Genomic DNA, 57,671 nt, shown 5'->3' with positions numbered 1-57,671 from the left:
CCTATTTCTTCAAATCGGTAATAACAAGCACTTCTTCTAAATGTTCAAAATCCACTACTGGTGTAATATAACCAGAGCTAGTTAGATTATTTGCATCCATAATTTTTTCGTTAATATATCCAATTAATATACCTTGAAGATATTTATCACTAATATTAGAGGTTACTACCTTATCTCCTACACTAACCAAGTTATCTTTGTCATTTAATTGACTAAAACGAATCATGCCTTGACTCATTAGCTTTAAGTCACCCGTCACAATACACCGATCCGATGTATTCAAAATCATTGCACTTACATTACTAGAATCATCAATGATAGAACGAACCTTTGCCCAGTTTGGTCCAACATCAATAATAATACCTACTAAACCGCTGCCAGCAATCACATTATTATTTACCTTAAACCCATCATTCGTACCTTTGTCAATGATAAAGGTACTAAACCAGTTACCAGGGTCTTTACCTGTAACTCTTGCAGCTACCTTATTATAGCTTGGATACTTTTCATCTAACTGATACAATTCTCTTAAACGTGCCAATTCGTATTTGTCTTGTTGTAATGTACTATTTTCAATCGTCAACTCATCCACTTGAGCTTGTAGGCTCTTATTTTCTTCTATCAACTTTTGAAGACTTTGTAGTTGGTCTGCTCGGCTGCTTATACTCCGTCCAATATAATTGATACCATTTTGTATAGGTACAAAAACATAGCCAGAAACCGTTTTTAACGGTCCTGTGGCTAAATCTGTAGTAAAAGTGATGAATATCATTGCCACGCAAAGAATCGTGACCAATAATAAAAGGTATTTACTTGGTAATGAAAATTTTGTTTTTCTTTTCATAAGATACCTCTATTTATCTGATATTATTAGAATTTTTAGTTGAATAAGCAAGTTTTCTATAAGCAGACTCATTTATCATTTTACTAAAGCCTCTTGCAACGCTTTCGGACGGTTTATCGCATACATTCACTTTTAAGCCTGTTTCTCGATTAAACATTTTATCTAATCCCTTGATACTGGAAGAGCCACCTGTTAAATAAATTCCAGCTCTGATGATATCTGCCCCAAGCTCTGGTGGCGTTCTTTCTAATATTACTTTAGCTGCATCCACAATACTGTGAAGTGGTTCACTAATTGCTTCATAGATTACTTTTGAACTAATGGTTAGTTCAGAAGGAAGTCCTGTCACAATATCTCGTCCAAATACACCAGCACTGGATTCATCTGGTTCAAGCGCATTGGCTAATTCCTTTTTTATCACTTCTGCTGTTTTATCACCTATAATAAAATTAAAGTTTCTTTTAATATAGTTAATGATTGCTTCGTCAAATTTGTTGCCACCAATTTTAATCAAACGACTAACTACGATACCACCTAATGAAACAATTGAAATTTCAGTCGTATCTGCACCTATATTAACAATCATAATACCTTGTGAACTTGTTACATCAATTCCAAGACCTAGTGCATCTACAATTGCTTTTTCTGTAATAAATACTCTTTTTGCCTTTACATTAGCGTTTTCTACTAAGTCAAAAAAAGCTCTTTTTTCTACCTCTGTAATATCAGTAGGTACTGCAATATAATAGTCTGCATTCTTTAAATTATTTTTGGATGCTTTTTCTAGCATCTTTTTAAGTATAAGTTGCATACTTTTAATATCAGCAATTACTCCATTACTCATAGGGTAAGTAACTTTAATGTTAGCGGGTGCTTTTTCATACATCTCAAAAGCTTCATCACCTACTGCAAAAAAAACATTTTTATTCTTAATGGCAACTATATTTTTTTCGTTTAATATAGTTTCCTCATCGTCGTTATATATCTTAATGTTACTTGTTCCTAAGTCAATTCCAAAAATATTACTAGCCAAATCATTGACCCCCTTCTACTTCGCATTTTCTTTATTTTTCTTTCGCTTTATCGCTAACTTATCGGGTAAAAACAAATACTCACTTCGTTCGTGCTTGTTTTTCTTCCGATAAGTTATATTTTATACAGTTTTTGTAATATTATTAAAAACTATAGTATGCCTTGTTCTTTCATGCTGATATATCTTTTGTCTCCTATAATAATATGATCCAAAAGCATGATTCCAATCAGCATTCCGGCTTCTTTAATTCGTTTTGTTGCAAGAATATCTTCTCTGCTTGGAGTTGGGTCTCCACTTGGGTGATTATGAATTAAAATAATATAAACAGCCTGATTATTTAAAGATTCAAGAAAAATTTCCCTTGGAGATATCAATGAAGCATTAACAGTTCCTTTTGATATCACCTTGTCACTTAAAAATTGATTTTTTGTATCAACCATGACAAGTAACGTTACTTCTTGGTTTACAAATCTTAAGTCTTCCATATAATAGTCTGCGATTGTTCTTGGATTATTCATGCATAATCTTCTTCTTGCAGTCGTTTTTGCAATCCTTCTGGAAAATTCTGCAATACATTTAATTTGAACTGCCTTTACCTTTCCAATCCCTTTGATTTGTTGTAAATCCTTTAGTGATAACCTAGTGATAGCAAGAAGACCTTCATCACTTGATATGTTTAATATCCGTTTAGCCAAATCAATTGATTTTTCTTCTTTTGTACCTGTTCTTATAATGATTGCCAATAATTCAGCATCTGATAATGATTCTGGTCCAAATTGTGAAAATTTTTCATATGGTTGTTCTTGTTTTGGTATTTGTTTCATTGTAAAACGAGTCATTTCGTCAAGATGTTTATTCATAGATTATTCTCCTTCAATATGAGGTTACGCATCTAACTAAACTTTATAGCCAGTGCAACTATTAATCCTTTACAACATCTCTCCAACTTTAAATAAGACATAAGGTAACGTCTTTTTGAATTACAATGTACGATATATCATAATTGCCAGTATTACCCCAATAATACCTGCTATCGTAATCTTAATATTTAATCCAAAGGTTAATACTAATATTCCCAAATTCAAAACAATTGGACTTTCAAATCCAAAGCTTTGTCCATAGTTTAACCAGTTTAAATAAGTCAAGCCTTCAGCCAGAGAACCAATAAAGCCACCTAAAACAACTCCTGCTAAAATCAGTAAAAACAATGACCATGTATTTTTATTTCTACTAAAACTCATAGAAACCTCCCTGCGCTTTTGTAAAAGTCCACCTTATGTAAACTTGATTGTATTTACAACAAACAACTTTAATTGTATCATAAATCAAATTTATTGTATATAAAATTTTACAATTTCGCAATACTTGCATTCTTTAATTTTTGCAATGACATCAGAATTCCTAGCTTTGCATGTTGCCAAGTAAGGCCACCCTGAAAATACACACTATAGGGAGGTTTAATTGGTGCATCAGCACTTAATTCTATGGAAGAACCTTGTACAAAAGCCCCTGCAGCCATAATAACATCACTATCATAACCTGGCATTGCCCAAGGCTCTGGAACTACATGACTATCCACTGGTGCCGCAGCTTGAATTCCTTTACAAAATTCAATCACACCTTCTGGTGTTCCAAACGTAACTGCTTGAATGATATCATGGCGACTCTCGGTACTGTTTGGCACTACTTGAAAGCCTAATTTTTCATAAATATTTGCAGCAAAAATGGCTCCTTTTAGTGCGCCTCCTACTACAGTCGGTGCTAAAAATAATCCTTGATAAAAAGATTGTGTAATGCCAAGGGTTGCCCCTACTTCTTTTCCAAGTCCTGGTGATGATAGACGATAAGCTGCGTTTTCTACATATTCTTTTTTCCCTACAATATATCCTCCTATTGGAGCAAGACCACCACCTGGATTCTTAATCAAAGAACCTACACATAGGTCAGCTCCTACATCAGTTGGTTCCATTCTTTCTACAAATTCTCCATAACAGTTATCTACCATACAAACCACTTCTGGTTTGATTTGTTTGATAAATGCAATCAACTCTTTGATTCTTTCAATTGACAAGGTTGGTCTGGTTTGATACCCTTTGGAACGTTGTATCGTTACTAGCTTGGTTTTTTCATTGATTGCCTTTTTGATATTTTCAAAATCAAAAGAACCATCTTCTAGCAAATCCACCTGCTTATAACTCACACCATATTCTTTTAAAGAACCTCTGGATTCTCTAATTCCAATTACCTCTTCTAACGTATCATATGGTTTTCCAACCGGTGAAAGCAGTTCATCCCCTGGTCTTAGGTTGGCAGACAACGCAACATTAAGTGCATGTGTTCCACAAATAAGCTGTGGTCTAACAAGTGCTGCTTCTGCATGAAAAACGGACGCGTAAACTTCTTCCAGCGTATCGCGTCCTAAATCGTTATAGCCATAGCCTGTTGTTGCCGCAAAGTGAATGTCACTGACTTTGTTTTTTTGCATTGCGTGAATTACTTTTAACTGATTATATTCAACGGTCTCATCTATTTTTTCAAATCTTTCCTTTAAATCTTTTAGAATGGTTTCTCCAAAGGTATAAACCGCTTCCTCAATTCCTAGTTCCTTGTACATACAATCCATTTCAAAATTCATAAATCGTTCCAACTTTCTTTATCATTTCTTCCAATACCTTTTGCCTGTCGTGTCCATAATCTGGTAAATGAAGCCATGTTACATCTGACTCTCTCTTAAACCATGTAATCTGTCTTTTTGCAAAATGTCTGGTATCCCTTTTCAAAATATAAATGGCTTCCTCTAATGTGATTTCATCATCTAGATAGCTTAAGATTTCCTTATAGCCAAGTCCTTGCATCGAAACCATGTCCTTTGTATAACCTTTTTTCTTTAGTTCACGAACCTCTTTAAGCAAGCCTTCTTCTAGCATACGGTCAATTCTTTGATTGATTCTCTCATAAAGTACATCTCTTTCATCATTTAGTACAAAGTAAACAAAATTAAAAGGAGATTCCTTTTTCTTTTGTTCTTCGTTGTGTTCCGATATCTTTTGTCCCGTTTGGTAAAAGAACTCCAATGCACGAATCACACGTTTTACATTATTGGCATGAATTTGTTTAGAAGCCTCTAAATCTACCTTTGCAAGCTCATCATGAAGATACTCTGCTCCTTTTGTTTTAGCCACTTCTTCTAGTTCTTTTCGATAAGTAAAATCTTCTTTATTCTCTGTAAAATCAATGTCATATAGTACTGCCTGAATATAAAAACCAGTGCCTCCAACAAGAATGGGAACCTTTCCCTTTTCATAAATCTCATTCATATATCTTTTTGCATATTCTTGGAATTTAACAACGTTAAATTCTTCATCTGGTTCAAATTCATCAATCAGATAGTGTTTCACACCATCCATTTCTTCTTTTTTAATCTTTGCAGAACCAATATCCATTTGCTTATATACTTGCATAGAATCAGCAGAGATAATCTCTCCATTGATTGCCTTTGCAAGCGCAATCGAAAGTTCTGTTTTTCCTACCGCAGTAGGGCCTGTTAATATAACGAGTGGTTTTTTCAAATCATCACCTACACAATACGTTTAAATTTTTTCTCAAGTTCTGCTTTTGTCATCGATATAATCGTTGGTCGTCCATGAGGACAATTATAAGGATTCTCTAAAGTCAGTAACTCATCAATCAATGCCGTTGCCTCTATATGGGAAAGCTTATTGTTTCCTTTTACTGCCGCTTTACATGACATCAAAGCAATTTTTTCATCTATAATATCAGGTTGATGTAGACTCACCCCATCATTTAAACCATCAATCATTTCAATTAGTAAGTCTTTTTGCGCAATGGAAAATAAATTCCCTGGAACTGCACGTACCGAGTATTCTTTGCCACCAAAGGGTTCTATCTCAAAGCCTATGTTCGTAAAATGCTCCATATACTTTTTAAGCAGTTCTTCTTCTTGCATCGACAAAGTAAGAATGATTGGAGGACTTAATAATTGAGACGTGTGTTCCTTTTCCTTTAAAGACTTCATGGTTCTTTCATACAAGACCTTTTCATGTGCGGCATGCTGATCAATCAGATACATTTTATCATGAAACTGCACAATCCAATAGGTGTCAAAGACTTGTCCTATTATTTTATGTTCATACTTGGCTTCTTTGGTCAGTAATTTTTCTTCAAATAAGTCTAATTGCTGTGCATTTTTTATAGCCTCTTCTTTTTCTAAAGATATACTTTCATGAAGCTCTTTTGTATTCGTATTATCTTTTTGTATATCGTCTGATTCTACTATTTTTTTCTTTGAAATCTCATCTTTTTTTTCTTCTTGCAATTCATACGGATTTTTAATGGAAAGCCCTTCGATTTGCTTATTCCCACCATATTTGTTGGCTGCTTCTTTAAACATCATATCTATTTTAGATAGAGGCTTTTCTTCTCTCACATAAGAAGTTGTCATTTCTTTGACTAACCGACTCGTCTCAAAGGGTTCTGGTGTCGGAGGTAATTTCGCTTTTTGCTTTTCGTTTTCTTTTTCTTCTTTAGAGAAACTAACGCTTGGGATTAACTCTCTTTTCGTAAGTCCATTTTGAATGGTTTGAAAAATAAACTTATAGATTTCTTCTTGATTGCTGAATCTAAGTTCCATTTTGGTAGGATGCACATTTACATCCAACAAGTCTCCATCTATCGTAAAATGAAGTGCGGTAAAGGGGTATTTATGTTGCATCATAAAAGTCTTATATCCTTCTTCTATCGCTTTTGCAATAATTCCACTCTTTACATATCTGCCATTTACATAATAATTTTCATAGTTTCGATTTCCTCTAGAAATTACAGGTTTCCCAATAAAGCCTGTTATTTTAACTCCTTCCATGGAAGCGTCAATTTCTATCAGATTACCCGCAATCTCTCTTCCATATACACTATAGATAATGTCCTTTAGATTCGTATTGCCTGACGTATGAATCTTTGTCTGGTTATTATTGATGAATTTAAAGGAAATATCTGGATGTGACAATGCCAACCTCTCAATCAAATCATTGATATAAGATGCTTCTGTGGTAGCTGATTTTAGGAATTTTCTCCTTGCAGGTGTATTGTAAAAAAGCTTTCGAACCAAAAAAGTCGTCCCTTCTGGCGCACCGATATCTTCTAGTCCTTTTTCCAAACCACCTTCTATAATATAACGAACTCCCATCAGACTTTCCTTTGTCTTTGTAATTAACTCTACTTGTGATACTGCAGCAATACTTGACAAAGCTTCTCCACGAAAACCAAGAGAAGAAACAGAAAGTAAGTCCTCTACACTTTTTATTTTACTGGTAGAATGCCGAAGAAATGCAAGTGCAGCTTCTTCTTTTGGGATTCCACAACCATTATCCGTGATTCGAATAAAACTGATTCCACCTTCTTTTATTTCTACTGTCACCGCACTAGCCTTGGCATCTATTGCATTTTCTACTAACTCTTTTACAACAGAGGCAGGTCGTTCAATTACCTCTCCCGCTGCAATCTTATCTATGGTATTTTGGTCAAGTAACGCAATGTTTGGCATATGTATCACCACCTATTTTTAATCTTATTTTGCAGCTTATAAAGTGTATTTAGAGCATCAATTGGTGTCAGATTTCCAATGTCAATTGTCTTTAACTCCTCTAATATATCATCATCCTTTACCGTATCAAACAATGACATTTGCTCTAAGTCTACTTCGTCAAGCTTTGTTCTCTTTGTTTTCTTTACATTATCAACGGAAATATTTTTCACTTTTGCCGTAATGTCTGCTTCATTTAATTCGCTTACAATCTCTTTTGCTCTTGCAATTACGCTATCTGGTACACCTGCAAGCTTTGCTACTTGTATACCATAGCTATTATCTGCACCACCTTTTACGATTTTACGAAGGAAAACAATATCATCGCCTTGTTCCTTTACTGCAATGCAATAATTATTTACACTATCAAGCTTACCTTCTAGCTCTGTTAATTCATGATAATGTGTGGCAAATAACGTCTTTGCTCCAAGTAGCTTTGGATTGCTGATATGCTCTACTACAGCCCAAGCGATACTAAGTCCATCAAAGGTACTGGTTCCTCTTCCAATTTCGTCTAATATCAAAAGACTGTTTGAGGTAGCATTTCGTAATATATTTGCAACCTCGGTCATTTCTACCATAAATGTACTTTGCCCCGATGCAAGGTCATCCGAAGCTCCTACTCTGGTAAAGATGCGGTCTACAATTCCAATTTTTGCTGAGGATGCAGGAACAAAACAACCGATTTGTGCCATTAAAACAATCAAGGCGGTTTGTCTCATATAAGTAGATTTACCTGCCATATTAGGTCCTGTTATAATAGAGATTCTTTGGTTTGAATTATTTAAAAATGTATCGTTTGGAATAAACATATCATTGCTTATCATCTTCTCAACGACAGGATGACGTCCATTTTTAATATCAATTTCACCTTTATTATTAATCACTGGACGACAATAGTTACCTCGCTCCGCTACTAATGCTAAGGAGGTAAAAACGTCAATTTTTGCAATTGCTTTTGCAGTTGCTTGGATACGAACCACTTCTTTCGCTATCAAATCTCTCAGTTCACTAAATAAATCATACTCAAGAGAAAAGAGTTTGTCCTCCGCACCAAGAATGATATCCTCCAACTCTTTTAGCTCTGGAGTAATATAGCGTTCAGCATTGGCAAGGGTTTGCTTTCTTGTATAATCGGCTGGAACTAAGTCTTTGTATGAATTGGTTACCTCAAGGTAATATCCAAATACTTTGTTATACTTTATTTTTAACCCTTTGATTCCTGTACGTTCTCTTTCCTTTGCTTCCAGATTAGCAAGCCAAGATTTTCCTTCCGTTTTTGCATGACGGTATTTATCGATTTCTTCATGAAACCCTTCTTTAAAGATGCCACCTTCTTTGATTGCAATTGGCGGTTCTTCTACAATAGCATCATCAATTAATTTAAAAATATCCTCTAAAGGATCCAATTGCGCATGGATTTCTTTTAATAATGAAGAATTTAATGTCCCGAGTATGTATTTGATATGAGGAAGCATAGATAAGGAGCTACTAAATGCAATCAAATCTCTTGGATTTGCAGATTTATAACTAATTTTACTAATTAATCGTTCCAAGTCATACACTGGCTTTAAATATTCTTTTATCTCTTCTCTTGATATTGCATTTTTATTTAATTCTTCAATGGCATCCAAACGCTTTTCAATTTCTTCTTTATCAATTAACGGCTGTTCCAAATAGCTTCTTAACATTCTAGCACCCATAGCCGTTTCAGTCTTATCAAGCACCCATAACAAAGAGCCGCGTTTATTTTTTTCTCTTAACGTTTCAACCAGCTCTAAATTCCTTCTAGAAGAGCTATCAATCAACATAAATTTACCAGTTGAGTATGGTTGAATGGTAGTTAAATGCGATAACGAGGTCTTTTGAGTCTCATATAGATATTGAAGCAAAGCACCTGCACCAATTACGCCACAATCATAATCTTCAAGACCAATTGCTTGAAGGCTCGCAGCCTTAAAATGCTCTAATAATGCTTTTTTACACAACTCATCTTCAAAATACCAAGAATCCAAAGAATATACCGTAATGCCAAGACGCTCTTTCATATCGTTAATGTCTATTCCACTGACATAGAAAGAGTTGTTGCATATAATTTCAGAAGGTACAAACTTATTGATTTCATCAATTAATTTACGGTCTGAATCGACTTCTGTTACAAAATAATCCCCTGTTGTTACATCCGCAATTGAAAGTCCATAACGATCTGCTATGTAAACGATACACATAATATAGTTATTTTTTGTTTCATCAAGGGCTTGTGTATTTAAATTGGTTCCAGGTGTAACAATGCGAATTACCTCTCGCTTTACAAGACCTTTGGCAGTTTTAGGATCCTCCACCTGCTCGCCTATTGCAACCTTATAACCTTTTGATACTAATTTATTTAAGTAGCCGTCTACTGCATGATAAGGAATTCCACACATAGGCGCTCTTTCTTCAAGACCGCAATCTTTACCAGTTAACGTAATTTCTAGCTCTCTTGCAGCAGTAACAGCATCTTCAAAAAACATTTCATAGAAATCACCTAGTCGATAAAATAAGATGCAATCCTTGTATTGTTTTTTCGTCTCTACGTATTGCTTCATCATTGGAGTTAATTCTGCCACTGTATTTTCCTCTTTCTTTTCTATGTAATTACTGTAAGGGACGTACCTATTAGAACTACAATTCTAATCGTATACGTCCCTTATCATTTTATCTTAATTTATTTTCACTTTCAAGTACGTTATTGCAAATCAGATGAACCTTTTGTCTTACCAAGTGTGGCTGCGCGCTTTAGTGCTATGTCAATATTACTACAAATGTTTTCTTCTTGAATAACTTTATCAAAACCAGCTTTTTTGATAACGGATAACGGCTGATCTTGTATATGTGAGAAGATTAATGTTATATGGTTCTTTTGACATTTATGATGAATCTCTTGTAGAGTCTTAAGAGCCGTTGCATCCATTGCTGGTACTCCCTTCATGCGAAGAATAATTGCATTGACTGATTTTTCAGTTGGAATTTGAAAGAATTTGTAAGCAGCTGCAAAAAACATTGGTCCTACCACTTCATAAACTAAAGTATTTTTAGGAACTTCTCGAAGTAGAATGCGTTCTGGGTCGTTTTCATTTTCTTCTTCCTCCTCATCTATATACTTCCAGCCATTAATCTGCGTTACATCTGACATACGTTTCATAAATAAAAGTGCTGTTAGTACAATTCCTATCTCGATTGCAACTACCAAATCAAATACAATGGTTAGAACAAAGGTTGCAACTAAAACAATGATATCGCTCTTAGGAGCCGTCTTTACTAATTTTATAAACACTCGCCACTCACTCATATTATAGGCAACAACAAACAAGATGGCAGCGATTGCAGGCATTGGAATAAAGGAGGCGTAAGGCATTAACACTACAAGGATTAAAAGTAGGGTTATGGAATGAACCATGCCAGCAATAGGGGTACGTCCTCCATTTTTTACATTTGCTGCAGTTCTTGCAATCGCACCAGTTGCAGGAATTCCACCAAACAAAGCAGATGTAATATTTCCAGCTCCTTGGGCAATCAACTCCATATTCGAACGGTGTTTGCTTCCTATCATGCCATCTGCTACTACGCAAGATAGCAAAGATTCGATTCCTGCTAAAATAGCAATCGTAAAAGCATCAGGTAGTACATTCCTTACCATTTTAAAGGAAAAGACTGGAAGCTGTATGGTTGGTAGTTTGTTACTAATTTCATAGAGAGAGCCAATGGTATTTACTTGCATGTGAAAGAACTTTACTAACACACTCGCTATGATAACAGCTGTCAATGAAGCTGGTATTTTCTGGTTGATTTTAGGCCATACAATTAAAATAAACAGGCTTACAATACCGATAAAAAGAGCCTGATAATTCAAGGTATGAATACTGGTAAAACAGGCATGAAGTTTTTCTAATGTCTCAATCGGTGTACTATGTAACTGCAAGCCCAAAAAATCTTTTATTTGTCCAATTAATATTGTTACCGCAATTCCAGCTGTAAAGCCAGTTGTGATTGTATAGGGAATGTATTTTAGCAAGCTTCCAAAACGAAGGATACCAAACAAGATTAATATGATTCCAGCAAGAATGGTGGCAAGGATAAGCCCCTCCATTCCAGCACGTGCAACAACACCTGCAACAATACTAGCAAATGCTGCTGTCGGTCCTGATATCTGAACCCTGCTACCTCCCAAGAAAGAAATAACAAAACCTGCTGTTATCGCAGTATAAAGACCTTGCTCTGGTCCTACTCCCGAAGCGAGTGCCAATGCAATCGACAAGGGCAAGGCAATAATGGCAACGATAATGCCTGCAACAACATCTTTTATAAATTGTTCCTTTGTGTAACCTTTCATAACCGAAAACAATTTTGGTTTCATCTTTTCCATTTCTTTTTTATCCTCCAGCGTAATTCGTATTCGAAATAAAGTATGAAGCTTATATAGACTTAAAAATAGACGCCTCAATCCTTCGGATCAAAGCATCTATTATCCATCTTATTCCTCGTATTTCTTTTTTTCAAGCTATTGTGCTGTTTTTTTACATTTTCATCTATAATAACGAATAATTTCTTATTATTCTTCTTGCATTTGTATAGTTTTTAATTCTATCCAACTCTACTACCAAATGGCATCAATGCAAGCTTTGCGATTTTAAAATGCTGTAAACCAAAAGGAATTCCAATGATAGTGATACAACAAAGTAACCCCATTAATAAGGATTCAAGAGCGAGTGGAACTCCTGAAAAAATGATCCACAATAGATTCAACAAAAAAGAGCCAACTCCGCCCCCGTACTCCACTTCTTGCCCAAAAGGAAACAAAACTAAACCTGCTATTTTAAAACATTGTAAGCCAATTGGTATCCCAACAATGGTTATGCACCACAATACTCCAATTAATAGCCAGCTTATACAGGATAAAAATCCCCCACAGATACACCAAATAATATTACCAAGGCATCCCATTTTTAAACCTCCTATTTCTTTTCTTTATCTTTATATTCTATTATCACTTCCATAAAACGTCTTCCGTATTTTTCACACTTTACTTCTCCAACACCTGAAACTTGCAAGAATTCATCACGATTCATTGGCATCTTAGCACTCATATCCTTTAAAGCCTTATCAGAAAAAATAATATAAGGAGGCATATGCTCTTCTTTTGCTATTTCCATTCTGACTTTTCGAAGTATTTCAAACAAGTCTCCATTCATGACTCCTAATAATTTCTTTGCTTTTTTCTCCTTCTTTTCTTTCACCCTTTCTTGCTCTTTTGCTACCTTCATGTGAAGAATTTCTTCTCCATATAGTATTCTTTGAGACTCATTTGTCAACTTCACCACTGGATATTCATCATTGGTAACCGTTAAATATTCCTGCAAGATTAGATGATTCATAATCTGTCTGAGACGGTAAATAGGAACCCCTGATAAGGTATTATAATATTTATTTTCCGTTAATTGGTATTGGCGGATGCGACTGTTATTACTCCCGTGCACGGTATCGATAATAGTGGTCATGCCAAATCGTTGTCTTACCTGTTCAACACAACCAATGATGTTTCTTGCTATATCTGTTACGTCAATTGTCTCAAATTGCGTTAGGCAATTGGCACATTTCCCACAATAATTAGAACCATACTCTCCAAAATAACGCAAGACATAGTCTCTTAAGCATTCATTGGTCATACAATAGTAGGTCATCTTCTTTAAACGTTCATAGTCTCGTTCCTTGATTAATTGTAGCTGTTCGTCTTCTAATTCATTGTTTTCATTGTTATGATCAATGAAAAATTGGTTCATAACAACATCTTGTGGGGAATAAAGCAAAATACACTCCGAGGCTTCGCCATCTCTGCCTGCCCTTCCAGCTTCCTGATAATAGCTTTCTATGTTCTTTGGCATATTATAGTGGATAACAAAGCGAACATTTGATTTATCAATTCCCATTCCAAATGCATTGGTTGCTACCATAATCGGTGCTGTATCATAAATAAAGGCATCTTGATTTTCTTTACGCTCTCGATCTGATAGTCCTGCATGGTACTTTGTGACTGCGATTTTCTTTTTTAAAAGCTTTTCATATACTTCATCTACTGTTTTTCTAGTAAGACAATAAATAATTCCACTTTTATCTGGATTTTCTTCTAGATATTGTTCCACTATTTTGAATTTATCTTTTACCGTTTGTACAGAATAAAATAAATTATCTCGATCAAAGCCCGTTGTTAACGTAGTTGGATTGTTTAAATTTAAGATACTAATAATATCATCTTTAACTTCCTTTGTTGCAGTTGCAGTAAAGGCACTTATGATTGGTCTTTTCTCTAATTGCTTTACAAAGTCAATTATTTTTAAGTAGCTTGGTCGAAAGTCTTGTCCCCATTGTGAGATACAATGTGCTTCATCGATGCTAATCATCGATATCGTAACACTTTTTGCAAACGAAAGAAATTCCCCTGTTAAAAGTCTCTCAGGCGCAACATATATAATCTTATAGACTCCTTGTTTTGCATACTCAAGGGCTTTATAATATTGATTTGTTGTAAGGGAACTGTTTAAATATGCGGCATGAATTCCCGCTTGATTTAAAGACTGTACCTGATCCTTCATAAGTGAGATTAATGGAGAAATTACAAGTGTAATGCCTTCTAGTAATAGTGCTGGTACTTGATAACAGATTGATTTACCTGCTCCCGTTGGCATAACACCAAAGGTATCTTTTCCTTCTAAAATGCTATCAATTAATATCTCTTGTCCTTTCCGAAACTGTGTATATCCAAAATACTTTTTCAGTACTTGTTCTTTTGTCGTCATGCTTACCCTTCCTCATTGTGTCATACGTTATGTCATATTAATTTAACTCCTCTTATTCTATCATACGTATAAGGTAAATGCAAAAGCCTTAGTCCTAAAAAAGGGCTAAGACTTTATCTATTTTAAAATAAAATCAGTCGTTTTTTCTATCAGAATCTTTTGTTGTTCCATACGACTAATCTCTGCTTTATTATCACCCTTTTGCAGATTATCGCCACCATAAATTGCCATCTGGGTGTGATTTCCTCCCTCTATCTCAAGATAAGTAGTATCTTTTGGTAAATATGGTTTAGCCTTTTCTATTTTATCTTTTGTTGCAAGTCCATCGTTACTTCCCGATAAACTTAGCACCTCTAGATTAAGATCTGTTAATGGGTATCCTTTGGTTGTATAACTGGCATATAAGATAACTCCACGAAATGGTTCTGGTTGCTTAAAAGCTGCCATGCATGCAGATACACCACCTAGTGAAAAGCCTCCTATGTACCATTGTTCAATGGATTCGTATGTATCAATTACCTGAAATGCTCGGTTGTATCCAAACATAGCAAGGTTAAAAGGCATCTTCTGGATTACTACCATAATTCCACTTTTGGCGATTTCACTTGCCGCATAGGCAAAGCTTTCTGGTTCTACCTGACCACCAGGATAATAAATATACCCTTTGGTTGGCAGAGTCTTTGTTGGCGTAAATACAATTGTACTTCCAATTTCCTCCACCGTAACCTCACTTGTCGATTTCATAGCCAAAAGAGCTTCCTCGTTGGCAGGTAAAGAAAAGGTTAAATATTTAATTACTCCTATTAATAAAATGAATACAATGACACTTATTAGTAAAATGATTCGTTTTCCATTTATATGTTTTTTCCCTGTTTTCAATGAATCGTTCTCCTTCCAACTTCCTATTTAGGATATACTACCATTTTATGGGGTTAAGGTCAAAAGAAAAAAGTGAAAGCATAATAGTTTGCTTTCACTTTTTCATCCATATTGGAAGGAATCTTCATCCAATTAGAGGAACTTATCTATCGGTTTTGATTGATTTTAGAAATCCCTTCTCGCCTTACGTTATGTGTTTGATTTTGATTTTCTGGTTCACTTTTTTGAGTAATACTGTTAAATCTGGCTTGTTTTCTTTGTTCTTCATCCCAATCCGTTTGTTTCTTATTCTTATTTTCTGACATGATCTTTTCTCACACTTTCTTCTTGATACAAATTACGGGTTACTTACACCTACTAATATGCACCAAGGATAGGAAAACTATGTGATTAGAACTTATAATTTCCAATTGTCAAACAATTCTTTTGCACTATTTAAAAATTCTTTACTGATGGTAATATTGGTGTTATCTACCGTTTTATCAGCCTCTTGAATCGGAACTGGATTACATCCTCCCTTGGTCACTTCTACATCATCTTGGGAAAAACGATTCCCACAATTTTGACACACCAGTTGATTACCAACTTGTTCATAATATCCTCTTCCAGAACCAAAGCAAACCTGACAGGTGTTAAATGCTGTTCGAATGGTGCCATCGGATGCTTTTATGGCAAGGACCTCAAGCATGGTACCATCTGCATCATATTCATAAAATTGTGCCTGATCCGATATATCAGCAATCGGAATTATTAAATCTCCTGTTTCTGATAATTGGCCCTTTGTCGCATTCGTTTCTTTCGTTGTGATTGTTGCTTCATTTTTGTTACTTGCATTCTTTAGTAGGGATGTTGCCACTACTAATACTACTAAAAGTCCTGCAATTATATACAATAGGGATGGTTTCTTTACATTTTTGTTTTTTGATTTTGACATTTTTATCTTCCTTTCAAACAAATGATTCAATCATATAAAACAAATGATTTCTTTTATCTTATACCACACATATGTAGAATATATGTAGATTCTAAAATCAAATTAAAATCCCACATAAATAAAATTGACTCAAAAAAAATCAGAATAAGTTTTTATAATTTTGGTTATAAATTCTTATTCTGATTCTTTATATTATGAATGAATATTAATTACGGTAGCCTTTGGTCTTGACATGGATTCTATGGAGTATCGAATTCCTTGTGTACCAATTCCAGATGATTTAACTCCTAAAAATGGAAAATGATCTGGTCCTCTTTCAGTCTTATTATTCACTTGAACAGTTCCAACCTCTAATCGATTTGCCACATAAAAAGCTTCATTGATATTTTCGGTAAATACAGCAGATTGTAATCCATATTCGGAGTCATTTGCTATTTTAATCGCCTCATCTTTATCTTTCACACGAATGATTGGTAAAACTGGTCCAAATGGTTCTTCCCAAGCAAGGCGCATTTCAGTGGTTACTTGATCAAATAAGGTTGGAGCAATTAAATTACCCTCTCTTGTTCCACCAACCAAAAGCTTTGCTCCCTTTTCTTTTGCATCCTCCATTAACTCACTTACAAAGTCTGCCGCTTTTTCACTAATCAAAGGAACAATATCTACATCTTCTTCTAATGGATTTCCAACTTTGAGTGTAGCAATCTTTGCAACAATTTTCTCAATCAGTGCGTCTGCAACTTCCTCCATTACAAGAATTCTTTTTACTGCTGTACATCGCTGACCAGAGTATGAATATCCTCCTGAAACGATATTCGTTGCTGCTAAATCAAGGTCTGCGTCTTTTAGTATAATAGCAGCGTCCTTACCTCCAAGTTCCATTAGTAATGGAACCATACTTGTAATCTGTGAGATATGCTTTCCAACTTCGGTACTACCAGTAAAATTAATAAAATTAATTCCACTATGTGTCGTGATATAGTCTCCTATCTCACTTCCTTTTCCCGTTACTGTATTTAATACTCCTGGTAAAACGCCCGCTTCTTGGAATACTCTTGCTAAGTAGAGACCACAAAGGCTTCCTTGTGACGCTGGTTTTAGTACAATTGCATTTCCTGCCATTAATCCTGGTGCTATTTTTGAAGCTGCAAGATTGACTGGATAATTAAATGGAGATATCGCAAGTACTACTCCTAGAGGTTCTCTTTGTACAATAGAAATCTTATTATTTTTCACACCTGGAAAACTATCTCCAGGAATACTCTCGCCTGAAATATTTTTAGCTGTATCCGCTGTAAAACGGATGAAATCTGCGGTTCTATCCACTTCACTCTCACAGCTTTTTCGATCCTTTGCAATTTCTTTCATCATTAATTCTGCCAATTCCTGCTTATTTGCAACAAGAATATTAGCTGCTTTATAAAGGATTTCAGCTTTTTCATCAATGGTGACATTCTTCCATAACTTTTGAGCTTGCTTTGCTGTGTCAATGGCTATGTCTACGTCCTCCTTGCTCATGGCAGGAACACTTCCTATTTCTGCATTATCTATCGGTGAATAAATGGTAATATAACGTTTTTCTTTACTTTCAACCCAATTTCCGTTAATTAGGTTTCTATAATGATTATCTTTATCTTTCATAATGTTTAACATACGTTACCTCCTTTTGAATTGTTTCTACTAACTTTAGTTATTGTTATGCAACTATTGTATTACCAATATTATATAATATTTCCTACTTTGTCAATATAAATATAGGACAATCTAAATGCTAACCTTTAAACTGTCCTAAACTTATTATATTCATATATTATTATTCTATTCCTGTCTTATAGAGCAATTCTTGAATTGCAATTGTACTTTTACTATAACTTTTAATCTCTTTTTCCAATGCCTTAGTTGCTTCTTTTGCGCTAACATGCTGCTTTTCTTGTCCATCCTCGCTTGGATACGTCCAGCTTACTTGACTTAAATTATCGGTCAAGGCAATTAATACATAGGCATAGTTTCGCATCGTTTCATTGAATTCTTTTTGGTTAAATTGCTCTACTTTGTCTATAAACTCAAAGGTCCATCCATATGGCTCCTCTTTTGTTTGTAGAGAAACTTTATAATCTCCAAGATACTTTTTTATATTAATTACGGATGCTAATCTGTTATTCGCTTGCATATCACCGATATAAGGATTTTTGGCTTCAAATAACTGTTCAGCTAACATACCTGGAATATCATTTCCATAGCAAGGATAGGTTTTAACATAGGTTCGAACTTCGTCACTCACCTTCGTTAAATTCATATCCTGCTCCCAAATGAGTTGTGAGTTATGTTCTGTTGGGCGCTTGGCATTCGTATAATAAATCTTTGTGATTCCATTATTTCGAACTTGAAATAACCAATTGTTTTTAGCCACTGTGTTCATGCCAAAATCATATTTCATATTTTTTTTGCCAAAAAAATTATAACGAGATGCATATATCGTAATATAAATTTCTTGATTTTTTTCTTGCCATTTACAATCTTTTGCATAGACTGTATCATCGGATTCCAATGTAAAAAATATTTTTCCATTTTCAAGTTCACTTACATTACTAATTATTACTTTGTCACTTGCAACTGCTTCATCAAGATTTGCATACACTATAAAATTCAAAACTGCAATGAAAATAATTCCAGCAAGAATCAGTCCGAATAAAAGTAACCTGTCTTTTGTATTTTTTAAATTATCTGTATTTCCTTTTGTTTTCATTTTACGTCTTCCCCGTCATTCATAGCTTAAATCATTTTTTAATTATTCTTTGTTAAAATTTCGTTGGTTACAAAATTCCCATTATAAAATAAACAAAATGACGTAAAAGGGGTTGGTACATAACATGATTTTGTTTGGTAATTTGAATAAAATCCATATCTATTTTCCTCTTCTTTTATTACGAAATCATTTCACTTTATTCATTATACCATTATTAAGACGACACTTATCTGTCATATTTCTTAATCTATTATTAAAATTGTCTTGTAAATATTTCTGAATTTTCCAAAAGACTTTCGATCGTATCAAATCCTAGCTGATGCAGTAATTCTATTACATATGGATTCTGGGCAGGATTTTGATAAGTTGCCGCCTCACCATATTCATTGACCGCTTTCGTTCCATCCTCTACATTGGTTACTGCTTTTGGACCACCAACACATCCTCCTCTACAACCCATTCCCTCATAGAAATTCGCATTTGATTTTCCTTCCATAAGTTCTTGTATCATGGCTTTACACCCAGGTACACCATCTGCTTTTTTAATCTTAATTTTAATCTTTCGATCTGGACGAATGGAATTCAGGGTATGTTCGACTGCTTCACTCACCCCTCCTGCTCTTGCATAGATTCTTCCTGCTTTCGAGGAATGATCTTTTTCACTTTCCTCCATTTTAGATGGATCAATTGCAAAGGCATCAAAGATATTTTGCATTTCTTGAAACGTTAATACATAATCCACATCTCCTACCAAATCCTTTTCTCTTGCCTCTGCTTTTTTTGCCAAACACGGTCCAATAAATATCGTCAAGGCTTCTGGATGTAATGCCTTAATTGTTCTTGCACACGCAACCATTGGTGATACAGCACCTGGAACATGAGGCATTAACTCATGATATACTTTTTTTATCATTGCAATCCACATAGGACAGCAACAACTTGTCAACTGAAAATCACTTTCGTCATTAATATTTTTATCAAATTCGAGTGCTTCTTTGAGTGTTAAAATGTCAGCAAATAACGCTACCTCAATCATACCGTCAAATCCTACCTTTTTCATTGCACTTCGAAGCTTGCCTGGGGTAACATTCTCACTAAACTGTCCTAAAAATGCAGGTGCTATCATAGCGTATACAAGGCCTTTTGAAGAACGAATTGCCTTTAAGGCTGGAATAATGTCTGTACTTGATTTCAGTTTTTCATTTGCACATCCGTCCACGCAGTTCGAACATCCCATACATAATTCAGGATCTATCGCAATTCCACCTTCGTCTCTTATGCTAATCGCCTCGAAGGGGCAACGTTTCACACATTCACTTTGGGACTCATCTTTACACTCACACTTACCTGTTTTAATTACCAAAGGATGTTTGGCTGGATTTAAAAGGCAATCTAATTGATGTGGGTCAAAGTCTTTTGCATTCTCTTCTAGTTGGTCTAATTCTCCGTTGATGGTTGACTTAATTGCAAATTGGTAAAGCTCTTGAAATGTTTTCATATAGTCTCCTCCTATGTAGATATGTTGGATTTCTATTACGCACAAAATAATTATTGTTATTATACCACATTCTACATTTTATAAGCCTTTGAATCAAATATTTTATAATTCTTTAATGATAGCTTTACCAAAATAATGCTTTTTTTATCCCTAATATTTTCGAATTGGGAATTGAAGTTGTGTTAACCACTCATCCACCGAATCTTTGTTCCACGCTCCATCTATAAATTGTTCTCTTGGTAATCCTATGATTTCATAGCCGTTTTCTTCAATAAAACGAATGACCGCACGATATGCTTTTGGAAAATGAATATAATCACCTTTATGAAGAACGCAGGCAGCCAAAGGTATGGCAGGCAATGTTTTAAATTGAATCAACTGTGAATCTTGTTTTTTTTCAGTTACTTCTTCACAGATTTCAACGTCAATGTCACATTCTTTGTATTCTCCATCATGATAAATATTAAAACAATATTCAGGCTGAGCACATTCACATCCCAAACGTTCCATTTCTAAACCCATTTGAGGAATCACATCAAACAACGCATTATAGTTTGGTACAATGGTTCGCATCGATGCTACAATTATTTCTGGTAATTCCTTAATTACCACATGATAATCATAATCGCCATCTTTGCTGGTCAGATAACTTTCTACTCTCGAAAGCTTAATTGTTTCCTCTCCTATTTTTCGAAGAATCTCATTTCTTTTACGTTCCAGCAATAATTTTTCCGAAGTACCATTTTGAATTTCTTTGATTTCTTCCAAAGAAAATCCTACATCTCTTAAGGCTATAATCTGATGCAAAATCGGAAGTTGCTTTGATGTGTAGTAACGATATCCATTCGTTTCATCTACATAATCTGGATGCAAGAGTCCAAAATTATCGTAATGCCTTAGAGCTTTAATTGTTACTTTGTTCATTTTAGAAAATACACCGATTTTATAAATTCTCTCTTGCTCTTTCGCTTCATTCATAAATTCGTTTCCCATAAATTCTCCTTTTACTCCCAACGAAATGTAACCACTGAAATGGTAACACCGATTACGGCAACTGCAAACATAATTACAATGGAAGTCATCAATCCATTCACTGGCATTCCTAAAGAAAAGCCTTTTAATAGCTTTATTCCTTGCGTAAGTGGCAATACATTGGATACATTTTGCAATGGCTTAGGAAATATCTCATAAGGTATCGTAGCTCCAGATAAAAATAGCATTGGAAAATAAACAACACTGGAAACTACATTTGCTAATTTAACCGACCTACAAATACTTGCAATTACCATTCCAAGACTCAACATAGATATCATTACCAAAAGATATGCCATACAAAAGAAAACTATTGAGCCTTGCATGTAATACCCAAACGCAAACACTGCCACCAACACAATGGCTATTGAGGATACCATTGATAGGAGGATACTTAATACAACTTGTATTAATAATAACATAAGGGGGCTAATTGGCGTTACAAAAAAGTGCTTTAATATTTTTTTATCTCTGTAATCGGCTAGTGTTATTGGAAGTCCCATAAAAGACGTTGCGCAAATCCCAACTGTAATCAAAGACCCAAAGGAGCCTTGTAAAAATGTATAATCAGCTCCCTCATAGGCAGGTTTGTTTCCTGCGATGAGGCAAATCAAAATCATAATTCCTACTGGCATACAAACACCAAATAGAATACTCTCTACTCCTCTTAATGTTAGCTTTCCTTCTATTTTAAGTATTGTAAAAAAACGTTTCATTTTGTTACCTCCTCTCCTAAGTGCCATAGATAGGCTTCCTCCAAACTTTCGTAAGGACTCATTTTAATAATCTCATCAATCCTTCCCATTACAACAATTTTCCCACCTTTTAAAATACAAATCCTATCACAAAGTTCCTCCACCTCATCCATATAATGAGACGTTAATAGGATTGTCATTTTATTTTTCTTTAAGGCCTTTAATGTCTGCCACACTTGCCTTCTGGCTACCACATCAAGACCTGTAGTTAGTTCATCCAAAAAAAGAACCTTTGGTTTTGGTATTAGCGCCAAAACAACCGCAAGTTTTTGCTTTTCTCCACCAGATAATTTTTCAACTGCCTGTCTTTTTAAGTCAATTAGTTTAAATTCCGTTAATAATTCATTGTAATCCGTTGTTTCCTTATAGAGGGCAGCTATTTCTTCACATATCTCATATACCTTAATATTCGTTTGAAAACTAGAGGCTTGAAGCTGTACCCCAATTTGTTCGAATAATGATTTACGTGTTTTAACTGGATTTTCACCAAGTAGCTTTACTTCTCCATTTTCCATTTTCTTTAGTCCTAACATACAATCAATGGCAGTAGACTTTCCTGCTCCATTATGACCTAAGAGTCCAAATACCTCTCCTGTTTCAACGGTAAAAGAAATATCCTCCAATACCTGCTTTGAGCCAAATTTCTTTGAAACCTGGTTTACTTCTATGCATGCATTCATTTCACATTCCTCCTTTTTCATACTTTATGCTAAACGCTTCCCTAGGAGGAGAGTCAATCCATTTTTTAAAATATTTTCTTTTTCATGAACTTATACTCATGAACGCAAAAAAGCCTGTAATTCACTACAAGCTTTTCTTCAAAATTTAATCTTCTATATATAAGTTTTTTATTTTATTTAGAAATAAAAATAGCAAGTATCCAACCTGAGCACCTATTGTATTCATAATAAAATCATCAATATCTGCACTTCTACCTATAAAATATTGTAATATTTCTATCAGCAAAGATATTGCCATGATTACTCCAACAGTCTTCCAATTTGATTGAAAAAAATTGAATATACATGGTAACAAAAAACCAAACGGAATCATTATAACAATATTAAGAATTACTTGTTTTAACATATTACGAATGCCCATATCGTAAATCTCAAGCAAACTAATAATTGGTATTATGTTGGGTTGATGTCTTATTTCATTAAACTTTAAGCCGCCAGATATTCCTATTAACACCTCATATAGCATTATTAGATAACATATAAATGCCACTAATAGTATATATTTATAGGCTACAATTTTCTTTTTTTGTACTTTAGAAATAAATATATATATGAATAATGTGCTAAGAAGCGCTATTGCTATAAAAAGTGGTATTTTAGATATGAGCAACATATAAGGTATTTTCATATTATCTTATCTCACCTCTCTACGATTACAATTCTCTTATATAGAATTAATATAAAAGTTTAGTTTATTAAATACTTATAAACGAGAGCAATCCTCAAAAGAGAATTTTTCTCGTTCATTTATTTCACTGGGAAAATACTATGGACACATATACCTGCAATAGACAATGATAATTTTCTTTTCATTTTTAGCATTTTCGTTTTTTGTATTAATAAAATTACATTCTCACCTCCTTAAATAAAAAATTAATATGTTTTTATTAATGCATTTCATGATGATTTAACTATACTATAATTTTAATCGCTTTTCAATATGGATATATTGTTCTTTGCATCAACTCATAAAATGATCTTACAACAAAAAAATCCTGTAATTCACTACAAGCTTTTCATAAAATTATCTTATTTTAATCTCTTTCTACATTTTCACGCATAGTATCAAATTCGTTAGTCACTTCATCTTTGTTTCTTCCTTGTGCTCCTGAATTCATTTGATAATAAATATAAAACTCCTATCCTTTACTTGCACAAAAATAAGGCTAGTGTCTTTTCTACACCAGCCTATACGTTAATCAAAATGCAATTATCATGAAGTGAGAATGCTTACCACTTCTTCTATTCCTTTTTTACCAAAGTGTACCTCTTCATCATTAATCACCATACAAGGAACACTCATTACCTGATATTTCTTTTTTAGTTCAGGGAAATGCATCAAGTCAATCATCTCCGCTTCAATATGTTCGGAAAGAGATGCCGCTTTTTGTGCAGCCATAACCGTTTCTGGACACATTGTGCATGATAAAGACACCATAATTTTTATATTAATCAGCTTATCAATACCTTTTATCTTCTCTTTTATCTGTGCATCTATCTCTTGACCTGGCCCAGCAACATTATATAAGGCAATGATAAAAGAATTTATCTCATGCCCGCCTGGCACTCCATGAAAGGAGATTCCACTGCTTTTGCCGTCATGATAACACACTTCAATGGAAGGCAAGAGTTGTTGTGTGCCTTCTTCTTTTGGTACAATAACCGTAATCTGGTCGGTTAATTCACTAAGTTCTTCTAAAAAGCCTCTTATTTCTCCTGATAAGGAACTATCATCTAACCATGCCTTTAAGACAACCTTGTTTTCAAATCTCGCAAAGACTCCCGATAATTGCTGTTTTATTTCTGCACTTAAAAAGCCGTTGCTAGAATCACCTGAACTTACTACGCTTTCTTTCACTTGCTTTACTCTCTCATGATTTTGTCTGTTTACGACTAGTTCAGGTATCTTTAATTTATGATGCATATCTGATACATACTTTTCTAATGAAGTAGCCGCTGTTGCACCGTCTGATACCGCAGTCACCACTTGGCGAAGGTTCTTGACACATACATCTCCAGCCGCAAAAACTCCATCCAAATTTGTCTTTTGATTGCTATCCGTAACAATATAGCCTTGCTCATCTTTCTCAATAATCGAAGGAAGCCATTTGGTATTGGGAACGTAACCTGCGAATACAAAGACTCCAAACGCCCCATCTGCTCCTGCTTCGTAGGTCCATTCTTCACCTGTTTGATTGTTTTTAAATTTAGCAAAGCTAACCATTCCCTCGCCACTTACTTCAATCACCTCAGTATTATAATGAACAGTGATATTATCCTTACCCTTAACTTCATCTGCTACTTTTTTTGCACAAGTAAAATCATCTTCTCTTACGATCATCGTTACATGACTGGCATACTTGGTTAAAAAAATTCCTTCTTCAACGGCTGCGAATCCACCACCTATTACAAAGACTTCCATGCCAGTAAAAAATTCACCATCACAAGTAGCACAATAAGCCACACCTCTGCCTTGGAATTCCTTCTCCCCTTTAAATCCTAGTTTGCGAGGATTTGCACCAACTGCCAGTATAACACCTAATGTCTTATAATTCCCCTTTGTTGTATGAAGAATCTTTATATCAGATTCCAATTCCATATCTAAAACTTCGGCATTGACAAATTCTGCTCCAAAGGTGTCGGCTTGCCTTTTCATACCGTCTGTCAATTCGTTTCCGCTAGTTATTTCAATGCCAGGGTAATTTACCACCTCAGAAGTAATGGTAATCTGACCACCAATTTTATCTTTTTCAAGAACGAGTACCCGATACTTTGCTCGTGCCATATAAATTGCTGCCGATAAACCCGCTGGCCCCGCTCCAACAATAATCAAATCATATAATTCATTCAATTCGCTCATATTTATACCATTCTCAACAAACATGCCTGCATGCTTATTAAAGTTGCAAACTCAAAAGATGAAAGTAATATGTTTGCATTTTCCTTTCTTTTAAATTCTTTCACCTTCATATAGTTTAAGAATACCCCGACTCAAAATAAGAGACGGGGTAATAAACTCAATGATTTTTATAATAAACCAACTAAATCAAGGCTTGGTTTTAATGTTTCAGCTCCTGGCTGCCATTTTGCTGGGCACACTTGATCGCCATGTTCTGCAACAAATTGAGAAGCCTGAACTCTTCTAAATAACTCATCTGCATTTCTACCAACATTACCAGCAATTACTTCATATGCAACAATTTTTCCTTCAGGATTTACGATAAAGCTTCCTCTTTCCGCAAGCCCATCTTCTTCAATCATAACATCAAAATCTCTTGCTAATTTCCCTGTTGGATCTGCAAGCATTGGATACTTAATCTTTTGAATGGTCTTTGATGTATCATGCCATGCTTTATGAACAAAATGTGTGTCACAAGAAACACTGTAAATCTCACAATTTATATTTTTAAATTCCTCATATTTATTTGCCAAATCCTCTAACTCGGTTGGGCACACAAAGGTAAAATCGGCAGGATAGAAAAAGAAAACGGACCACTTTCCTAACACATCCTCTTTTGTTATTTTCTTAAACTCTCCATTTACAAACGCCTGTACTGAAAAATCTCCTATTTCATTGTTAATTAATGACATCTAATTACCTCCTTCTAATTATTGTTAGTTATGTATAACTTTTGATTATCATAACATTTTATTTTTTGCTTGTCAATATTAATAATGATAACTTTTACTATTTTCTAAATTTTCTCATATTTCACACTCTTGTAAAAAATGCAATAAAAAAGAGAAGCGAATACAACGTTTATTTATTCCCATTCTCTTTCTCATTATACTTTTAAATTTCTTTTTTTGCTGATTCTGATTTATAAATTTTACGCTGAAGGGACAAAAAAGAAATGCCTATCATCATGATTGTATATAAAAACATAAGGATTCCAGAAAGAATCCATAGACCACTAAAATGTAGTATAGGTACAAAAATATTACTTATAACTGATGCAATGAAAAACCCAATCTGTAGCACAAAAGAAGTAAGGGATAAAAAGCTTGCTCTTAACTTACTAGGTATCAATTGATGCAGCAGTGTGTTTTCAACTACACTACTCGTTCCTAGAGTAAAATATAACAGGGCATAAACCATTATGAATCCCAACCGACTTCTTTGTACTGCAATCATTATTAAAACAATTGCCAGAATGAATCGACATCCATAAAGTAGTATCCATCTCTTTTGCTCTAACCTTGCAAGAATGTTACCCACTATAACATTACCTAACATTGAGGCAACAAAGCCTAAGGACGAAATAACACCCAGTAGCCAAACGCTATTGTTCTGCATTTCTTGAAAAGCTGATTGCCAATATGTTTCCGTTACACTCATTGCAATTCCTGTAAAAAACATGCCAAACACAATCCACCATAATCGATTGGAGTATTTACTAGGGGTATTTTGTGTTATCAGGCTTTTTATATTTGGAAGTCGAATCGCAACATTATTCTCTACCTGTTTAGATGATTTAACTACCTGATTCTCCTTTATAAAGAAATGACAAAGAAGGAAAGCCAATCCGTTTGCTATGATACACACCAACATATTAGATTGGTACTGTGGACGAAAAAGCGTTAATAATCCACCAGTAATCCCGCCTAATGTAAGGCCTGCACCTTCTACAATTGCTAACTTTGAAGTTATATAGGGTAAACTTGTCTCTCCTTTGGATTCTAGAACGTCGTCAATTAGCAATGCATCCAGACTTCCTGAGGAAAATGCTCTTCCAAATCCCATCATAATGGCTACAAATGGTAACAAGATCATATGATTTGTGAATATCAAAGTGACATTCGAGCATATTTGAAACACACATGCGAGCATAAATACAATTTTTCTTCCATAGGTATCTGCACATATCCCACTTGGTAACTCAAAAAGGAATACCGTGCAAGAATAAACTGCTAATAACAAGGGTAGTGTCTGAAGTGTGGCCCCTTTATCAAGTAATATAAGATTCAATACAGGTGCCATGATTCCCAATGAAAAATAGTTGAGAGCTAAAATAATCTGTCCAATTTTAATCATGTTTCCTCCACTTATTTCATTTTGTATTAATCTGTTATATCCTTCGTATTATAAAGCACTAAGGCATATTCCCAAGGATTTTTATCCTTTTGGGGTTTTGCATGTTTCTCAATGTATGTTTGCACAATCTCTAACAACTCGCTTGATTCTTTTGCATCTAAATAAAGCACTCCTGTCAAAATATCACCCCATATGTTCTTATCTATTTCCTTTGTATTGATCTTTTGTTTTACTTTGCTGATTTGTGTTCGAAACCCTTCGTATACATTTGCTAAAGAATTTTGTAAATAAACTTCCCTCTCCTCCATAAAATCGTCTTCGGTATCCAATCCTATTTGTACGGTAACTTCTGCATTCTTATAATAACTTGCTTTGATTCCTCTGATAATCTCTTGATGATCGAGTTCAATCACACCTATTGTAAGAAGCTTTTTAATGTGGTGAGAAACACTGGAAGCTGAAATCGATAGCTTATCTGCCAGCATTTTAGGTGTCATTGGTATCGCGTTAATTGCCAATTCGCGCAGAAGCTGTTGACGGATAGGGTTCATATAAATATTTAATTCTTCCTTTGTTTTTAATTTTATGTGTTTCATATAATCTCCTTTTTATCATTTCATACATTGTAACATTACACATTGTGTAACGTCAAGAAAAAAATAAATGGAAATACGAGCTTAGCGTATCTCCATTGCGTTTTACATTATTTTTCGTTGGCTAACTAAAATTATAAAGTCTCATCTTCTTTACATGTTTCAGGTTTTTAAATAAAACAATCGGTGAAAAAGGTCTTCCGTGTCCTGGATATATTCTCCTTGGCTTTACATTTAAAATGATTAACCAACTTTTATAAAATTGCTTTTTATTTTCCACCCAAATGGTTATTTTATGTAGGCTTGGAAGGCCATTCATAGCAGCGTCTCCTACAAACATAATACCATTTCTTAAAAGCAAAGAAAGGGAATCACTCGTATGACCTGGTGTTTCATATATTTTTCCCTCAATATAAGATTCAATTTCCTTCCTATTGTCTTCTTCAACAAATAAGCATCTGGATAAATATTTTTCTTCCAATCTTGGAAATCGATGTTCACCCATTCCCAAATACGCCATTACTTTACAAGTAAGTACAGCGAGTTCACTCGTACATCCTCCAATAAAATTATGCTGTCCCTTTTGCAATATTGGTAGTGCATGTTTACTTAATATGAGTTTTACTTTTTGATTGTGTTCTAGTATTTCATTAAGAAAGCCTGCATGATCATCATGTGCATGGGTAAGAAAGATATAAGCGATTTCTTGTAGTTTTAATCCATTTTTATTCAAGGCTTTTAAAAATGCTGGATAACCACCTTCGTATCCTGTGTCAATTAAGACATAACCCTTTTTCGTTTCATATATAAAATTATTAACAATTCGATTGCCCAGGTTTATGATTTTCATGTTTCCTCCCTTATAAATCTGTTTCAGTATCTAATATTGATATTTCACTTTAGTATATGCAAAATTATTACATTAATGTTTTTCATTTGTCAAATACTTTTATATCAAAAGGAGCCATGAAATCTATTTTACAATTGCTTTATCTTCTACTCGACATAACCAAAGCCAAGAATGGTAAATTTCTTTTCTTCATCACCCTCACTCATCTGCACTCGAATGATATGTTCCTTACTTTCAGCTTCATTAAAAACTAAAATTGCATTGCAGTGAATCCATCCATTTTGATGAGGATCAGCTGTTCGTATCACTCTACCATCAACATAAATATCTACTTTTCCAACATCCAATGCCCCAGAATCCTTAAAAATGAGAAAAAATGCTTTTGCTTTTATCTCTACTTCAAGATAAGGTCGCTGTTTGCCACCCTTTGTTCCATCATACATCCAATTATATGGGAATTGAGGTGTTCCCTCTAGGTTTTCATCCATTTCAACACACTGCAATTCACGATCTGTCTCTGTAAAATCACCTGATGTAATTTTACAAATATCATAATTTATCCTTTTATCTATCAGTTTTACTTTAGTAAACTCATCTCCTATTACTGCCTTTTGTAATAACAGTGAGAATGTTGGATCAACTGCTAATTCATCTTTGTTATCATAGAACATTTTTTCTACTACACAAAACAAGTTTGTCAGACAGTCTGCCATTATGGTATGACCAACATTACTTGGGTGGAATACATCATAGAAAAACTGATTTTTTGATAACACTCTTCCCTCACCATGTTTCATTTGAAACTGTGGAGTTACCGCATTCAACACACTTACCATGGGAAGATCATAGTGCCTTCCAACTGGAAAAAGACGCTCTTGTAAGTTCCAGTCACTTGCAAATACTGCAAAAAGTAATATGACTGCTGGATTATTGGGTAGCAATAAAATTTTCTTTACCAAACTCTCATAGCATTTTCCCTTTGTCTCATCCCCCTCATCATTGACAGCAAATTCAACAATTACTATGTCTGGCTGGATTCCATCTCGTAATATGTCTCGTTCGAAACGAAGCATTCCTAGTTCAGATGGCGTCCCACCTACTCCTGCTTTGACATAATGCACATTATCACCTGTTCCATATTTGCTTGCAAATGCTTGATAGGATTTGAATGCATAGCATTCTTTATTAATTGGTACCGCTCCCGCTCCTTGGGTAATAGAGCCTCCTATATAAGCAAGTGTTACCTCTTCTCCTGCACGAGCTTTTTTGATTGCTTTCATAGTTCGGACTGCATTTCCTGTCTGTATTAAGGAACGTTCAATCATTGCCTGATAATCTTTTGAAGTAAAATCAATCTCTGCTTCCTCTGCCACTTCTGGTGCCCTATATCCATCATTTAGGTAAAATCGGACACTAGCCCTTGCAATTTTTTCTGGAACCTCAAAAACAAAACGAATCTGTCCTGGTTCAAATTCGTCCTCTGTCCGCTCTATATCAGATAGATTAATTCTACTCTCAGCTCCATCCCCTTTTAGTTTTACTTTAAGTAGCGAGCCGCCTCCATACACATCCTTTTTTCCATACATCTGGAATACAAATTCAATGCTGTCTTCTCTACAATCGCTTTCAACAGAAACGCCAATACTGTGTACCAACTTTCTAAATCCTTCTGTGGTCTTTAATAAATTAAGAATCTTATTGTCCGTTATATTGCCAACAATTAAAGCACTATTCATTAGTCGTCCATCATTTTGATAAATAAAGGAAACTCCCTTTCCATCTATCTGCTTTGCCCCAAAAACTTCTTTTTCTCGCATAATATAAAAAAACGGTCGTCTCTTTTGGGGATCCATTGGTGCTTTTGGTCCTTCCATTTTTCCCTCCATTCTGATGCAAGTAGCAAAGTACGGGAAGGTATCTTTTGTATACCATCCCGTAAATATACTGCTGTATCTTTTATTTACTTTTTCTGTTATTTTATTTGCTGACTATTGGTTTGGTCTATATATGACTGCCAAGTATTTCTAATAGCCTCTGCTTTTTGTGCTGGCGTATTATCCTCGTTGATGCCCCATAAAAGATCTTCCCCCATAGAAATACCATTAATTGCTTTTTCATACATAGGAACGCCACTCTTAACCATAATGGCTAGTGTTTCATCTACCGACTCTGTATCTCTAAATGACTGATAGTAGCCAGATTTCCAACCTTCATAATCTTCATATCCTGGAACTGGATCTGTGTATAAGTTAAATGCAAAAGCAATTTTCCAAGCTTTTTCAGCATCATAGCAAGAAGGAATTACATATACGTTATCTTGAGCAAAATTAACATAATGATCCATACGAGGTCCCATTGGAAAACACACGAATCCAAAGTCATCCTCCATCTCGGACCAGTCCCCTGCTTTATATGATTCAGCACAAGTAAATACCGCTTCACCATTTGCAAATGCGGTAAAGGTATAATCCCATTCGGAATCTTCTGGATAAACCATTTCATATTTACTAACCAAATCAAGTGCCCAATTTAAGGCTTCCATTGTTGGGTCAGATTCTAGGGCATTGTAAAAACCCTTTTCATCTTTTCCAATAAACGCTCCACCATTTGAGTAAACAGCTGCTGGATATAAAGTACTTGTAAAGTTTGTCATTGCATGCCTATCAATTACACCATCATTATCTGTATCCTTTTGAACCTTCTGGCAAAGCTCTTCAAATTTATCCCACGTCCATTCCTTGTTTGCCTGTAATTCATAGATTGAATCAGGATCGATACCAGATTCCTCTAATAATCTCTTATTAAAAAAGATACCTGCTGTTGCTTGATGTGGAATCCCTCTCATACCATAAGTGGCATTGCCAATCGTCATTAATTCTTTCACGGAAGTTTCCCACTTACTCTCTGAAAAATCAAGACAATCCAGTGTTGAAAGATCATACATTAAATCACTGTTTATTGCGGACATTAGGGCACTCCCCTGATATAAGGTAAAAATATAATTTTCATCTTTGCCTGTAGTCGCATAATTTACAAAATTTTCTGGTGACTCATCAAAGGATGTAATTGCCTGCTCTTTGATTGTAAAATTATAGCTTTCCTGAATCCAATCTAAATACTCCAAGCGTGCCTCTTCATAAGCACTGGCAGCTTCCTCTTTCTCCCCTGAGCTCCACCAGTCTCCAATAATAATTTCCATTCCACCCAAATCATATGGCTTTCCATTTTCGTCTGTCAGAAGTTTATATTGTTTTGCTTCATTTGCATCTTTTGCTTCTGTCGCTTGTGCATCTTTTGCTTCCACATCATTTGTATTTGTTACATTGTCATTCGCCACCTTAGCTGTATCAGAACTGCCTCCACATGCAGACATACCTACAGCTATTGTGATTGCCATCATAATTGATAACACACGTTTTGATTTTCTCATTTTAAATTCCTCCTTTAATCTTCTTGCCAAACTAGAAAATATCGCGTTACATTTTAATACCAGTACTACTTAAGCTTTCCACAAATCCCTTTTGTGCAAATAAATATAAAATCAAAAGTGGAAGTATTACCATAAGCGTTCCTGTTGAAATAACACACTGTGTATATCCAACAGATGCTCCTGTTGCCTGATTCAATGTATGAGTCAGATATTTGTTTAATTGTTCGCCAATCTGTGGCAGTTGAATGGAGAGTAATTTTATATTCCCAAGGAACATCTTTGAATAAAAACCATCTGTCCACTGCCATACAAAAGCAAATAAAAAACATGACGTTAAAATAGGTTTTGCATCTGGCAGCATAATACGAATGAATGTTTTTAATGTACTACAACCGTCCACATAAGCTGCTTCTTCCATTTCTTTTGGAATATTACGAAAAAATTGTCGAATCATATATATATACAATCCATTTTTCAACCCCATACACCCTGCACTCATCATATAATAAGGAAGTGCAGAGCCTCTTAAATTAATTGTGTGTCCTGTAATCAATTTCATAATTCCAAACATATCAAAATACCTAAAGTGTAAATGTAAGGAAGAAGAAATCGTCTGGGGTGGAATAACAATGACTAACATAACACAGGCAAACCAAAACCTTTTGAATGGAAATTCAAATCTGGCAAAACCATATCCAACTACCGTACATACCACAATCTGCAAGATAGCGATTGTAAAAGATACAAAAAAAGTATTACATAGCGTTTTAAAATAGTTCATAAACTTTGCTGCCAGCATATAATTACTGGTGGTAAAATGCTCTGGAACTGAAATAACCATAGCGTTATACAAATCCTCTTCTGCCATAAAGCTAATGGTGATCTTATTAAAAATCGGTTGTAATATCAAGAAACACATACCAAACAAAAGAAAGAAGCGTATGATTCTATATGAAAAATTCTTAATGTCTTTCTTTAACAAATAGCCCTGTGTTTTTTTATTTCTTTGCCAATAACTCATATATTTTTTTTGCATTGCTTCTTTATTCATAGTAATAAACTCCTTTCGAAATAATGAGTGAGCTTATACCAATAATTGCAATTACAATCCCAAAGTATACCCATGCCATTGCCGAAGCAAAGCCATAATTCAAATCTACAATCATAGTATTACTGATTTTTTCCATGACCTGATTATCTGATCTCATACAAAAGTCTACAATCGTATAAACCCAATTAACTAAAAACAATGGACTTATCATTGGAAATGTTATTTTCCATAGACTTTCCCAACCAGTACAACCTTCTATTTCTGCTGCTTCATACATATTCTTTGATATTGTTTGTAATCCTGATAAGAAAATTATAATCTGAATTCCCGATGCAATCGCAACGTCGTATACACCATCTACAATTTCAAATACCTTTTTCAGCGCTCCACTCGCCATACCGCTAGTTGTTAAAATTTTTTGAATGATACTTGTGATACTGGAATTTCCCATTGAGCCTTGAATGGCATCTTGCACACTTGCCAGTAAAGAATTATCATATTCAATTCCAAGAATTACGCCAGAAGATAAGATTACTGGCAGGAAAAAGATTGCTCTGACAAAGGCACGCCCTTTGAATTTCTGGTTTAATATCATAGCCACAAAAAAGCTAAATACCATAATTGCCAGTGCAGTATAAGTCATTTTTCCAATATCCTCTGTCAATAGTCTGTTATATTCTGTATCAATGGTAAATGCTCTTATATAATTTGTAAGTCCATCAAATAACATATGAAATCCACCTGAACTTATTTCCACCTTACAAAAACTCATGTAAAGCGACTGAAAAAAGGGCTTTACCATAAATGTCAAAAATCCAATGATAAAAGGCATTATGAACAAATATCCAGATATTGCTTTTCTTCTTTGAAGACCCTTATATTTTTTTTGCCACTTCATACTATAAACCATCCCTTTCCAACCTCCGACAGTCTGATGCACTGCCGATTTTTTGATTTTATCGAATTACCAGATAGTCTCTAGCTGGGAGATTGCTGCCACCTGCTATCGTGTAGTCTTCATAGTTGTAATTCACATATACCTTTGTTTCGTCTTCATAGGTTGTTACAGTGATACCACTTTTTAGTATCTCATGATCTGTTATTCTCTGGTTAAAAGTACCACCAAGTTCCTTTTTGTATCTTTGATAGATGGAAATCATTTTCTCTTGCCACGCATCAAAGGCTGCTCCAAAATACTGTGTATAATAAGTGTTTTGTAACTTTGTGGTATCTTCTTTCATGAATGTAAAATACAATAATGAACCATATTCAGCAGATTTTAAAAGTTCTTCCTGATAATCAGTTGCAAGGTTTAATGCTTCTCCAGCATAATTAACGTAACCATGAATGGCAATCTGGTAAAAGGGAATCGTTTTGTCAATGATGGTGTACTTTGAGCCGCTTAAGTCCATATTCGTGATAAAATTCGTAATGCCAAGGGTATAGTCATTTCCCATATTCGTCATGATTTTAAGCCCCGAATCACTAATTGTTTTTAATACGTTTAGTTGCTCAATTTTTGCCTGCTGTCTGCTAACCAAATGCTTTTGGCTGTAATCTGCTGCAAGCTGGTATCCAATGTCTCGAAAGGATACTCCTGTTGCTCCGTAGTTTTTTGCAGCTAGCGAAAGATTCTCCATCATTTTGGTAATAAATTTTGGTTTTAATAAATAATAAGAATCCTTCCATTTTTGTTCTCCATAATAAACTGGATCAAACTCTAAAAGCTCCACCTTTTGCTTGTTAGCCAGCGTCGCACCATCCCTATATAACTCAAAGCCATCAAATAGCTTATTGTTATAAGCAAAATTTGTCACGCCATCAAAATAGATATTGATTTCATTCTCAGTTGCATAAGAGATTAGATTTTGCAAATCCTTTTTTCGGCCCAGTTCTTTTATTAAATTAACATCAGTAAGAACGCTCTGCTTGATTCCTCCATTCATCCAACCACTTAATTTTACAGACATATTCGTTACACCATTCGTACGTAATGTCTCAAGTATCTCTTGTGCTTCTTTATAAGTAGTAAGCTCTAATGGTTTCGAAACTGGCACTCCAAGCACCTGTCCTACCTTGTCAACGGCACCAATGATTTCCACTGCAACTGGTACATCAATGTCATCTTTCTTTGTAAAATTTTCGCCCAATTTTTCTACAAGATAATTATGATAAGCATTCGCCATATCCACATAACTTCCTGAATCAATAAAACGGTACCGCTCAACTATGTTTTCTTTTGGAATACTCTGTTCATATACAAACATCTCTCCATTATATTTATCCGCCACATCACACTGCTCTCTATGTAAAATACTATAACTGGCATTCACATAATTATAACTGTTGCTTCTTCCACTAATATCAGCACCTATAGATGCATACGCTGCCCCATCCTCTAACATACAGATGAAAGAATTATCATTTTTTGCCATTCCATAAACACCATAATAGTTTCTTGTCTCATGAACTAAGGAAGTTCTTCCCTGTGCCATATCCCAACCATATATATTAGAATAATAGCTGTTTTGTGCTGTCTTTCCATTATTGAAATTAATAATGGCTCCACCACCTTCTGGTACTACCATATATCCGTTTTCTGATGTCCCTGCCGCTCCAAAGAAAGGCAATACATTTAAAGTAAGAAGGGGATAATTTTCTTTATACTCAATCTCGTTCATCGGAATATCTACTACCAGGTCACTTTTGTCAAGTCGATACACCATGTTGACATTAAATACTGGCTTTTTGGAAGAAGAATCAAAGGAATATAATTCTTTTTCCTTGGCATACTCCTCTTTTGTATATCCTGCATCACCAAAATATGTTTCAAACTTTTTCTTTAACGTATCCTTTACCCCGTCACGCAATACATAAATAATTTCATCTTTTAGAATTGGATATTGTGTTAACAACTCTTCTTTGTTATCCTTTTTACCAAGATTGTTAATATCATACTTTTTATAGTACTGCTCTACTGTGTTGGTATCTGTATGACTCATATTGGATAATAACTCTTCCATCCGCTTTGCTGTGATGACTCTTGGAACAATATACTCTTTTTCTACCTCACCAATTGAATAATATACCTTCACATAATCATTGGTTGCCTCAATATTATAAGTTCTAGCAGACATACTGTATTTGTAGTTGTTATACAGTGTATCAACACCATTAATTGTACTGTAGGTCAAAAGAAGTGTAGATTTTAAATTCTCAATGTCTGTGGGAAGTGCTATCGTATCATCCTCTGCATTTAACGGATTGGAATACCACGTCTCCCCTGTGGATTTTACAGTCACAAAAAACTGTGTAGTAGATGAATCCATGACAAATTTCAGTTTATCGTTTTCCAGTATAATTTCCTTATCTGTACCTTCAAATTCATTTACCTTAATAATCTCCTCTGCTGTTTCGTCCTCTTTATATATTACTACTACCAAAATGACAGCTATGATTACTAGTAAAATCAGAATAGGAACCAAAAGACTTTTTACCTTTCCTTTCAAGGCTGCTTTCCTCTCCATGGCTATTACCACCTTATCTTTCTTCATATCCTTTTACCCTCCAACCTGTCACATTCGGAACATGATTTCTTTCACGATGGAAATGAAATATGCAATACCTTGGCTAGTCATACTAAAAAATAGCATTAAAAGAAAGACCATGACCATCATTGCAAAAAATGTTGCAATGATAAATAATATTGTCTTACTTAGTGTATATTCATGAATCTCCATCATGGCACAAATAATTAGCATTGCCACCCATCCAACAGAAAGTGCGGCGGCAAAATAATAAAAGGCACCCTCTTCATCTGTTACTACATTACTAAATAAAATCATAAAAAACTGAATGAGTGGATATGGTGTTAAAGCGTAGGCTGTTCCCATATAAATCTGTGACAGTTTTCCCTTTCCATCAAACAGCGTTGTTAACCCCCAGTTTCCTACACAAAACAATACCAGTGGAAATAAAATACTTGCAATATATAAGAAGATATTGATTCCTTCCCAATAAACCTGAAGAAACAAAAAACTTGTAAACTGAAGTTTCATTATCCTTACCAGCAACGTTAAGATAATTATTGTATTGGCTGCTGCAAGCGATCCTCTATTCTCATGAGTCAGGTCCCAAAAGCCATCCAATGGATGGGTTATAACATACATTGCATATCTTAGGGTTGCAAAATAATGACCGTAGGTTTCTTTTTTCTTTAATGAAACTTGCATACCTGCCTCCGTCCTACATCAATCTTTCTATATTTTCTGCTACATCAATTTCATGCTTGATTTTTTTTATTTTTCCTACCAACATTGGAACTACGAATAAAAATATAAGAATTACAACCATTAAACCAATGTGTTCTTCCACCCACTCTTTTCGATATTGCTTAAATGCCTTGGAATAATTGTGTGTATCCCATTTTAGTTTGAAATAGGTCATAGCTTCTTTATAATTTCCCTGACGCATTAGTGCTCTTCCAATGCCAACATAGGCAAGATCATAATTTCCATTTAAGGCTTTTACTTGCTGCCATGTGGTACCTGAAGCATCATAATCTCCTATATCGTATTCTTCAATTGCTTTATAAATCAAACTCCCATATTCCGTTGGAGTAAATACGGTAAAGCTAGAATCTTTTGAATCCAGTACAATAAGATCCTTACCCATATGTTCAATCGCTACTGGTAATTTAAAATATCCATCCAAGTTACCATTACCGCCAAAAGCATATAGCAAGTGCCCTTGTGTGTCATAGCCAAAAATTCTTCCTCTTACTTTATCAAGCGCAAAATAAATACCATTATCCAGAGCAGTAATATCCGTAATTAAAGAAGGACCTTTATAACCACCAGCCTCCCCCCAGTAGATATCACCAATCACATTAAAATTACCGTTTTCAATTAAAATATCTTTTCCCAGCAAATTCAGTCTGCGAATTGGCGAATCAGTACCAGCATCAAGCCCTGCCCCAGTAACATTTGTGGTACATGCAAAGATAAAACCCTCCAAATCTCTATATAAATTGTCATATTCGGTTGGAACAAAGGATTCCATTGCTGCCCGCTGTGCCTTCGTTGCAAATTTCTTCCAAAGGTAATCGGTCCAGTCATAAGTAACTTCACTAGCTCCATAAAATCCAGCAAAGGTTCCATCCGAATCGTATTTAATCATACCTTTATTAACATTATCTGCGATACAATAAACTCTACCTACTCCATCCACCTCTAATTTATTTGGCAAAAAAGCAGTCGTCTGATCAAAGGTTGCATCCGTTGGTTTTGTGAATTCCATTACATAATTCAAATCATCATCAAGCTTTAAAATACGCCCATTTCCTTTATCACAGATATATAAATATCCATCTTCTGATGCACAGACATCTGTTGGAGCGGATAATGTTTTTACTGCTACCTCTCCCTTAATCATATGAATGATACGTACTAGTTCAAAAGTATCCTTACTTACTTTTTGTAATTCCACAATCCGATTATTTCCTGTATCACAGATATAGAGGGTATCACCACGCACATACATCCCTGTGGCATTATTAAACCCTTGCTCCAACCCCAATTCCACCGATGTATATACGCCTACTGTACTGTATGCATCAGGCGAATACAAAACATCTGACCAATAATCATAATTGTAGGTATATCCTTTTTTCAAACCGTCATCTGCTTCTACCTTCGTAACCGTACCAATAAGTATGCAAACCACTACAGTTAATACAATCAAACTTTTTATTTTCCTGTTCAACATCTTATCATCCTCCATCTTCTTTATTCCTTCAAACCAGAGCTTGCCATTGTTTCAAGAATCTGGCTCTCAGACAGGATGAAAATTGTAATTGGAACAATCATAACGATGACAGTTACTGCAGCTGCCTGACCAGTTCTTGCAATACCACCGCTTTGAATCTGTTGCAGTGCATAAACCAGCGTTTTTTTCTCTTCAGAATAAATAAATGTTGCCGCTTTGTTATTCCATAGATTTTGAACAGAAAAGATGATGAGCGTAAGCCAAGCTGGTTTTACATTTGGCATAACAATTCGCATGAATATTTTTCCAAGACCAGCTCCGTCAATCATTGCGGCTTCAACCAGTGACATAGGGATTCCTTCCATGAACTGTTTCATAAGAAACAAACCCATAGGTGCTGCAAATGCTGGAATAACAATTGCCCAGTAGGTATCTACCCATCCCAGTTTACTAATAATTAAATAGTTTGGAATTGCTGTTACATACCCGTTAAACATTAAAGCGGTTACAACAATTGTAAAAAAAAGTTTTTTACCAGGAAAATCATATTTGGCAAGTACAAATGCCCCCAACGATGCAATAATCAAATGCCCTGTTGTACCTACAGCAGTAATGAATACCGTATTGAAAATATATCGAGAGAAAGTTACCCATGATTTTCCCATGGTTACAAACAGATCTTGAAAGTTATCCAGTGTTGGATTTTGTGCAAATAACTTTGGCGGAAATAAAAACAATTCATCTAACGGTTTTAATGAACTACTAATTGCAAACACAAGTGGAAATACCATTGCCAGTGCAAATAAAAATAACACGAAGTATATTAGAATATCACCAACAAAAGAACGATTGGGTTTTCTTTTTTTTATTATTTTTTTGTGTTTGGATGATTTTATTGTCTTTTCTTTTATCTTTTTACTCATATCAGGTTCCCACTCTTCTTAATAAACTCTGAATTGCTTTGTTACATATAATCATAATCAAAAACAATGTGGTTGCTATTGCTGATGCGTACCCCATTTCAAATCTGGAAAATCCGTAATCAAATAGATGAGTTACCACCGTTCTTGCTGCATAATCCGTACTTGGATAACCACATAACGCCATAGTAACATCACAAACACCAAACGCCTGTGTAATAGCCATTACCGCACCAAACATTAACATGGGTTTCATATTTGGCAATGTAATATACCACAATTCCTGCCAACGATTTTTTACACCATCCATATAACCAGCTTCAAATTGAGAACGGTCAACTCCTTGAAGACCTGCTACAAAAGAAAGAAATCCCGTTCCAAGACTCATCCATAGAATTACAATCATACAAACTTTAAGCATATATTTAGGGTTAGTCAGCCATAAAATTGGTGCACCAATTATACCAGCATTCATTAAAAATGCATTGACATAACCATAAGCATCACCACGAAAGAAGATGGCGAAAATAATGAAAACATTTCCTGCAATGGAGGGTACATAAAATACAATAACTCCAATGGTTCTTAACCACCTAGGCAACTCATTAATAAGCCATGCAAACAGAAACGACATAATATAACCTAGTGGTCCTGTGATAACCGCAATCAAAAATGTGTTCTTGATTGCGGTTAGGAAAATATCATCCTGCAAAATTAAATTAATATAGTTTTGTACTCCTATAAATTTAGGTGATTCCAGTATATTGTAATAAGTAAAGCTAAAAAATATTGAGGAGCATACTGGCAATATGTAAAACATGGTAAACAATATTGCGTATGGCGCCAGAAATAAGTAACATGCTTTGCTTTTTTTCATTTTTTTCACCATGATTTTAAATTCATTTCGGCGCAATATTACATATTTTTTGATATAATTTTTCATGCCAACCCCCCATTAATCTATCGAAAGTCCAAATTCGGTTCGCTTCTTTATGATTTCTTCATTGATTGTAATAGCATAATCAAGAACGGTCTCTCTTGGATCTTCATTTTTATTCATTACCTTTCTAACTGCATTGATGATGTGACGATTCGTATAATATCCACCAGCAACCTCACGAAATCCTACTGTAGATTTCCACTGCTCATTAAGAATTGCTCTCTCACCAGCACTCCATGCCAACTGGCTAAAGGCTTCTTTATTCGCCGTTGCATATCTTGCGGAAGAACCAAGCAATGCTTCTAATTCACGTCCAAAACGCACTTGTACATCTGTCTGTGCCCACCATTTCATAAATTTCCATGCGTTTTGTTTTTTTATTTCATCCTCTGTTTTAATCATCATGCTACAGGTTCCAGTTGAATAAACCGAACGTTTTATCGACTCTTGCCCATTATCCTTAGTAATAACCGTGCCAGGGATCAATGTAAAATCCCATAAACCTCGAATTTCAGGTGCTGATACCATTAGTGTGTTATAAATACTATAGTTTGCAATTCCAATAGGCATTTGTCCTGAACGAAAGCGGCTTACAAAATCGTATTCCCTTGGCATACCATATTCGGTAAAAAAACTTGTATACATAGTAAATGCATTCACACCTGCTTCATTATCAATAATGGTCCTTTTCGCTTCTTCATCATAAATATCACTTCCATTTTGGTAGAGTAATGTATAATAAAGTGATGCATCAGGCAATGTAGCACTTGCTGTTGTTGGAATTCCTACCTCCATATTGTTGCCCTGAATAGTAGGAAGCATCTCAATCAACTGCTTCCAGGTATTTGGTATTTCTAGTGCAAGCTCCTCTAAAATATCCTTGCGGTAAAACAAAACGTTATAGGTCTGGGTTTCTGGTATTGCATATATGCCATTATTATATTCGTAAGGACGGTATGCACTTTCATAGAACACATCAAGCACATCGCTATAATCCTTAAATTGAGTTAAATCCTCTACGGCATTTCGCAGTGCATAATTTACTGGTTGGTCTGCACCAACAGACAAAACAACATCTGGCCCTCTTCCTGCCACTACAGCATTTAACAGTGCACTAGCTTCTACAATTTCAACATTTACCTTGACTTTATGTTCAGGTGTAAAGGTATCGTCTACCATTGTTTTTAAGATAGTTCCCTGATCACGTCCAGTTACAATCCATACCTTTACAACACTAGGATCCTCATCGCTGTAAACATCCCCCACTGCATCATAATCTACAAAAAAGGTGGCTACAAAGGATTTTATTTCATGCCATACCTTTGCAAATTTGCTTGCCTTATCGTTTGGTATTTCAAATCCATCACTGCTTATAATCAAATAATCAATATCAAGCTTTGTTTCACTCATGTTTAAAATTGCCGTACCAAGTGCCGTAATATTATCTTTAAATGGAATAAAGTGAACCGTTATCTTATCTGGCCTCTCAACAAACTGTTCCAACTGCTGGGCTAATGTCTGGGCTGTGGCAATCTTTTCTGCTTTTTGTCCAGTGTAACTTACAACATCATCAATAATTTTATAGAGTCGTTTGGATTCAATATCCATTGCTTTAATTACTTCTGGATAGACTTGCTCCAAATTATAATCACGATAGTCATCTGGATCTGCCCCAGTATAAACTAAAATTTTACGATATATCTGATTTAGATTATAGGTAGAATCTTCTAGTTCCTCTAAAATCTCACCCATATTGCCAAGGGTAGCCTCCAGCCTTACCAGGTGTCTACCTTTTGTCAAATAAAACTTATATGGTGTTCCATCTTCATCTGCTAAAGTCATTACATTCCAGTCATTACCATAATGAAAAGAAATTGCCTCGACTTCCTTAAATGGAACTTCACCATCTATGTATAAACTTCTGCAAGATATGCTACCCCTTGCATAATTTTGTCTGCCTTTTACTGTAATGTTATAATACCCATCTTCTGGTACTTGAAATTCCCATTCAATCCATTGTCCTGACGAGTTCCATGTCTCGCCACCTATATAATTTAAAACTGTTTTCGTTACACTGTTTGGCTCTGTTGTCGGTGATGCTCTATCATATTTGGCGTAAAGTGATGATTCGGAACGTAGCGTGGAATCCTCTCCTTGAATTTTTAACTCGAAATCAGATATCGTATTTGTCACCTGTGGAAGATTTTTACTATAGACTTTATAGTCATTTCTCTCACTGACTGCTGTCAGTGCAAGTTTCCTTAAAATCACTGGTTCATTTACTGCTTCTAAGGTGATGCTATTTTTCCCTTTTTCAAAATAAAACCGATACGGTTCTATTTCATAACCCCTCCCATCCTTGCAATAGGCACTTTGCCATTCATAGGCTTCTATCTGTGTTGGGCGTATTTCATTACCCTGATTATCCGTACGAACCTCTCCATCATCTGTCCATAATCTGTTAAACACCAGATTTGCTGCATCCTTGAAAGGATTTTCACCATTAATAAGTAGGGAGCGTTCCACTGCAACCCCTCTTGATTCCACTGTCATGTACTCTAGATACACATTGTAGAAACCAGCTTCCACTACATCAACACTCCATGTAACTTTTGATTCATCTCCCGTATAAAGAACTTTCATTTCGCCTTCATAATTTTGAAAAACCTCTACATTCTTACCATAATCATAATTATAAAGATCAATGTCAATGTTCTTTTTCGGATTTTGAGCATTAGCATGATTGTTTAAGTATGCACAATAAGTACCCTCCCTATTTGATCCGTTCTCCCCCATTGCAAAGTCTATTTGGTCATACTTATCGGCATAATTATCATTTACTGTTGTCTTGATCTTAATAAAGTAAATAACTCCTATTATAAGAATTACTCCAATCGTTATTAGTATTTTTTTAACAGCCTCTTTCATAATGCCTCCATTAATTTTTTAAATAACTCCCTATCATTACTGTTTTAATACAAAATTATCTGATATCACTAATTATTTTCCCGTAGGAATCAGATTAATTTATTACGAATAAACTACTAATTGACTATAAATATATCTTAACATTTTCAAATATTGCCGCTTATCATTTATTGCTAGTTAATATTCAAATATTGCCCAATTATTTTTGCTATTTACTTGTTTTATTATGCATTATTTACTTTTTATCGATAATATGATACTCTTTTGTTAATGTATTCGATAATGTTTTTAATTTAATTGGTATATTTTTGTAACTTTTATCATATTTAAATTATATTATCTACTTATTTTCGCAATATCTGCATATTTTACTATCTTTTTATAGGGGGAATTATATGACTAGAGTAAATCAGACAAAAAACAACTGCTTAGATTTTTACACACAAAACAGTGACTGGAAAGGACGTACAGTAAAAGGTGATTATGAAATAGTCAATTACCAAAATGACACAATAATCCGCATTTGGTATAATGAACAGTCTCATTGTTACAGCCCTCACTGGCATACTGCTTTAGAAATCATTATGCCAGTTGAAAATTATTATGAAGTAGTTGCCTCCTCTACTACTTATCATATCCTGCCAGGGGATATTATCCTCATTCCACCTGGCGAAACACATCAGCTAATTGCTCCCGAAACAGGAAAACGTTTTATCTTCTTGTTTGATATATCTAACATTATCAAATTAAAGGGGTTTTCAGGCATACAATCTTTATTAAATGGTTGCCTTTATATTACAAAACAGACCTATCCACAGATTTACGAGGAGGTTTATCAACTGCTTTTACAAATGAGAAATGAATATTTTAGTAACAATGATTTTCGTGAACTGGCTATATATGCCCAACTGGTTCATTTGTTTGTTATGCTAGGAAGAAACCGCCTCAGTAACACTGATATATTTCCAAATGTACGAATCTATAAGCAAAAGGAATATATGCAAAAATTCAACAGCGTTTTAGATTACATTGATTCCCATTATATGGAGGAATTAACTTTAGATGATGTTGCTTCTTATAGTGGATTTTCCAAATATCATTTCACCAGATTATTTAAGCAATATAGTGATTCTACCTTTTATGACTATCTTAGTTTTAAACGAATTAAAGCGGCAGAAAGCTTACTTGCTGAACCTAATCTCTCCATTACAGAGATTGCCTTACAGGCTGGTTTTTCAAGTATTTCCACCTTCAACCGCATTTTTAAGAATCAAAAGAATTGTACTCCAAGCGAATACAGAGCTTTATACAGCAAAATACATTCCATTACATAGGAATCATTTATCTCGCCCAACGTAATAGGTTTCTGCTGGTCCAAGAAAGCATTCTGGCGGTTTTTTCCCACTTGGATAAATTACTAGCTTTTCTAACACAAATCCAGGTGTGACCGCATAAATACGTAGCTTGTTGCATCCCTTTTTACATTCAATTGCCTGTACTCTTCTTCGAATATTATTTAATACACCATTTGCCCACAGATATCCATAATCTCCTACCTTTTGCCCTGATTCTATTGCATTATAGACTTTTATTACCTCCTCATTACAGGATACTGCATATAAAATCTTGTTGTCTGGTGTGACTGGATTAGAAGGCTGCATATAAAACTCTGCTTCATAGTTCCCTTCTTCTTTCACTACAAAGTGATACTCTAAGTATGGTGCATCTACCCCTGCCGTAAAATATGCAGTGGTTGGATATACTTTCATAGCCGATTTCGTTTTACCATAATCATTGATACACAAAAAGGCAGACTGTTCTCGCCCTGGCTTACACTCTGTATAATGCTCTGCCTCAATGGATATGTAATCCTTTTGCATAAAAAACGTATTATGCTTCCATTTTTTTGTATCTATTTTTTCTGCTGGAATTTCAATCACACAATCGCCAGTAGGTGTTGTGATACAGATTTCTCCTTTTGCATCTTTAACTAATTTATCGCGATGAATTCTAATTTCAATTTGCTCCATGCAATGTTCACCATCAAGTGTTCCATTTAACATAGAACATGTAAGCCATTCCACATTATTTTTAATCGTATAATCTGCCTTTAGGTTACTTAAATTATATAACGCAATCGATGCGACACAGATATCTGGCTCTAAAAAATCCTTTAGATACAACCTGTTAGGATGCCATGCACTCCCTTCTACATGCTGATTAGTCCCCTCTACCATTACTATAATTCTTGGCTTATTTGCTGGCATTACTTGCATCAAAATTGGCTTTTGACAGCCCTCCTCATTCCAGTTTGTAAAGCCAATATGCTCAGACATTCCCATACCAAAGAATTTTCCATTGTCCATTGTATGATATTCTTCTATTAAGCTACAATCACGTTGCAGGCAATTCGCTACTTCTTTTGCATAGTCATTCGCAATCATTACCCCAAGCTTTGCAAAGTAGTGATTTAACCCAGTAAGTAGCTGCATCTTATATAGATTTAAAATACCAACTGCAGGGTAATAAACCAATGAAAAATAAGCAGTCAGATTTTTGGGTGAAACCTTTTGATAAAGCTCTTCTGCCAAATTAAGCAGCATTTGAATCTCTTCTAATGTTTTTTTCGTTTCTCTTTCATTTACAGGATGATAAATATCTGCATTCATAGCTTCAGGCTTTCGTTTATGAGCAATTCTTGTATAGCCGTTTAAGATTTTATATATTTTTTCTTGTTCATCTTGATTAAATATGCCATGAAACTGTTGCTTTATCCATTGTCTTGCGTAGTTTTCTTGCTGGTTGATAGCTGCTGTTCCCCATTTTTCAAAATCATAAGCCAAATCTAAAAAGAAGGACAATGGAAACTCCTGTGTACAAATATCTCCAACATTAACGATCCATAAATCCCTAATACCAAAATCATATGCCATTGACATCTGTTCCCATATTTTTGGCAAATAGGAACTGTTAATCCATTCATACGAAATTGGTCCCCCATGATAATCGAAATGGTAATACATACCGTATCCGCCTTTATGCTTACGCATTTCCTGCGTTGGAAGTGTTCTGAGGTTTCCAAAATTATCATCACAAAGCATTAAAATGACATCCTCTAACTCTTTGCAGCCTATCAAGCCTTCTACCTCTTCATTTCCATAGAAAAATTCCTCAACCTCTTTATACAGTGCAATCATTCTAGGAACCTGACTCAAATCCTCATTCACATTTTCTTGTATCAGACTTCTTTGTGTTTTTAATACATCTAAAAGTAGTTTAATATTATCTGCCAATGTAGCTTCTTTGCCAAGGATAGCTGTATCCGCTTCTCCACGCATGCCAACAGTAATCACATTTTCAAATTTACCACTACGCTTTAAACCATCCTGCCAAAACCTTGTGATTCCTTCCTTGTTCTTGCGAAAATTCCAAGCATCTCCATAGATAGAATCCTTTCCACGAAGATATTTATATTCTTCTCCCTGTCTTAAGCATGGTTCATGATGTGACATTCCCATGATAATACCATACTCATCTGCCAGCTTTGCATTTAAAAGTCCTGGTCCATCATCTTGAAACCTAGCACTCCACATAGCTGGCCACAGATAATTTCCTTTTAGGCGCAACAAAAGTTCAAATACATGCTCATATGCCTTTGCATTGAAACCACCATAATTTTTCATACACCAGTTACCAAAAGCTGGCCACTCGTCGTTAATGAAAAAACCTCTTAGTTTTACAGATGGTTCTCTCGAAACTACATTGTCTGACTTTGTAAATACAATTTCCATTTGCTTTTCTGGTATCACATTACACCAGTCTACAAAGGGAGATACCCCTAATCGTTTTGATAAGTGAAATAGCCCATAAATAGTTCCACGTTTATCACTACCAACGATAACAAGCGCCTGCTCAACATTTGGCAATGGTTGCTTTACTATCTGAAAAGAAAATACTTCTCTTTTCGAAAGAATTGTAGATAAATCCAACTTTCCTTGTTGATTCATCTGCTCTATAATAGCACTTTTTCCAACTGTTCCTACAATAATCAGCTCTGATGCTACATGAATATCCTTATGGATATGAGGTCTTGCGCCTGTTACCATATAAATATCGTTACTGACTTTTTCTGTAATTTTTTTAACCCCCGAAAAAGCAGTTTCTTCAATATAAAAATCTGCAATTTTGTTATTTTTAAATAAATTAAACTCCATTTTATCTCGCTCCTATTATCTACTATCTATCTAGCGTTTGAACCAGATGAATTATTTGACCTGTGAAATCATTTCCTCCCCATGAAGTACAAATTCGATAACCTCCATACATCAATTCTTCACCTGTATATGTACGAACTTCTCCATCAATGTTATAAACACCATCAGGATTCAGCCCCATTAAATGTATGATGTGAACAAATTCTCCTGGATGAAGCAATACATGAATAAACGTAACAAGTGCCTCTTTCTTATCCTTTGATACAACCATATAACAGTCGTAGGTAGAATTCTTAGCATATGAGGCAATGCGATAGTAATCACCTTCTCGCACTAAGTCATTGTATCTGTGATATTCCTCTATTTGTTGTGGAATTAGTTTTTTGTCTTTCTCTGAGATTTTTGTTACATCCAGCTCGTAACCAAAGGTTCCTGCCAAAGCAACGATACCTCTTGTTCGAAATGGGGTACTCCTTCCAGTAACATGATTGGGGCAATCACTGACATGCGCCCCTAATGCTGATAAAGGATAAAGCAACGCTGCTCCTTCTAAAATTGCAAGTCGTTCTATGGCATCGGTATCATCAGAAGTCCATATCTGTGGTCCATAATAAAGCATACCTGGATCAAAACGTCCTCCACCACTTGAGCAATTTTCTAAAAGCAAATATGGAAATTGCTTCATCATACGTTCCTGTAACTGATAAACGCCAAGAACATAGCGATGTAATAACTCTCCCTGCCTATCAGGTGGTAACCCAAGTGTGCCAAGATCACATAGAGGTCGGTTCATATCCCATTTTACATATTCGATGTTGGCACTTTGCAATAATGCTGCAATCATTTCATATATCGCATCTATTACTTCTTGTCTGGAAAGATCTAACACATATTGATTTCTGCGTAATCCTGCTTTTCTACCAGGTATTGCAATTGCCCAGTCTGGATGTGCTCGGTATAGGTCCGAATCAGGCGATACCATCTCAGGTTCCATCCAGATTCCAAATTTCATTCCTAATTTGTTGACTTCACTTACTAAAAAAGAAAGTCCTTCTGGTAGTTTTTCCGTATTAACAAACCAGTCTCCCAAAGAGCTACTGTCATCATTTCTTTTACCAAACCAGCCATCGTCTACGACTAGCATCTCAATTCCAAGCCTAGATGCTTCTTTTGCAATTGACAGTAATTTCTTCGTATTAAAATCAAAGTAAGTTGCCTCCCAATTGTTAATTAAAACGGGGCGTTTTCGATTCGAATAGTTTCCTCTTATCAGATGCTTTCTGTATAAATCATGAAAATTCCTAGTCATGCCTCCCATTCCTTCAACCGTATATGTTAAAACTGCTTCAGGCGATTGAAACGATTGATTTTTTTCTAGTTTCCAGCAAAAATCTTGCGGATGGATTCCTATGACACAACGCAATCTATCATCTGGTTCTAATGTCGTCTGCGCTATAAAATTTCCAGAATACACAAGATGTATGGCATAAACCTCTCCCTGCTCTTGATCTGATGTATGCGTAGCCAATGCAAGAAACGGCTGTGATTGATGTCCTGTTTTTCCACAGACAGAATTAACGTTATGAGTACCCATAGTCAGTGGATATCAATTGATTCTACATTCTCTAGCCCAATCACCATGCAACGTTATGAGATCGAAATTATGATTATTCATATCCAAACTGGCACTTAACACCTTTGTAAGATAGAGTTCCTCTTGCCCTTCATTGATAATTTTTACACTTCTTGTAATTACATTAATTTCTTCAAAGACGTTATACATTAATACAACCTTTAAACCTAAATGGGTATCTTCACAGACTAATTCAAGTGTTGTACATTCCTCCTTTGTTGCAAAGGTAGCTGGCAATCCTTCTAGTTTTGGCTTTCCTTCATAGATTTGATGTTCTTTATAACATAACTTTAACGCAGTATGCCCGCTTTTTGTACGTACACCAATGGCGGCTTCCTTATAGTCACCCAATCCATGTGTTGGATATTCTTTGGGATATGTCCCCATAAAAATCACACGATCAAAAGCATTCTCATCAGGAACCATTGCTGGTTCTCCCATTCCAATTAGGTAAGTTAATCTATGACTCTTTATTCTTTTTCCGTAATAAATATGTGCTATAAAGCCTTCTTCTCCAATTATTCCAAGCATATAGGTGCTTTTAGGGGTATCTAGCTTAAATACTTTTTCTTTTTCAAAATACAAGATTCCCATCTTTGCCTCCTTCTTAACTATGACAAGAATATTTCTTAATCGTATCGTACGATATTTTCATCTTTTCTTCCTATCAAAGTTTGCCAACCGCTTAGCATATATTGCTACTTTAAATACAAAAAATCTGATTATTATTTTTCAATAACTCAATTGCAAAAAAAATATTCCAGAGTGATTCTTTATCCTTTCACTCTGGAATATTCTTCTTAAAACCAAATGCAATTACCCTACATAATTAAAATCAAAACAATTCTCTCCTAAATATTTCTCCCACATTTTGGACAAAACTGAAAGTCTTCACTTGTGGTAAACCCACAATACTCGCAATGTTTTACGCTATTTTCCTTCGCATAAAAGGAAAGCTCTGTCAGGTTTATTTCACTTACTTGTCCAAGTTCAATGGCTTTTCCAAGCTCTTTGCTGATTTCACAGCTTGAGCCACAACAATTCATTTTTACAAAATACTGCTTGTTCCATTTCAATATTGGTATAAAAAATAGCATAAAATACGTGTAATTCATAAACACTTCAACTCGTCCATATTTACCGCAACATTTACATACAGTAAGCTGATTGAAATTCAACATCTTTTCAGCTTGACTAATTCCCATAATAAGAAACATAAGGTTCCTCCAACTCAATTTTTTACCTATCGCTTTTCTTGGCGAATAATCGTTTCTTTTATTATAGCAAAGGTATTAATTGTAGCGCAACTACTTCACTTAGCGTGCTGTGATTTTGGGCAGATAATTCTGAGGCTTTCAAACTTTGTTGATAGCCTCAAAATTATCTTTGCAATATTCTGCCCTTACAATATGAATTAGATCAATATCGGCTGAATCTGTTCTCCGTCTAATGCCTTTTCAAGAGTCGCTATGATTTTGGTGGTATCTGCTATCATTGATTTTGGTTTTCCACTAAAGTTATCCTGACCAAATGGTACAAAATAGACACCTTTTGCAGTCAGCATCGTACCTATATTTTTAAGATTCAAACCTAACGCATCGTTGGTGGAAATAGAGATAACCAACGGCTTATTGTTTCGCATATGTGCTTTTGCTGCCATTAATACAGGTGTATCCGTAATTGCATTACTTAATTTTGCGATTGTATTACCAGTACATGGAGCTATTATTATAATATCTATCATTCCTTTTGGGCCAAGCGGTTCTGCTGCTTCTATGGATGTAATGGGATCATTTGATGTGATTTCTTTGATTTCACTAACAAAGTCAAAAGCCCTTCCAAAACGAGTATCTATGCTCATAGCATTATAAGAGAAAATGGGAATCACATTCGCTCCCTCATTTACTAAATTAACGACTTCTTTTTTTACATTCTCAAAGGTGCAAAATGATCCTGTAATAGCAAAGCCTACGTTTACGCCTTTTAACTGCATAAAATTACTCCTAACATAATTAACGGGGCAACAGATGTCCAATGGAATCAATTAATATTTTGGCAGAAGTTTTAGGCGCATATCTTCCTGGAAGACCCAAAGCCAAAACAGCTTGAATCCCTAGTCTCTTACATTCTTCAAAGTCAGTTCCACCTGGTTTTGATGCAATATCAATGATAACAACCTCTTTCTTACATGCCATAAGCCATGCCAAAGTAATAATCATTGCAGGTATACTATTAAAAATAAAGTCAAATTGTTTTAGATGAGCAGGAGCTTCATTAAGAAATAGCGCTGATAAACCATCATTTCTTGCTTGGTTAATCTGCTCCTTGCTTCTTACTGCTATGGTTACCTTTGCATTTAATGCCTTAAGACGATTTACCAGAACTTTTGCACACCTACCATACCCTAACACTAGACATTCACTTTCAGAAAGGTTAATATCACTGAGTCGAATTGCTTCTAAGATAGTTCCCTCTGCTGTTGCTACTGCATTCTTGACTGCAATGTCATCATCTTTCATAAAGTCAAAATATTTGGCATTTTTATTTTCTACTGCATCAATAATAAGTGTATTTATATTTCCACCTAAAATAGTATGATTATCTTGAATGAATGAGACAAACTCTTCTAATCTGATATTTACCTCTGTATTTGAAAATATATGGATGCCATCTCTAGAAAATGGTATTGGTCCAATAATAAGGTTAGACGAATTCATAACCTCTTCTAAGGAATCTGCAACTGCTACATTTTTCGTATTAGCAAAGTCGGATTCTACACCAAGGCTTATAACAGAAAATCCTTGTGAAGCTAATAACATGCACATATGAACTTGCCTTTTATCTCCGCCTATTACTGCTATATTTTTGTTCATTGACATATGCTGCCTCCTTTCGTTATAGTATATGTAAGGATTACATTTTTGTGATTTTACAAGGTTGATTTTATAATACTAAATTTAGCAAAACGTGTCCAACATAAAGTACAATTATGACACTACTCAGTTAACAATGTAAATTATCTGTAATTTAATTTGTTTACCTTGACATATTTTAACTTTCCGATTATAATGTAATAGTATTTATAATGAATTTTGATTTCACATGTTTTTGTAAGTCATTAATTAATTCATGATTTACGAAAGCATGTGATTTTTTAATACCTATTATGAAATACGATTATTATTATTATTAGGAGGTATCTTTTTATGAACAAAGGTACAGTTAAATGGTTTAACTCAACAAAAGGATTTGGATTTATCACTAACGATAACGGCGGAGAAGATGTATTCGTACACTTTACTGGAATCGTTTCAGAAGGATTCAAATCATTAGAAGAAGGCGCTAAAGTTTCATTTGACATCGTTGATGGAAACCGTGGACCACAGGCTGTTAACGTAACAGTAGCTTAATTCAAACCAAAAACAACAATTAAGGATGAAAGAGATAATTCTCTTTTCATCCTTTTTTAATGGGTATACCATACCTATATAACAGTTATCCCAAAATCAAGACTTTTCATAGCGAAATTCAATAACATCATTATTCTTAATTTCATATAAACTAATGTTTTCTAGCAACTCTTCTCCATTTATGTAACACTCCCAATACTGTCCGTAATCATATGAAATATCCATAATTGAAACGATAAACTTACCACCCTCACTGTCTTCAGTTACTAGCTTTAATTCTTCAATATTACTCATTACTTCAAGTAAATTCTTCGTTTCGGTTTTTATATTCTCACTGTAAATAGCTTCATTTTCCATGTTATAAATACTTAATGTTATTTCAATCTCATCGTTTTTTTGCTCATCAAGAGTCTTTTTGGTATCTTGCTCCACAGACTTTGAAGGTAGTGTTTCACTTGGTTTTTCAGTATCTGATCGGACATTGCTACAAGCAGTAATAGCAAATAAATTTAAAATTAATAGCATAATTGGTAATATTGATTTAATATATTTTGTCATATTATTTTCCTCCCTTTTGGGTCTTATCTTCATACCTTTTTCTCATCCATGGATATTATATTCAATCTTTATTTGGAAAACAACTAAAATAGAGCTTTTGTAAACAATTATTCTTCTTTACAAAAGCTCCATTCTTTCTTAAATTAATTCAGCCATGTAGTAGAATCCTTTACATTCTAATAGCTTTACTTTTACAATTTTGCCTATCAAGCTTTTGTCTGCCTTAAAGTGGACAATGATATTATTACTCATTCTTCCTGTCACCAGACTTGCATCTTGCTGATTTTCCTCTTCTACTAATACCTCTACTTCTTGATCTGAAAAACGTTGTGTCATTTCTCTTGAGATTTGTTGCACAACAGATAGCAAGCGGTCGAAGCGTTCCTTGTTGATTTCTTCTGGCACCTGTCCTTCCATAACTGCTGCTGGAGTTCCTGAACGTTTTGAGTAGATAAATGTAAATGCAGAATCATAGCGAACTTTCTTTACAACATCAATGGTTTCTTCCACATCTTCATCTGTTTCTCCTGGGAAGCCTACAATAATATCCGTAGTAATTGAAATATCTGGAATCGCTTTACGTATCTTTTGAGCTAATTCTAGATAGCTTTCTTTTGTATAACTACGATTCATTTTCTCTAAAATCCTCGTACTTCCAGATTGTAAAGGTAAATGCATATGCTTACATATCTTTTTCGAATGTTTCATCACCTCAATTAATTCATCTGATAAATCCTTTGGATGAGAAGTCATAAAACGAATACGCTCTATTCCATCTACCTTTTCAATTTCTTGTAGTAGCTGTGCAAATGTCATTGGGTCCTCTAAAGACTTTCCATAGGAATTAACATTTTGACCTAATAACATAACTTCTACCACACCTTGACTTGCCAAATCTTCAATTTCACGTATAATATCCTTTGGATTTCTGCTTCTTTCTCTTCCTCTTACATATGGCACGATACAGTAACTACAAAAGTTATTACAGCCAAACATGATATTAACTCCTGCTTTGAAGCTGTATTTACGTTCTGTTGGTAAATCTTCTACTATGTCATTGGTACCTTTCCAGATATCAATAACCATTCGCTCTGATTGTAATCTTGTGTAAAGTAACTCTGCAAATTTAAAAATATTGTGAGTACCAAAAATAATATCAACAAAAGAATAGCTTTTCTTAATCTTTTCTACTACTTCAGACTCTTGCATCATACAACCGCATAGAGCAATTAGCATATTTGGATTTTCTCGTTTTACTCCGTTTAAGTATCCAAGACGCCCGTACACTTTTTGGTTAGCATTATCACGAACCGTACAGGTGTTATATATTACAAAATCAGCTTTTTCAGTCTCCGCCTGTTCATATCCCACTAATTCTAAGATTCCAAGAAGTTTTTCTGAATCCTTTTGGTTCATCTGACAACCAAACGTCGTAACCTTACAAGTAAGAGTTCTTCCTAACTCGTCCGCCTTCTTCTTAACTAACGCTCTTGCTTTTGCAATAAAATAATATTGTCTTTCTGGCTCTGTTATTGGTTCTTCTTTTGAAATATCTATTGTATCAAAATCAATCTTAATCACTTTCTTATCCATCCTTTAACTTTTAATCATACCCTAAAAGTATAGTAGAAAGTCCCGTTTGTGTCAAACGCTTTTCAACAAAAAGATAAGATACCTAATTGTTCCTTTTCCTTTGTCTTCTTTTATTGCAGATTCTTATAAACTTCATTAATAATCAAATCCTCTAATTCCTTATCTTTTTCAATCTCAAGACTATGATTTAATTCTTCTTCTAGTTTTTGTGTTAAATCCTCCAAATCAAAATCATCTTCCTCTTCTTCGCTTACAATCTCTACTGGTTTATTCTTGTCTAGAATGTCTTCAATAATAATATCCTCGTTTTGGATTTGACTATAACTTGTTGTATCATTAAGAACGCTTTTCTCAAGCTCATCTTTTCTCAATTGATAATTCTTTAAGTCTGCGTATTCTTTATCATCCTCTTTTTTTTCATCCACTTCTTCTAACTCTTCCTCATCAAGCTCCTCTTCTATTTCATCCTCATCTTCATATTCCTCTTCCTCTAATACATCCTCATCTTCATATATATCTTCTTCATCATCTTCTTCAAAGTCAAACTTATCTACAACAAAATCTTTTATTTTTTGTGCTATCGTACTTATTATTTCAACCAAAAAGAACTCGGCTTCATAGTCATATCCCTTCTTACCCTGCTGTTTCTTTTTATTCTTTGAAGCATTCTTTTTAGCTTTTCTCTTTTTTGTTATCTTTTTATGTTCCTTTTTATCTTCCTTTGTTTCTTTCCTTTTTCTATTTTGTCTTTCCTCTTTTATATTTACTTCTTCTTCCTCATCGTCTTCTGCATTTTTTCTACCAACAAATAATAGAATATATTGCACAAGAATACCAATGAAAGATAACACAATACCAAATTTTAAAATAAAAAGTGGATCTTCTTTTTTTAATATAATGGCTAGGCAGGCGGCACTTACGAATCCACCATTCGTACCTGTTAGCAAAATAACGACATGGCGATACAAATCAATGGCTAGTAACCCCATTAAAAGGCCACCAATGACACCTGCAATGATATACTCATCCTTATTCATCCACTTCATAATGGCTATACCAAGTATCACACCCGTTATAAATCCCATACAAAAAGCTCCTCCTTTATAGAGCTTATATGAGAAAAATCCTATTATCACTGCACCAATTCCCGCAGCCAACATCATGATTCCTACGCTTGGCAGTTTATTAGAAGAAAGTGTATAGATTCCACTTACCATGCCCACACCTAGAAGACCACCAATTAGCACTCCTGCCATTCCAATTAAAACCTTGAACACTTTATGCCCTAAGAAACAGTTTACTAGCGCAATAATGAATACTGGTATTGCTGCAGGTAATAAATACTTTGATAACACTTCCATATATTGTCCTGATAATATATTTGTAATATCTGACAGATCAAATATTTTTAGTAACTCCATCTTTATGTCCTCCAAAACTTTTAAGCTTATCTTATTATCATACCAAACTATTATGAAGTAAACATTAAAATGAGAAAAAATTAATAACTTTTTCATTCATTACAAAAATATGAAGAAAAAATATTATTTTTTCCTGCACTGAGAACTTGAAAATGCATATTATATATATAAGGGGGTGGTAGAATGAAATCATGTGAGCTTGTTACATATGTTACTGCCATTGCATGTTTCATTGCAGAAAATTGTCCTGAAGAGGAGCTTCCCATTATCTGTGCAATGATCGCCCAACTTAACGATACATTAAGAACCATCATTGCACAAAATATTTTTTGTAAAAAAGAATTAGAAAAACTACTCAAAGCAGAAAAAGATCTAGAAAAAGAAACTGAGAAATTACTAAACAAAGAAAAGGAAGCTGAAAATTTATTAGATAAAT

Annotated in this window: 48 protein-coding genes and 1 pseudogene (1 of these 49 cut by a window edge); 3 read left to right on the top strand and 46 right to left on the bottom strand. The window is 34.7% G+C overall.

Annotated elements, in window-relative coordinates; genetic code table 11:
* Position 1 precedes the first annotated feature (1 nt).
* The 37 genes from mreC to F7O84_RS04190 form a co-directional block, all read right to left on the bottom strand.
* The gene (gene mreC / locus F7O84_RS04365; RefSeq protein ID WP_151142319.1) at positions 2-844 is read right to left on the bottom strand and encodes a rod shape-determining protein MreC; all 843 of its coding nucleotides are present in this window, start codon (positions 842-844) and stop codon (positions 2-4) included.
* Positions 845-857: 13 nt separating this feature from the next.
* Positions 858-1,877: a rod shape-determining protein gene (locus F7O84_RS04360; protein WP_151142317.1), complete on the bottom strand. Its 1,020-nt coding sequence runs from the start codon at positions 1,875-1,877 to the stop codon at positions 858-860.
* Between the two features lie 149 nt (positions 1,878-2,026).
* A complete protein-coding gene (gene radC, locus F7O84_RS04355) occupies positions 2,027-2,737 on the bottom strand; it encodes a RadC family protein (protein WP_243140803.1) in 711 nt (236 codons plus the stop codon).
* 120 nt (positions 2,738-2,857) lie between these two features.
* Complete coding sequence (locus F7O84_RS04350) at positions 2,858-3,118, bottom strand: DUF4321 domain-containing protein (protein ID WP_151142315.1); 261 nt, start codon at positions 3,116-3,118, stop codon at positions 2,858-2,860.
* 107 nt (positions 3,119-3,225) lie between these two features.
* Positions 3,226-4,512 carry a methionine gamma-lyase family protein gene (locus tag F7O84_RS04345; RefSeq protein WP_151142313.1) on the bottom strand — a complete coding sequence of 429 codons (1,287 nt, stop codon included), beginning with the start codon at positions 4,510-4,512 and terminating at the stop codon, positions 3,226-3,228.
* Positions 4,502-5,446, bottom strand: coding sequence for a tRNA (adenosine(37)-N6)-dimethylallyltransferase MiaA (gene miaA, locus F7O84_RS04340; protein WP_151142311.1), 945 nt, complete (start codon positions 5,444-5,446; stop codon positions 4,502-4,504). The genes F7O84_RS04345 and miaA overlap by 11 nt, the downstream gene beginning before the upstream one ends.
* Positions 5,447-5,454: 8 nt before the next feature.
* Positions 5,455-7,437 (bottom strand): DNA mismatch repair endonuclease MutL, encoded by a 1,983-nt coding sequence (gene mutL / locus F7O84_RS04335; RefSeq protein WP_151142309.1) that lies wholly within the window; start codon positions 7,435-7,437, stop codon positions 5,455-5,457.
* A 5-nt stretch (positions 7,438-7,442) separates the two neighbouring features.
* A complete protein-coding gene (gene mutS, locus F7O84_RS04330) occupies positions 7,443-10,067 on the bottom strand; it encodes a DNA mismatch repair protein MutS (protein WP_151143687.1) in 2,625 nt (874 codons plus the stop codon).
* A 137-nt stretch (positions 10,068-10,204) separates the two neighbouring features.
* Positions 10,205-11,881, bottom strand: a complete 1,677-nt coding sequence (locus F7O84_RS04325; protein WP_151142307.1) for a SulP family inorganic anion transporter — start codon at positions 11,879-11,881, stop codon at positions 10,205-10,207.
* Positions 11,882-12,099: 218 nt separating this feature from the next.
* The gene (locus F7O84_RS04320; RefSeq protein ID WP_151142305.1) at positions 12,100-12,459 is read right to left on the bottom strand and encodes a YccF domain-containing protein; all 360 of its coding nucleotides are present in this window, start codon (positions 12,457-12,459) and stop codon (positions 12,100-12,102) included.
* Positions 12,460-12,470: 11 nt separating this feature from the next.
* Positions 12,471-14,309: a DNA helicase RecQ gene (gene recQ, locus F7O84_RS04315; RefSeq protein ID WP_151142303.1), complete on the bottom strand. Its 1,839-nt coding sequence runs from the start codon at positions 14,307-14,309 to the stop codon at positions 12,471-12,473.
* Between the two features lie 117 nt (positions 14,310-14,426).
* Entirely contained in the window at positions 14,427-15,188 is a 762-nt protein-coding gene (locus F7O84_RS04310) for an alpha/beta hydrolase (RefSeq protein ID WP_151142301.1), read from the bottom strand.
* A gap of 146 nt (positions 15,189-15,334) precedes the next feature.
* Positions 15,335-15,493, bottom strand: a complete 159-nt coding sequence (locus F7O84_RS18930; protein WP_192451653.1) for a hypothetical protein — start codon at positions 15,491-15,493, stop codon at positions 15,335-15,337.
* 92 nt (positions 15,494-15,585) lie between these two features.
* Entirely contained in the window at positions 15,586-16,122 is a 537-nt protein-coding gene (locus F7O84_RS04305) for a DUF2318 domain-containing protein (RefSeq protein ID WP_151142299.1), read from the bottom strand.
* 192 nt (positions 16,123-16,314) lie between these two features.
* A complete protein-coding gene (locus F7O84_RS04300; RefSeq protein WP_151142297.1) occupies positions 16,315-17,775 on the bottom strand; it encodes an NADP-dependent glyceraldehyde-3-phosphate dehydrogenase in 1,461 nt (486 codons plus the stop codon).
* Between the two features lie 160 nt (positions 17,776-17,935).
* Complete coding sequence (locus F7O84_RS04295) at positions 17,936-18,868, bottom strand: DUF4825 domain-containing protein (protein ID WP_151142295.1); 933 nt, start codon at positions 18,866-18,868, stop codon at positions 17,936-17,938.
* A 38-nt stretch (positions 18,869-18,906) separates the two neighbouring features.
* Positions 18,907-19,047 (bottom strand): YoaP domain-containing protein, encoded by a 141-nt coding sequence (locus tag F7O84_RS19565; protein WP_151143685.1) that lies wholly within the window; start codon positions 19,045-19,047, stop codon positions 18,907-18,909.
* Between the two features lie 74 nt (positions 19,048-19,121).
* Positions 19,122-20,366, bottom strand: coding sequence for a [Fe-Fe] hydrogenase large subunit C-terminal domain-containing protein (locus tag F7O84_RS04285; RefSeq protein WP_151142293.1), 1,245 nt, complete (start codon positions 20,364-20,366; stop codon positions 19,122-19,124).
* A 150-nt stretch (positions 20,367-20,516) separates the two neighbouring features.
* The gene (locus tag F7O84_RS04280) at positions 20,517-21,359 is read right to left on the bottom strand and encodes a MerR family transcriptional regulator (protein ID WP_243140802.1); all 843 of its coding nucleotides are present in this window, start codon (positions 21,357-21,359) and stop codon (positions 20,517-20,519) included.
* An 11-nt stretch (positions 21,360-21,370) separates the two neighbouring features.
* Positions 21,371-22,114 (bottom strand): ABC transporter permease, encoded by a 744-nt coding sequence (locus F7O84_RS04275; protein WP_151142291.1) that lies wholly within the window; start codon positions 22,112-22,114, stop codon positions 21,371-21,373.
* Positions 22,111-22,833, bottom strand: a complete 723-nt coding sequence (locus tag F7O84_RS04270) for an ABC transporter ATP-binding protein (protein WP_151142289.1) — start codon at positions 22,831-22,833, stop codon at positions 22,111-22,113. The genes F7O84_RS04275 and F7O84_RS04270 overlap by 4 nt, the downstream gene beginning before the upstream one ends.
* Positions 22,834-22,978: 145 nt before the next feature.
* Positions 22,979-23,506: a VanZ family protein gene (locus F7O84_RS04265; RefSeq protein WP_279237990.1), complete on the bottom strand. Its 528-nt coding sequence runs from the start codon at positions 23,504-23,506 to the stop codon at positions 22,979-22,981.
* Between the two features lie 600 nt (positions 23,507-24,106).
* Positions 24,107-25,753: an FAD-dependent oxidoreductase gene (locus F7O84_RS04260; RefSeq protein WP_192451651.1), complete on the bottom strand. Its 1,647-nt coding sequence runs from the start codon at positions 25,751-25,753 to the stop codon at positions 24,107-24,109.
* Positions 25,754-25,920: 167 nt separating this feature from the next.
* The gene (ahpC, locus tag F7O84_RS04255; RefSeq protein WP_151142285.1) at positions 25,921-26,484 is read right to left on the bottom strand and encodes an alkyl hydroperoxide reductase subunit C; all 564 of its coding nucleotides are present in this window, start codon (positions 26,482-26,484) and stop codon (positions 25,921-25,923) included.
* 202 nt (positions 26,485-26,686) lie between these two features.
* Positions 26,687-27,928 (bottom strand): MFS transporter, encoded by a 1,242-nt coding sequence (locus tag F7O84_RS04250; RefSeq protein ID WP_151142283.1) that lies wholly within the window; start codon positions 27,926-27,928, stop codon positions 26,687-26,689.
* A gap of 26 nt (positions 27,929-27,954) precedes the next feature.
* Positions 27,955-28,524 carry a winged helix-turn-helix domain-containing protein gene (locus F7O84_RS04245; RefSeq protein WP_151142281.1) on the bottom strand — a complete coding sequence of 190 codons (570 nt, stop codon included), beginning with the start codon at positions 28,522-28,524 and terminating at the stop codon, positions 27,955-27,957.
* Between the two features lie 121 nt (positions 28,525-28,645).
* Positions 28,646-29,371, bottom strand: coding sequence for an MBL fold metallo-hydrolase (locus tag F7O84_RS04240; RefSeq protein WP_243140801.1), 726 nt, complete (start codon positions 29,369-29,371; stop codon positions 28,646-28,648).
* Between the two features lie 146 nt (positions 29,372-29,517).
* Entirely contained in the window at positions 29,518-31,245 is a 1,728-nt protein-coding gene (locus F7O84_RS04235; RefSeq protein ID WP_151142279.1) for an SGNH/GDSL hydrolase family protein, read from the bottom strand.
* 98 nt (positions 31,246-31,343) lie between these two features.
* On the bottom strand, positions 31,344-32,801 hold the full coding sequence (locus tag F7O84_RS04230) for an ABC transporter substrate-binding protein (protein WP_151142277.1): 1,458 nt from the start codon (positions 32,799-32,801) through the stop codon (positions 31,344-31,346).
* A 46-nt stretch (positions 32,802-32,847) separates the two neighbouring features.
* On the bottom strand, positions 32,848-33,852 hold the full coding sequence (locus F7O84_RS04225) for a carbohydrate ABC transporter permease (protein ID WP_151142275.1): 1,005 nt from the start codon (positions 33,850-33,852) through the stop codon (positions 32,848-32,850).
* Positions 33,845-34,750: a carbohydrate ABC transporter permease gene (locus F7O84_RS04220; protein ID WP_151142273.1), complete on the bottom strand. Its 906-nt coding sequence runs from the start codon at positions 34,748-34,750 to the stop codon at positions 33,845-33,847. The genes F7O84_RS04225 and F7O84_RS04220 overlap by 8 nt, the downstream gene beginning before the upstream one ends.
* A 58-nt stretch (positions 34,751-34,808) precedes the next feature.
* Positions 34,809-37,406, bottom strand: a complete 2,598-nt coding sequence (locus tag F7O84_RS04215; RefSeq protein WP_151142271.1) for a DUF5696 domain-containing protein — start codon at positions 37,404-37,406, stop codon at positions 34,809-34,811.
* 21 nt (positions 37,407-37,427) lie between these two features.
* Positions 37,428-38,084, bottom strand: a complete 657-nt coding sequence (locus F7O84_RS04210; protein WP_151142269.1) for a YIP1 family protein — start codon at positions 38,082-38,084, stop codon at positions 37,428-37,430.
* A 13-nt stretch (positions 38,085-38,097) separates the two neighbouring features.
* Entirely contained in the window at positions 38,098-39,618 is a 1,521-nt protein-coding gene (locus F7O84_RS04205; protein ID WP_151142267.1) for an NHL repeat-containing protein, read from the bottom strand.
* A gap of 20 nt (positions 39,619-39,638) precedes the next feature.
* Positions 39,639-40,541 (bottom strand): carbohydrate ABC transporter permease, encoded by a 903-nt coding sequence (locus F7O84_RS04200; protein ID WP_151142265.1) that lies wholly within the window; start codon positions 40,539-40,541, stop codon positions 39,639-39,641.
* 1 nt (position 40,542) lies between these two features.
* On the bottom strand, positions 40,543-41,481 hold the full coding sequence (locus F7O84_RS04195; protein ID WP_151142263.1) for a carbohydrate ABC transporter permease: 939 nt from the start codon (positions 41,479-41,481) through the stop codon (positions 40,543-40,545).
* A gap of 12 nt (positions 41,482-41,493) precedes the next feature.
* On the bottom strand, positions 41,494-44,406 hold the full coding sequence (locus tag F7O84_RS04190; RefSeq protein ID WP_151142261.1) for an extracellular solute-binding protein: 2,913 nt from the start codon (positions 44,404-44,406) through the stop codon (positions 41,494-41,496).
* A gap of 395 nt (positions 44,407-44,801) precedes the next feature.
* Here F7O84_RS04190 and F7O84_RS04185 point away from each other — a divergent pair, with 395 nt between their 5' ends.
* The gene (locus tag F7O84_RS04185; protein ID WP_151142259.1) at positions 44,802-45,740 is read left to right on the top strand and encodes a helix-turn-helix domain-containing protein; all 939 of its coding nucleotides are present in this window, start codon (positions 44,802-44,804) and stop codon (positions 45,738-45,740) included.
* Between the two features lie 3 nt (positions 45,741-45,743).
* Here F7O84_RS04185 and F7O84_RS04180 read toward each other — a convergent pair whose 3' ends face one another.
* The 6 genes and pseudogenes from F7O84_RS04180 to dpsA form a co-directional block, all read right to left on the bottom strand.
* On the bottom strand, positions 45,744-48,620 hold the full coding sequence (locus tag F7O84_RS04180; protein WP_151142257.1) for a glycosyl hydrolase 115 family protein: 2,877 nt from the start codon (positions 48,618-48,620) through the stop codon (positions 45,744-45,746).
* Between the two features lie 22 nt (positions 48,621-48,642).
* Positions 48,643-48,891, bottom strand: coding sequence for a GH36 C-terminal domain-containing protein (locus F7O84_RS19415; protein WP_320411220.1), 249 nt, complete (start codon positions 48,889-48,891; stop codon positions 48,643-48,645).
* Positions 48,892-48,954: 63 nt separating this feature from the next.
* Positions 48,955-50,784: pseudogene (locus tag F7O84_RS04175) on the bottom strand (alpha-galactosidase); the annotation flags it as partial.
* Between the two features lie 320 nt (positions 50,785-51,104).
* Positions 51,105-51,470, bottom strand: a complete 366-nt coding sequence (locus F7O84_RS04170) for a zinc ribbon domain-containing protein (protein ID WP_151142255.1) — start codon at positions 51,468-51,470, stop codon at positions 51,105-51,107.
* Positions 51,471-51,667: 197 nt separating this feature from the next.
* Positions 51,668-52,246, bottom strand: a complete 579-nt coding sequence (locus tag F7O84_RS04165) for a dipicolinate synthase subunit B (protein ID WP_151142253.1) — start codon at positions 52,244-52,246, stop codon at positions 51,668-51,670.
* Between the two features lie 19 nt (positions 52,247-52,265).
* Complete coding sequence (gene dpsA, locus F7O84_RS04160; protein ID WP_151142251.1) at positions 52,266-53,132, bottom strand: dipicolinate synthase subunit DpsA; 867 nt, start codon at positions 53,130-53,132, stop codon at positions 52,266-52,268.
* Between the two features lie 327 nt (positions 53,133-53,459).
* Between dpsA and F7O84_RS04155 the strand changes: the two genes are divergently transcribed.
* A complete protein-coding gene (locus tag F7O84_RS04155; protein WP_151142249.1) occupies positions 53,460-53,663 on the top strand; it encodes a cold-shock protein in 204 nt (67 codons plus the stop codon).
* Positions 53,664-53,759: 96 nt separating this feature from the next.
* On the opposite strand, the gene F7O84_RS04150 is transcribed toward F7O84_RS04155, so the two are convergent.
* The 3 genes from F7O84_RS04150 to F7O84_RS18925 all read right to left on the bottom strand — a co-directional run bounded on the left by F7O84_RS04150 (position 53,760) and on the right by F7O84_RS18925 (position 57,235).
* Positions 53,760-54,221, bottom strand: coding sequence for a DUF4430 domain-containing protein (locus F7O84_RS04150; RefSeq protein WP_192451650.1), 462 nt, complete (start codon positions 54,219-54,221; stop codon positions 53,760-53,762).
* A 138-nt stretch (positions 54,222-54,359) separates the two neighbouring features.
* Complete coding sequence (gene miaB, locus F7O84_RS04145; RefSeq protein ID WP_151142245.1) at positions 54,360-55,814, bottom strand: tRNA (N6-isopentenyl adenosine(37)-C2)-methylthiotransferase MiaB; 1,455 nt, start codon at positions 55,812-55,814, stop codon at positions 54,360-54,362.
* A gap of 110 nt (positions 55,815-55,924) precedes the next feature.
* Positions 55,925-57,235: an ABC-2 transporter permease gene (locus F7O84_RS18925; protein ID WP_192451649.1), complete on the bottom strand. Its 1,311-nt coding sequence runs from the start codon at positions 57,233-57,235 to the stop codon at positions 55,925-55,927.
* Positions 57,236-57,418: 183 nt separating this feature from the next.
* On the opposite strand from F7O84_RS18925, the gene F7O84_RS04135 reads away from it, so the two are divergent.
* Positions 57,419-57,671, top strand: the 5' portion of a protein-coding gene (locus tag F7O84_RS04135; RefSeq protein ID WP_151142243.1) for a DUF6774 domain-containing protein. Its footprint extends 56 nt past the window's final position; only the first 253 of its 309 coding nucleotides appear in the window; the start codon lies at positions 57,419-57,421; the stop codon falls past the right edge of the window.

The organism is Candidatus Galacturonatibacter soehngenii (assembly GCF_008830185.1).
Classification (GTDB): Bacteria; Bacillota; Clostridia; order Lachnospirales; family Lachnospiraceae; genus Lachnotalea; species Lachnotalea soehngenii.
This window is presented reverse-complemented; position numbering and strand designations above follow the sequence as displayed.

Bases quoted from the DNA above. Each gene is read 5' to 3' on its own strand.
- F7O84_RS04280 (WP_243140802.1), bottom strand. From the start codon at position 21,359: ATGGGAAACGAATTTATGAATGAAGCGAAAGAGCAAGAGAGAATTTAT.
- recQ (WP_151142303.1), bottom strand. From the start codon at position 14,309: ATGACGACAAAAGAACAAGTACTGAAAAAGTATTTTGGATATACACAG.
- F7O84_RS04200 (WP_151142265.1), bottom strand. From the start codon at position 40,541: ATGAGTAAAAAGATAAAAGAAAAGACAATAAAATCATCCAAACACAAA.
- ahpC (WP_151142285.1), bottom strand. From the start codon at position 26,484: ATGTCATTAATTAACAATGAAATAGGAGATTTTTCAGTACAGGCGTTT.
- F7O84_RS04345 (WP_151142313.1), bottom strand. From the start codon at position 4,512: ATGAATTTTGAAATGGATTGTATGTACAAGGAACTAGGAATTGAGGAA.
- F7O84_RS04275 (WP_151142291.1), bottom strand. From the start codon at position 22,114: ATGAAACGTTTTTTTACAATACTTAAAATAGAAGGAAAGCTAACATTA.
- F7O84_RS04190 (WP_151142261.1), bottom strand. From the start codon at position 44,406: ATGAAAGAGGCTGTTAAAAAAATACTAATAACGATTGGAGTAATTCTT.
- F7O84_RS04270 (WP_151142289.1), bottom strand. From the start codon at position 22,833: ATGAATGCATGCATAGAAGTAAACCAGGTTTCAAAGAAATTTGGCTCA.
- F7O84_RS04180 (WP_151142257.1), bottom strand. From the start codon at position 48,620: ATGGAGTTTAATTTATTTAAAAATAACAAAATTGCAGATTTTTATATT.
- F7O84_RS04165 (WP_151142253.1), bottom strand. From the start codon at position 52,246: ATGCAGTTAAAAGGCGTAAACGTAGGCTTTGCTATTACAGGATCATTT.
- F7O84_RS04320 (WP_151142305.1), bottom strand. From the start codon at position 12,459: ATGGGATGCCTTGGTAATATTATTTGGTGTATCTGTGGGGGATTTTTA.
- F7O84_RS04325 (WP_151142307.1), bottom strand. From the start codon at position 11,881: ATGGAAAAGATGAAACCAAAATTGTTTTCGGTTATGAAAGGTTACACA.
- F7O84_RS04230 (WP_151142277.1), bottom strand. From the start codon at position 32,801: ATGAGAAAATCAAAACGTGTGTTATCAATTATGATGGCAATCACAATA.
- F7O84_RS04350 (WP_151142315.1), bottom strand. From the start codon at position 3,118: ATGAGTTTTAGTAGAAATAAAAATACATGGTCATTGTTTTTACTGATT.
- mutL (WP_151142309.1), bottom strand. From the start codon at position 7,437: ATGCCAAACATTGCGTTACTTGACCAAAATACCATAGATAAGATTGCA.
- F7O84_RS04185 (WP_151142259.1), top strand. From the start codon at position 44,802: ATGACTAGAGTAAATCAGACAAAAAACAACTGCTTAGATTTTTACACA.
- F7O84_RS04265 (WP_279237990.1), bottom strand. From the start codon at position 23,506: ATGTTGCTCATATCTAAAATACCACTTTTTATAGCAATAGCGCTTCTT.
- F7O84_RS04285 (WP_151142293.1), bottom strand. From the start codon at position 20,366: ATGAAAACATTTCAAGAGCTTTACCAATTTGCAATTAAGTCAACCATC.
- F7O84_RS04195 (WP_151142263.1), bottom strand. From the start codon at position 41,481: ATGAAAAATTATATCAAAAAATATGTAATATTGCGCCGAAATGAATTT.
- F7O84_RS04295 (WP_151142295.1), bottom strand. From the start codon at position 18,868: ATGAAAACAAAAGGAAATACAGATAATTTAAAAAATACAAAAGACAGG.
- F7O84_RS04250 (WP_151142283.1), bottom strand. From the start codon at position 27,928: ATGATTAAAATTGGACAGATTATTTTAGCTCTCAACTATTTTTCATTG.
- F7O84_RS04215 (WP_151142271.1), bottom strand. From the start codon at position 37,406: ATGAAGAAAGATAAGGTGGTAATAGCCATGGAGAGGAAAGCAGCCTTG.
- dpsA (WP_151142251.1), bottom strand. From the start codon at position 53,132: ATGTCAATGAACAAAAATATAGCAGTAATAGGCGGAGATAAAAGGCAA.
- miaB (WP_151142245.1), bottom strand. From the start codon at position 55,814: ATGGATAAGAAAGTGATTAAGATTGATTTTGATACAATAGATATTTCA.
- mutS (WP_151143687.1), bottom strand. From the start codon at position 10,067: ATGATGAAGCAATACGTAGAGACGAAAAAACAATACAAGGATTGCATC.
- F7O84_RS04245 (WP_151142281.1), bottom strand. From the start codon at position 28,524: ATGAAACACATAAAATTAAAAACAAAGGAAGAATTAAATATTTATATG.
- F7O84_RS04225 (WP_151142275.1), bottom strand. From the start codon at position 33,852: ATGAATAAAGAAGCAATGCAAAAAAAATATATGAGTTATTGGCAAAGA.
- radC (WP_243140803.1), bottom strand. From the start codon at position 2,737: ATGAATAAACATCTTGACGAAATGACTCGTTTTACAATGAAACAAATA.
- F7O84_RS18925 (WP_192451649.1), bottom strand. From the start codon at position 57,235: ATGGAGTTACTAAAAATATTTGATCTGTCAGATATTACAAATATATTA.
- F7O84_RS04220 (WP_151142273.1), bottom strand. From the start codon at position 34,750: ATGAAGTGGCAAAAAAAATATAAGGGTCTTCAAAGAAGAAAAGCAATA.
- F7O84_RS04235 (WP_151142279.1), bottom strand. From the start codon at position 31,245: ATGGAAGGACCAAAAGCACCAATGGATCCCCAAAAGAGACGACCGTTT.
- F7O84_RS04240 (WP_243140801.1), bottom strand. From the start codon at position 29,371: ATGAAAATCATAAACCTGGGCAATCGAATTGTTAATAATTTTATATAT.
- F7O84_RS04305 (WP_151142299.1), bottom strand. From the start codon at position 16,122: ATGTCAAAATCAAAAAACAAAAATGTAAAGAAACCATCCCTATTGTAT.
- F7O84_RS18930 (WP_192451653.1), bottom strand. From the start codon at position 15,493: ATGTCAGAAAATAAGAATAAGAAACAAACGGATTGGGATGAAGAACAA.
- F7O84_RS04300 (WP_151142297.1), bottom strand. From the start codon at position 17,775: ATGTTAAACATTATGAAAGATAAAGATAATCATTATAGAAACCTAATT.
- F7O84_RS04260 (WP_192451651.1), bottom strand. From the start codon at position 25,753: ATGAGCGAATTGAATGAATTATATGATTTGATTATTGTTGGAGCGGGG.
- F7O84_RS04210 (WP_151142269.1), bottom strand. From the start codon at position 38,084: ATGCAAGTTTCATTAAAGAAAAAAGAAACCTACGGTCATTATTTTGCA.
- F7O84_RS04170 (WP_151142255.1), bottom strand. From the start codon at position 51,470: ATGTTTCTTATTATGGGAATTAGTCAAGCTGAAAAGATGTTGAATTTC.
- F7O84_RS19415 (WP_320411220.1), bottom strand. From the start codon at position 48,891: ATGGTTGTATCAAAGGATAAGAAAGAGGCACTTGTTACGTTTATTCAT.
- mreC (WP_151142319.1), bottom strand. From the start codon at position 844: ATGAAAAGAAAAACAAAATTTTCATTACCAAGTAAATACCTTTTATTA.
- F7O84_RS04155 (WP_151142249.1), top strand. From the start codon at position 53,460: ATGAACAAAGGTACAGTTAAATGGTTTAACTCAACAAAAGGATTTGGA.
- F7O84_RS04150 (WP_192451650.1), bottom strand. From the start codon at position 54,221: ATGACAAAATATATTAAATCAATATTACCAATTATGCTATTAATTTTA.
- F7O84_RS04205 (WP_151142267.1), bottom strand. From the start codon at position 39,618: ATGTTGAACAGGAAAATAAAAAGTTTGATTGTATTAACTGTAGTGGTT.